Source organism: Kitasatospora sp. NPDC054795, assembly GCF_053611565.1.
Window position 1 is genome coordinate 1 of record NZ_JBSHAP010000015.1, and the last position, 55,015, is coordinate 55,015.

Sequence of the window (55,015 nt, forward strand, 5' to 3'; positions counted from 1 at the left end):
TCCTCCTCGAACGCGTCCGGGCCGAGCAGGCCACCGAGGACTGGAAGGGCCGCTACGCGGCCCGCGCAGGAGTGGAAGGCACCATTCACCAGGCCGTCGCTACCACCGGAGCCCGACGCACCCGCTACACCAGCCCGGCGAAGACGCACCTGGCCCACATCTTCATGGCCACCGCCATCAACCTGATCCGACTCGACGCCTGGTGGAACGGAAGTCCACTCGCACCGACGCGCACTTCCCATCTCGCAGCCCTCGACCTCGCCGCGTGAGATCAATTGGGCAACAGGGTCCGTCGATGTAGGCGAACAGGGCGAGGTCGGCGTCGGTGCGCGTCGTGAAGGTCGTGCGGCGCACGCACTCGGTCTTCAGGACGCTCCAGAAGTTCTCCGCGAGGGCGTTGTCGTAGGAGTCGCCGATGGAGCCCATGCTCGCCTCAATTCCAGCTTCGAGCAGGCGTGTTGTGAGCTTGATGGATGTGTACTGCTTGGGTTCAAGGGGCCTTCGCCGTTCCGTGGTTGCGATTGCGGCGGCCCACCGGACCGGTGGGAGGTCCGCAGGAGAACGCGGCAGTACCGGCGCCAAGGCCAGAAGATCCGCGAGGGCGGCCGGGTCGTCAACGTCCACTGCCTCGTCGTCGTCGGCGTCGACAACGAGGGCCGACGCGAGGTCCTGAGCCACGGGTACGTCGGATCGACAAATTCGCCGCTTCGGGGTGTCCGCCCGATGTGCCGGGCGCCAGATCGGCCACCGCGACCGTGCGGGTCTCGGTCGAACCGGGAGTAGCCTGGAGATCACCGAAGGCACTTCGCATGCCGGTACCGGATATTGGCGTCGTCTGCGGCGAACGACAATGCCGGACCCGGCCTCTCGGCCGGGCCCGGGGACAGGTCTTTGATCATGACGACGACCCTCGATCGTGCGACGACGCCCGCCGCCACGGATTCCCCGGCACGGCTCTCCCTTACCCCCAGTGGCGTGCGGCCGGGCCGTCTGGACGGAGCCTGGTGGCCGCGCTCGCGCGATCTTCTTCTCGAACTCCCCGCCCTGGCCGCCGAGATCGACGAGCGGTGGGGCCGGATCACCCGGATCACCGTGAACCCCGCGCAGTGGCCCGTCATCCCCCGGCGGATCCCGGTCGCGGGTCACACCGTCCACGCGGGCTGGTTCACCATCGAACAGGACCAGCACATGATCATGGTCTGTTCCTATGCCCCCCGCCGGCTGAGCCTGCTGGTGGTCCCGCCCCAGACGGATGCCGTCGAGGCCGCCCGGCTGATGGCCGAGGCCGCCGATCCCGCGAACACCAGGACCGCGAGCGAGCTGCTCGCCGCGGAGCCGAGCACCGGTGCGACCGGGCCGGACGTCGGTTCCGATTTCCTGCCGTCGGCCGTCACACCCTCCACCGGGCTTGGCGAGGCCGACCGGCGGGCCGATCTCGCCCGGAGCCGGGCCGCCTCCTGGCCGGCATCCGCGTAGGGGGTCGGCGGGAGCCGCCCCGGGCCGGGGCCGGACTGTCTCACTCGCGTGACCACTCGGTCTCGGCCTGGGGTTCGCCGTCGGCACCGGTCCCTTCCCAGAGTCGGACCCTGACCGCCCTGGGGCCCGGCGCGGGCCGGGACAGGGTGCGGACGAACACGTCCCGGAGGTGGTTGGCCGCCCGCTGCGGCGGACCGTCGTACTCCAGCGGATTCGGCATCGTCGTGTCGTCCTGCCGGGACCAGCGGCCGTCGTCGTCCTGGATCTCCAGAATCCACCGGTAACGCCGCATCGTGCCCTCCTGTGACCACGCTCCTGCCCTGACACGACCGTACGAGGCGGGCGGGCGGAGGGCGACCGGGGATGTCGGCCGGCGGCTCCGGTGCCACGATGGAACCAGGAGCGGAGGAGGTGGCCGGTGTTCGAGGCAGGCGACATCCGGGAGTGGCGCGGCCATGACGTGGTCGACGCCGGCGCGCACAAGATCGGCACGCTGGAGTCCGTCTACGTGGACACCGCGACCGATCAGCCGTCCTTCGCCACGGTCACGGTCGGCCTGCCCACCCGCCGCCGCCTGGTGTTCGTCCCGCTGTCCGACGCGACGGCAGGTCCCGGCTGCCTGAAGGTCCCCCTGTCCAAGAGCCAGGTGAAACACGCCCCGGGTATCGACACCGACGGCGAACTCCCCGCCGAGGACGAGGCAGCGGTCTTCGCCCACTACGGACTGACCTACGCACCGGGCGCGGGCGGGGAGCGCCGCCTGGCCCGCCGCTAGGAGCCCTCTGGACCATGAAGGAGGCCGACGATGGCACTGGTGCTGTTGCTCCTCATCGTGGCGATCGTGCTCGGACTGGTCGGTGTCGTCGCCGAGGGCCTGAAGTACCTGCTGTTCATCGGCATCGCCGTACTGATCGTCGCGCTGATAATCTCCGCCGTCCGGTTCCGGCGCGGGGGCCGGTCCGTGAACCGCTGAGTACCGTGCCGGGTCCGGGCCGGACCCGGAGTAGCCTGGACATCACCGAAGGCACCCCGCATGCCGGCACCGGACACTGGCGTCGTCTCCGGCGAACGGCAATCCCGGACTTGGCACCGGCCGGGTTCGGAGACGGGTCCTTGATCATGACTGTGATCGACGGCGCGACGCTTGCCACTCCCGCACCCGCCCTGCGGTTCTCCCTGGCACCGGACGGCCCGCGTGCCGGACGGCTGGACGGGGCCTGGTGGCCCCGATCGCACGACCTTCCTCTCGAACTCCCCGCCCTGGCCGCCGAACTGGACACGCGGTGGGGTCGGGTCGCCAGAATCACCGTGAACCCCGCCCAGTGGTTGACCGTCCCCCGACGGATCCCGGTCGCGGGCCACACCGTCCATGCGAGCCACACCGTCCACGCGGGCTGGTTCACCGTCGTGCAGGACCGGCACACGATCTCGGTCCGCTCGCACCTCGCCCGCCGGCTGACCCTGCTGGTCGTCCCGCCGGGGACGGGAGCCATCATTGCCGCCCGACTGATGGCCGAGGCCGCCGATCCCGCGAACACCAGGACCGCGAGCGACCTGCTCGCCGACGAGCCGTCCGCGAAGATGCCCGACCGGCGGGGGATCGTCTGGCCGGTACGCGACCCCTCGGTCTCGGCCTGGGGCTCCGCCCGGTGGGGCCCGGTGGGGCGGGCCGTCGTCCCCGCCCGGGCGCTCCGGCATGGAACCCCGACCGACCACCGGTGACGCCGACCACCGGTGACGCCGCCGCCCGATTCTTCGTTCTTGCGCTCCTGGCGGATCGCCGTCAGTACTCGGAGCCGCTTCGCAGGTAGGTGCCCGCGACCTGGAGCCACGCTCCGGGGCTGAAGCACGCCTCGATCCGGTGCGGGGTGTCCTCGAAGACCCGCAGGACACGAAGCGCCCCGCTGGGGTGCAGGTCGTACTCGAAGGTGACGCCGTCCGAACCGTCCTCGTACTGCAGGTCCAGCGGCCCCTTCGACGGCTCCGCCGGCGACCGGGCCTCGACCGAGAGTTTCACGTAGACGGACATCTTCCCGTCCCGCCCTTCCTGCCGGCCCGGCGTGACCGGCTCACGAGCCTGCCCCTCAGGACGCTTCGGCCGAGGAGCCGGAGCTGACGCCGGTCGCGATGAGGATCTGCCGTGCCGAGTCGCTGCCACCGGCCCTGACCGCGCGTGCCATGGAGGCCAGGGCCGCCTCCTGGCTCGCGTGCGGGGGGACGACGAGCAGGCTGAAGTGGTCACGGTCGCCCCGTGTGACGATCACGGTGTCGTCGCCGACCGGGTAGCGGTCGATGTGCACCGACCGGCCGTCGACCATCATGCTGGCCGGGACGTCGTCCCAAGCGCCCGCGTCCAGACCGACGCTCACGATGGGGCCGAGATGCCCGGTCAACGCGCGGACCAGGTCGGGAAGTTCGGTGCCGATGTCCCGCGAACGCGGCCACCACGCACCGTCGAGCACACCTTCGCGTGACCGGGTGGTCTCCAGGCGCAACGCCACCGTCCCCGGCTTCGCGGCCTGCCGGAACCGCTCCGGCAGAAACCCGTAGCGGGAAGCACTGGCTTCGTCCGACATAGCTCGCCACCTGTCCGCCCTGAGAGAGACCGGGCACGCCGGGTGCGGGCCGGGCCTCGCGGGGAGCGACACATCGGGCCGCTCCGATATCCCACGGTACTCCGCCCGCACCTGGCCGACCCGGTCGGTCGTGAGAGCAGCGGCGGGATGCCGCTCTCAGCGCCACTCGATCAGGAACAGGGTGGCATCGTCGCTCGTGTGCCCGCCCCGCTTCTCCTTCAGCACGTGGGAGAGCGCCCGCACCACGGCCCGCACCCCCTCCTGCCAGCGCTCGACGCGGTTGACCCAGTCGATGAGCTGTTCCTCCCCGAACTGTTCCCCACCGGCCTCGCGCTCCTCGACCAGGCCGTCGGTGAAGCACAGGACCCGGTCACCGTGCCGCAGCACCCGCTCGCTGATCACCGGCTCCTCGCCGCCGAACCCGACCGGCAGAGTGGTGACGCTCTCCAGCCGCTCGACGACGACGTGGTCGCGGATCAGCAGCGGCTGTGGATGGCCGGCGTTGACCCACTGCAGGTGGCCGCTGACAGTGTTCAAGCGCATCATCTGCGCGGTGACGAAGTGGTCCGGCCCGAACTGCTCCGCGATGGCCCGGTCCATGAACGCGTAGATCTCGGCCAGTCCGATGTCGGCTCGCCTGGCGTGCCGGTACGCGCCGATGGCCACGGTCGCCATGGCAGCGGCGTCCAGCCCGTGGCCCATGGCGTCGATCGTGGCCACGTGCAGGAGGTCGTCGTTCAGCGCGTAGTCGAAGCTGTCCCCGGCCACCTGGTAGGCGGGTTCGAGGATGCCGGCCACGGCGACCTGCGGGACGGTCATCGCCAGCGGAGGCAGCAGTGACCACTGGATCTCCGCTGCCACGCTCATCGGCTGGAGGCGCCGGACCTGAAAGATCCGGTCGGTGTAGCCGCTCTTGGTGACCAGCAGATCCGCGACCAGGGAGGCGAAGCGCCGCAGGAGCCGCCGGTCGTCGCCATCGACGTCGTCCAGCGTGAGTGCCAGCACTCCCACCTCGTCCCCGCCGTCCAGCAACGGCAGGTACACCCGCACCCCGTCGCCCTGCGGCACCTCGACGGAGACACCACGCAGAAAAGCCGCACCTGCGGACGAGCCGTCGATCGGCACCGGCTCCCCGGCGGCCAGCCCCCGGCCGGACAGCGGCACCAGCACCAACTGCCCGTAGTCCTGCAGCAGGAGCACCGGGTCACGGCCGCCGAACCCACGAACCGCGTCGGCGACCAACGGAGCGATCAGCTGGGGCGGAAGCTCGTGGGCCTGGTCGAGCAGCGCGCCCAGCAGGTGTTCGCCGAACCCCTCCGACCGGTCCAGGCGCCGCTCGCCGTCCCTGACCACCGACGCATCCTTCCTGTCCCGTACGAGTCGGCACGGGCGCGATCAACCCGGCACTCCGGTGCGGTTCACCGGGCCGGTCCCTCCATTACGCCCGACGGCGACGCATTCCGCCCCCGGTCACGCCCCTCCCCACGGAGCGACACCCCCGAGGAATCGGCCCTGCCGCCTGTGAGCACGACCTCGATGCGCTGCGGAGACCGCCGATCCTGGTCTCAGTTCTGGTCTCGTTCACCCTCGTACGGTCGTGTTCAACCGCCGCTCAGCCGGACACTTCACCGCAGGTCAGAACCGGTACGGACCCCGGCGGACAGGGTTCGGGAGAATTGGAGAGCGTGTTGAGATAAACCCTCACGAGTTCGAATCCCGCACCCTCCGCCAGCAGAGGGCCCGGACCGCACAGCGGTCCGGGCCCTCGTCGTACTCCCTGGCGGGAAGCGCGTCTGTGGGTCTCGGTCCTTGACCCCTGAACCCCATCAGGCCCCATCCCGCGGGTGAGCCCCTCCCGAACGGAGCGCTACAGAGAACCTCTCAGCTCCCTTGCGGCGGCCAGGACGGCCAGGCAGAGGCCGACCGATACCCCGAACGCGGCGCCCGCAGCCATCATGGCCTCTGGCAGCCTGGCCCCCGCCCAGGTCTGGAGAATGCCTGCCAAGAGTCCGATGACGAGTGAGAGCAGGCCGACGATCAGGAGCCACAGCACCCACGTGCTGGAGGAGTTCGGGCGATTCGATGTAGTCACGAGAACGTGCCTTCCTGGTGTTGTGGGGGCGTGCTGGAGACGGACGGAATCATTCGAGAGCCAGCGCAGCGTCCATGAGGTGCTGCGCAAGCACCGCACGAGTACGGGAGACAGAGGCGACCAGTTGCTGGTGGGCGGCGATCTGCTCGTCGAGGCTCCTGAGCGTTGCGGCGACTTCCAGCTGCTCCTGGAGAGGCGGCAGCGCGACCAGCAGCTGCCCGAGGGACGCAGCGCTGATGGAGGGCGCGCCCGTAGCCGCTGCACGGTCCGTGATCCACTCCATACTGCGCGGCAGGGACAGATATCCTAGGAGGTATTCGGGATCGACCCTGGCGAACTCGACCATCCGCAGTCTGAAGAGATTCGTGCTGAGCAGCCATCCTTCCTCCCGCTCCGTCACGATGGCCGGAGGCTTCATCGCCCCGGTCCGGATGCAAACGATGTCCCCCACCGCCAGCTCGAATCGTTCAAGCCGCTGCGCGGCCTCGGGGGAGACCCTCTCGTCGAGGATTTCCCCGATGCGCCCGTCTCGGAGGTGCCGGGAAAACACCACCGGAGTGTGCCGACCGGACGCACGCTGCTCCGCCGGCAGGCGTGAATACGAGAATCCGGCCTGGATCTGGCACAGGTCGCGCAGCAGGATCTGGCTCCAGCCCACCGGTACGGGCCCTCGGCGAGCGGACTCCCCTGAGCGAGCGACTACCCGGATGGCCGCGGCCTCAAGGTCCGCCTCCTCGGCACGCATCCGCAGGCGAGCGGTGTCCGCACGGGCCTCCACAAGCGCACCAGGCACCTGTGCAGGAGAGGATTCCCACTGCGAACCCGCGATGTGATCGAGCGGATTCAGCGTGTACCCCCTGTCCCGGAGGGCCGACCGGGACACTGAGACGCCAGAACGCCCGAAATTCCCCTGCGTCAGGCCCTGCCTGCCAGCCGCACACCACAGTTCATACCCTGCTACGACGGTCTGCTGATCTCGTCCGTCCAGAACGCGCCGCCCCCGATGCTCGGTCCCCAGATTCCGGGCATCGAGAAACAGCACCTCTTCACCAGCAGGAACGGAGTTTCGCAGAAGCCAAATCGAGACCGGAACGGGAGTTTGCGAGAAGAGCTTTGGCGGCAACGCGATGACCGCCTCGACCACCCCGGCTTCGACCATGTTCTGCCGAATCTGGCGCTCGGCCCGATTGGCCGAGTTGCCCGCCTTGTTGGGCATCACCACGACAGCCCTGCCATCCGTGGCCAGCGATGCCATGACATGTTGAAGCCACGCGAAGTTGTCGTTGCCGCCGGGCGGCGGCCCGAACCGCCACGTGCCTCCCCGCTCCTGCCCCGCAGAATCGCTCATGTTGAAGGGCGGGTTCGTCAGGACGACGTCCGCCGTACCCCCAGCTCTTTCAGGTCGACGCCATGGCGAGGCGGAAACGGCTCGAAGCTTCGGCCGGATGCCTTGGAGGGCGAGGTTCATGCTCGCGAATCGCAACGTATCCCTACTCGGGCTCTCCCCAAGGACCACGGGCGGCGGAGCGTGGGGGGCGGCCGAGGAAAGGGCCATGGCCGCCTCCGCCAGCATCTCGCCTCCCCGTGCGTAGGGGTCGTAGACCGTACCAACCACCTTGTCTGGAAGTACGACCAGCCTGGCCATGAGCTCGGCCAAGCCACGCGGCGTGAAGAACTCACTGCTGCGCAGAGCCGCCTGTGTCTCGTACTCGTCGAGAACCAGTCGGAAGGCGTCACGCCCCAGAGCTTCGACCAAGTGCACAACTCGCAGCAGGGCTTCGTAGGAACCTGGTTCCAATTTCACGAGCGCGTCCCGCATACCCGGCGGCAGGCCACGGCGGCGAAGTACCTCGTCGGCGGAGACGCCGATATGCCGAAGCAACGCTCCAGCCGCTTCCGGCCCATTGCCGGAGGCGGCCACCGCGCGGAGCCCGCTCCAGCGGCCCGGTTCGCCGAGCCGCAGGAAGTTGAGCGACAGGAGCAGGCTCAGGTAGTCCACCATCGAGGCTGACCCGCGAACCCTGTCCGCGAGCTCTCCCATGAGCTCGTCCACGGACTTCCGATTCGCGGCATCCCCGAGCTCAGTACCGCGGCCGTACCCGCTGGCCTCGACGTCGAGATCCCGCCTCAGCATCAGCCGATGGCGGGCCCGGCTACCGTAAGTGATGCCGCTCCGCTCGTCCTGCGCCAGCCTCGCCTCCGGAACCACCCGGGAGTCCAGCCACTCGAGAACACCGGGGAGCCAGAAGTACTCCGCTTCACCAGAGCGGACCGGCGATGGGAAGTCTGCGTGGCGCTTCGCCCACATGGTGATCGTCGGTCGCGCGACTCCGGTGAGTTCAACAATCTCGGAACGCGTGACCAGATGCTCGTCAGTGCCGTCTGCCGTGCTCATGATGCCCCCTAAGCTGTGCCGCCTGCCTGTTCTGACGAAGACGACGCTAGAAGCATGAAGCCTCGTGGGTCCAGTGCGCACCGACGGTGCGCACTCCTAGAGTTCGAGTCTTCGCGCGAGCAGCAAATCCGACCCGAAAATGCCCCACTGAGCTGGGCTTCTACTGTCGAGGCCGCAGTCCAGCAGATCAGGCTGGTCAAGAATGGGGTTAACAGCCAGTGCGACCAGCTCTGACTTCCCGTCACAGCTTCCGTCATCGCAGCAAGGGGATGCACTCTGCACATGAGTCGATGTCTCAGGAGGTACATCCATGAGCCGAACCGTGATCGATCTGGACGACGAGCTGCTCGCCGACGTGGCCCAGGCCCTCGGGACCAGTGCGGAGAAGGAGACGGGCAACAGCGCCCTTCGTGAGGTCCTGAAGAACCGGCGGCGCACCCTGGCACTCACCCTGCTTCGCGCCGCTGCCGATGAGGAAGTCTTCGATCCGGAGATCTTCGAAGACAAGAGGGACTACCGTCGGTGAGCGCAGCATGGTTCCTGATCGACACCAGCGCCCTCGCGCGGTTCATGCGCTGGGGGCGCTGGGCAGTACGGCTTGGCCCAGGCGGCGGCTGCGGAGCCCATCGCCACGCGTCCGATCACCGAGCTCGAGTTTCGGCGCTCCCAAGGATGGCCAGGCTGCGGCGGCCGAGGCCGGCGCCCAGCACGCGCTGCAGCTGGACTTCGGAATACATTCCGAAGTAGCATGTCTCCCATGTCCGCTCTCACTGTGTCGTTCTCGGACCTCTCAAAGAACTCCAAGCGCGTCGCCGACACTGTTGAGCACGCCCAACGCGTCCACGTCACACGGCGTGATGGCGAGGATCTCTATCTCACGACTGAGCGCCACGACCGCCAGCGCAAGGAGACCGCAGACGTCACCGCCCGTCTGTTCGCTGCCCTGATCAGCAGCGACGAGGGCGCGCGGGCCGTACTCCTCGCCCTGCCCACGGTCTTTCCGTGGACCCGACACCTATCGGCGGAGGAGGTGCGCGAGTTCGTCGTCGACCTCGTGGATGCCACGCGCGATGCCGTAGAGCTGGACGTGCATGCCAACCTGCACCGGGTGATCATCGAGTGGCGCGCAACCGCCAGAATCCTGGCGGATCCCGAGCTGGCCGCGGAGCTCACCGAGTCGTTGCAGGGCGAGGACCACGGCGAGGTGCTCGCACCATGAGCCCCAAACGTGGTGACGACGTCCCACCTCCACCGATTGGCGACGAATGGCGGCTACGGTTCGCCACCAGCGAGGCAGCCAAGGGGTGGGGCGACCTCTGCACGGAGGCCGCGGGAAATGCCCGCCGCTGCTTCGAAGCGCTGCGAACCAACCCGCTGTCCATGAGCGACCCGGATCGTCAACATCGACTGCGGGGCCGACTTGCCTCCCGAGCACTACGAGGTGAGGACCTGCCGCAGTGGGAGTACGAAGTGACCGCCGGCGGCCGCGTGCGCTACCTCGTAGACGAGGCGGGCAGAACCGTCCACTTCGTCTACGCCTCCACTCGGCATCCGAAGGACACCGACAGTTAGATCGAAACGCCGCGTCTGCCCCTTCGGGGCCAGATCATGGTCTCAGTTCTGGTCTCATTCGTCGGAGTTCGGTGGGATTCAACTGCCCGCCGCGCGGCCGCTCCTTCGCAGGTCAGGACGCACACCGACCTACGTGAACGCCGCCGAGCAGAATTGGAAAGCGCGTTGGGGGCAACCCCTCACGAGTTCGAATCTCGTATCTTCCGCCGGCAGAAGGCCCGGACCGCTCAGCTTGGGTTCTAACGGTCCGGGCCTTCGTCGTCTCGCGGTTGCCGTTCCGGTTGCGGTCGGCCGGCAACCGGCTCCTGGATCGTCACTGCCTTCCGCATCAGGCCACACCTCGGTCCACCCCGTCCGCCGGCAGTACGACCGCGGGCAAGCATCAGGATGAAGACCTCCGCCACCACGACCTCGTGGTTCCTTGTGCACTCCCCACCTGCGGTTGACAGCTTCTCGCTCATCCGCCGGCCCGAGGTCGCCTACGCGGGCGTCGCCTCGGGCGGGTCGGAGATCATCTGCTTGTTCCGCTCGCCCGCTGGCGCGGCCCGCGACGACGTCCCCCTGCGACGGCTCCCCCGCCGGCCGCCCGCTCCCCACGCCCGACGAGGACCTCCCCTCCTCGAAGCCCTGGCGGAGGACGGACGCGCCTCCCACACCCCCCTGGCGGAGGCCACCGGTTGGCCGGCGCTCGGTCCTGAGCGGGGCGACGGGTGGGCGCGACGGGAAGGCGGGTTGTCGCGGGGCCGTGGGCCGTGAAAGCCAGGGGCGGCGTGATCGCCTGATGATGATTCCGTGACCGTGATCCCGTCCCACGGGTGGTCCCGGACCGATAGCGTCTGCTCCGGACGCGAGGGGCGGGGACGGCCGCGCCCGGCGTCGAGGGGAGCGTGGGCATGCAGCCGCTGGCAGCGGACGATCCGCGGCGGGTGGGCGAGTACCGGCTGCTGCGGCAGCTCGGGGCGGGCGGGATGGGCCGGGTCTACCTCGGCCGGACGTCGGGCGGGCGGACCGTCGCCGTCAAAGTGGTCCGTCACGACCTCGCCGGGGACCCCGAGTTCCGGGCCCGGTTCCGCCAGGAGGTGGCGGCCGCCCGACGGGTCGGCGGCACCTGGACGGCACCCGTCCTGGACGCGGACACCGAGGGCGACCGCCCCTGGGTGGCCACCGGCTACGTCGCCGGCCCCGCGCTCAACGCCGCCGTACGGGAGTTCGGGCCGCTGCCCGAGCCGGCCGTGCGAACCCTCGGAGTCGGTCTCGCCGAGGCCCTCACCCATGTGCACCGCCTCAGCCTGGTGCACCGGGACGTCAAGCCGTCGAACGTGCTGCTCAGCCTGGACGGCCCCCGGCTGATCGACTTCGGCATCGCCCGCGCGCTGGACGCCACCACCGTGCTCACCCAGTCCGGCCAGGTGTTCGGCTCGCCGGGCTTCATGTCGCCGGAGCAGGTCAACGCGCTGCCCGCCGGGCCGGCCGGCGACGTCTTCTCGCTCGGCGCGGTACTCGCGTACGCGACGACCGGCAGGATGCCGTTCGGCTCCGGGGTGAGCGCGCCCGTCCTGCTCTACCGGGTGCTCCACGAGGAACCCGACCTCTCCGGACTGCCCGGCCCCCTGCACTCGATCGTCCGTGACTGCCTGTCCAAGGACCCGTCCGGCCGCCCGACGCCCGAACGGCTCCGGGAACGACTGGACGACGACGGCGCGGCCGCCGCCCGGCTGGGGCAGGGCCACTGGCTGCCGCCGGCCCTGGCGGCGGCGGTCGGGCGCAGCGCCGTACAGCTGCTGGACCTGGAGGGGGAGAGGGAGGCCCGGGAGGGGACGACCCCGGAGGAGAGGGCCATGGAGGAGAGGACCACCGCCCCCGGTGCGGAGCCGGTGGTCGCGGCCCCGGATCCCACCGGGCGCTCGGTGGTCGCCGAGGTGGCGAGGGTGCAAACGGGCGAGGCCGCGAAGGCCGTACCGGGCAGCGGTGCGTACGCGGTGCCCGGTACGGCTGGGGTTCCCGGTACGGCTGGTGCAGCCGGGGCCGGGATGCCGGCCCAGCCGGGTTTCGGCCCACCGCCCGTAGGGCTCGTCCCGCCCGTCGTGCCCTGGACGCCTGCGCCTGTGCCTGCCCCGGCCCCGGTCCCGGTGCCACCGGCACCGCTCACGGCGCCGACGGCGGTACCGGGCTACGGGCCGCACCCGCCGCGGCCACGCGGTCGACGGAGGTACGGCGCGCTGACGGCCGTGCTGGTCGGCGCACTGCTACTGGGCGGCGGGTACCTGATGGTCGAACAACTACGGAAGACCGACGGGGACACCGGCGCATCGAACGCCGGGCGGACCGCCCCGGCCGGGGGTGGGTCGGCACCCACCGCCCCGGTTTCGAAGAGCCCGGATCCGAAGGGCCCGGAACCGACCGGCGCTGCCTCCGCTCCGGCCGACGACAGCCCCTCGCCCGGCGCACCCCCCTCGGACTCGGGGCCGGGCGTCGTCCCCGCGAAGTTCCTCGGAACGTGGGTCGGCGAACGCACGGCCGCCGGCGGGGAGGTCACCACCGTCGTCCTCACCGTCGTCCAGTCGGCGGAGAGCGAGGAGAAGAGCAGGATCCGCACCGAGAAGCCGCAGTCCGGCACCTGGTGCGAGGGCGCGTGGACGCTCTCCCAGGTCGACGAGAACCGGATCACCTACGCGCACCGGGTGACCGGCTCCTCCCCCGGTACGAAGTGCCTCGCCTACGAGGACCACGGGGTGGTCTATCCCGCGATCACGATGCTGCCGGACAACACCCTCCGGTACAGCATGGACCTGATCAAGCCGGACCAGTTCATGGTGCTGCGGAAGAAGGGCTGAGGCCGACGGCGGCCTCGGCCGGTACCCGGGCGGGCCGCCCAGGTACCGTCGGCGGTTCTGGCGCGGGGCTACTGGAGGATGTTGATCGCGCGGGCGATCACCAGGGCTCCGACCGCCAGTGAGACGGCGGCCTGGGCCATCATCAGCGTCTTGGCCCACCTTCGGATCGCGGAGACGTCGGTCGGGCTGAAGGCCGTGGCGGTCCAGAAGGACAGCGAGAGGTAGTCCGCGAAGACCGGCACCCAGTCCGGCGGCGCGAGGTGCGAGTGCTGCATCTCCGGGAAGACGAACGCGGGGTCGGCGAACGGACGGTGTGCCCGTGCGGCAGCACCGCCGCGGTCCAGGTCCCAGTACCAGAGCGCGAATGCGATGACATTGGTCGCCCAGACCACGCCGCCGGTCGCCAGCAGGCCGGTGGCGTTGTTGGCGTAGATCTTGTTGCCGGTCAGGATGTCGGCCACCAGCCGCCCGGCGGCGAACAGGTTCGCCAGTGTCACGAACGCGATCACCAGGTCGGTGACCACGCGCAGCCACCGGCGGCGGCGGTCGATGCGGCCGGGGTCGCCGATGACCAGCACGGCGAGCAGGACGAGCAGGACCACCGGCAGCGCCCACGGGGGGCTCTCCCGGTAGGTCTCGGGGAGCAGGACGTGCAGCAGGGCGGCGAGCAGCACCGCGGAGACGACCGGCCACCACCGCTCTCCGGCCCGGGCGGGGGCCGTGCCGGGCGATGGGCGCTCGGGCGGTGTCCCCGAGGAGTCCGGTGTGGGCATGACCCATTCTGATCCGGCGCCGCGACCCGCGCGGGGACCGAGCGCGTCGGGGTGTCGATGCTGCTTCGAGGCGGGCCCGCCCGGCGGACAGGGCGGGCCGCAGGTGTCCGATTCGTTCAAGACCGGGTGCGTGGGAGGTGTCTAGCGTGGCAGGCATGAACAGCACATCTGCACCGCAGTTCGCCTTCGTCGGGCTGGCCGTTTCGGACATGGCCGCCTCGGTCGCCTTCTACCGGAGGTTGGGGGTGGAGTTTCCGGCAGGGGTCGAGGCGGAGCCGCACGTCGAGGGCACGTTGCCGGGCGGGCCGCTGCTGGTGCTCGACGCCGAGGCCACCATCCGGTCGTTCCATCCCGGGTGGCAGCCGCCGAGCGGCGGTACGCGCACCGCGCTGGCGTTCCGCTGCGCGAGTCCCGCGCAGGTGGACGCGGTGTACGAGGAGTTGACCGGCGCCGGGTACCACGGGGAGCTGAAGCCCTGGGACGCCTTCTGGGGGCAGCGGTACGCCGTGGTGCACGATCCGGACGGCAACGGGGTGGATCTGCTCGCGCCGCTGTAGGGGACGAGGCTAGGGGAGCAGTAGCGCGGTCACCGGCATGCCCGTCAACTCCCGTACATCGCGGGCCAGGTGGGCCTGGTCCGCGTAGCCGGCCCGGGCGGCCGTTTCGGCCAGTGGGACGCCGGCGCGGGCGAGGGCCAGGGCGCGTTGCATGCGCAGGATCCGGGCGAGGGTCTTGGGGCCGTAGCCGAAGGCGGTCAGGGAGCGGCGGTGGAGTTGGCGCGCGCCGAGGCCCACCGTCCCGGCCGTCGCGGCGACGGACCGCCCGGCGGCGAGCGAGGCGGCCACCGCGCGGATCAGCGGGTCCTCGGGCGGCGCCTCGGACGCCAGGCGCAGGGCCAGGGCTTCCAGTGCGGCGGCCGGGTCGGGGGCCGCGTCGACGCGTTCGGTGAGGTGTCGGACCTCGGCGGCGGGCCGTAGGTCGGCCAACTCGACGCGGCGGTCACGGAGTTCGTGGGCGGGGACGCCGAGCAGGGCGGGGGCGGCACCGGGGCGGAAGCGCACGCCGACCCATGGGCCGCGCAGTCCGGGGCCGGGGCGGAAGGCGTGGGTGTCCGGTCCGGCGACCAGCAGCCGGCCTTCCGTCCACAGCAGGTCCATGCAGCCGTCGGGCAGGACGGCCCCGGCCGAGGCATCGCCCGTACGTCCGGCTTCCGCGCCCGTACGTCCGGCATCTGTACGGCCGGGGGCCTGCTTCGTCCACACGACCGCGCCGGGCAGCCGGGACGCGCGCTCCACGTACGGGGAGGACGGGTCCATGACGTGAGGCTACGCGTCCCGGGAGGCGAGCGCGCGGGCGCGTCGACGGCCCCGGCCGCGCGGGGCGGCCGGGGCCATCGGCCCGGAGGGGGTCAGCCGACCCGCTCGGCCGTGGGCTCCGTCGGGGCCCCGGCCGTCCCGTCGGCGGTCTTCCGGCCGTCGCGCATCAGCACCAGGGTGAGCGCCGCGGCCGCGACGACCGCGATGCCGCCCACCGTGAAGGTGGTGGAGGTGGCGGTGTTGAACGCCTCCCGGGCGGCCGCGACCAGTCCGCCGTCCCCGGTGGAGCCGCCCAGCGCGAGCGCGCCGGTGATGTCGTGGCGGGCGGCGGTGGGGGCGGCGTCGGGCATCGCACCGGTGTAGGTGCTGGAGAGCACGGTGCCGAGGATGGCCACGCCGAGCGCCGCGCCGGACTGCTGGATGGTGTCGTTGAGCGCGGAGCCGACGCCGGCGTGCTCGCTCGGGATGGCGCCCATGAGCGCGTTGGCGGCGGCCGGCATGCCGAGACCGGAGCCGACGCCGAGCACCAGCATGGCCAGGGCGACCTTGGTGAAGCCGTCGCCGACCGAGAGGGTGGCCAGCATCCCGAAGCCGCCCGCGATGATCAGCATGCCGATCGAGGTGAGCACCCGCGCCGGGACCTTCTTGCCGAGCACCGCGCCGAGCGCGTTGAACACCAGCGAGGCAATGGCCAGCGGGATGAAGGCGAGGCCGGTGTCGGTGGGCGAGAACTCCAGCACGAACTGGAGGTACTGGGTGAGGACCAGCATCAGCCCGCCGGTGGCGAAGGTCAGCAGGACGAGCGAGAAGCTGGCGCCGGTGAAGACCCGGTTGCGGAACAGGTTGAGCGGGACCATCGGCGAGTCGGTGCGGACCTGCCGGACGGCGAAGCCGGTCAGCGAGGCCACCGCGAGCAGGAGCGCGCCGAGGGTGCTCGCGCTGGTGAAGCCGTCCCGGGGCAGCACGATGATCGACCAGACCAGCGCCGTCATGCCGACCATCGAGAGCGCCATGCCCGGCAGGTCGGGTCGGCGCCACGGCCCCTTGGACTCCGGCATCAGCAGCACCGCGGCGATGATGGCGACCGCCGCGATCGGCACGTTGAGCAGGAAGACCGCGCCCCACCAGAAGTGCGCGATCAGCGCGCCGCCCAGCACCGGACCGCCGACCAGCCCGATCATGGCCACGGCGGTCCAGGCGGCGATCGCCTTCGGGCGCTCCTCGTCGTCGAAGACGGTGATCAGGATGGAGAGCGTGCTCGGCATGACCAGCGCGCCGCCGACGCCCATCAGGACGCGCCCGGCGATCAGCTCACCGGAACTGCCGGCGTAGGCCGCGACCAGTGAGGCCGCGCCGAACAGCGCGAGTCCGACGATCATCACCTTCCGCCGTCCGAAGCGGTCGGAGAGGCTGCCCGAGGTGAGCAGCAGGCCGGCGAAGACCAGGATGTACGAGTCGATGATCCACTGGATGTCCTGCGCCCCGGCCTTGAGATCCTCCGCGATCGGCGGGATGGAGACCGTGAGCACCATGTTGTCGATCACCAGCACCAGGCTGCTGAGACAGAGCACGACCAGAATGAGCCAGCGCTGCGGATGACGTTGCACGGCGTTTTCCCCCTTTGAACTTCTCGCGTCCAACCCGGGCGTGAACTTCTGGCTGCGAACCCGGGCTTGGGCTTCGGGCTTGGGCTTCGGAATGAGCGCGCGAGCCGTGGCCGTGGCCGGCCGGAGCCGCGCGGAAGTCGTCGCGGGCACACCGCCCTCCGTCCCCAGGGGTACGGTGCGCGCCGCTCCGAACACTGTACGGGCACCGCACACTGTTCGCAATGCCGTACGCCGTTCGATCTCCGCACACCGTTCGTGGCGCCGTACACTGTTCGCAGCGACCTGTGGCAAGCTGCGCCGCACCGGACCGGGTCCGGCGATCGACGACTGGCGAGGAGGGCCCGATGGCGGCCAAATCAGAGGACGGCACGACCCCGGGCATCCCCCTGCCGTGGAACCGGCCCCAGCGACGGCGGGAGCAGCCCTCCCTCAGTCGCGAGCAGATCGTCGCCGAGGCCTTCGCACTGCTGGACTCCGACGGCATCGACGCGCTGAGCATGCGCAAGCTCGCGGCCCGGCTGAACGCCGGCGCGACCTCGCTCTACACCCACGTCGCCAACAAGGAGGAACTGCTCGCCCTGGTCGTCGACCAGGTCTTCGGCACCCTCCCGCAGCCGGAGGCCGAGTGGTCCGAGGACCCGAAGGTCTGGCGCGCGAAGGTCATGGAGTGCGCCGAGAGCATGCGCGCGGCCATCATTCGCCACCCGTGGATGGTCTCGGTGATCGGCGACGTCGGGATGATCTACCTCGGCCCCAACTGGATGCGGCTCTCCGAGGCCCTGCTGGCCGTCCTGGAAACGGCCGGCTTCGAGATCGGCGAGGCGAGCGACGCGATGAGCGCCGTGATGGGCTACACCATCGGAACCGCCTGCGTGGAGGCCTCCTGGGTGAGCTCGCTGGCCCGCAGCGGCCACGACGAGCAGGAGTGGATGAACCGGCTCCTGCCCACCGTCATCGAGGCCACCAAGGAGTTCCCGCGACTGCACCGGCTGTACACCACCGAGGTTCCGGACGAGGTCGCGGCGGGCCGGGACAGCGGCTTCGCCCGGGGCGTCAATGTCATCCTCGACGGGATCGAGGCGGCCTGGACCACCCGCCAGCGGGGCTGAGGGCGCCGGGCCCTGGGCCACCGGGCCCTGGGGCGCGGGCCCAGGGCCGCCCGTCACCGCTCCCCCAAGACGCTCAACTCCCGCTGAGGGCCCGCACCTCCGCGTACCCCGGCACCGGACCGACCGGCTCGCCCGCTGCGACGGCCGCCGCCGTGGCCACCGCCGCCGCCAGTGCCGCGCGGTACAGCAGCGAGCCCAGGCTGACCCGGGCCACCCCGAGCGCGGCCAGCTCGGCGAGGCCCGGGCCGGCCGGCGTCCAGAGGATGTTCAGCGGGACGAAGAGCGCGTCGACCAGCCGGCCGATGGCCGCCGGATCGGCCAGCCCGGGGACGAACACGCCGTCCGCGCCCGCCTGCTGATAGGCGTCCAGGCGCCGGAGCGTCCCCGCCTCGGGGGCGTCCTGCCCGCACCAGTAGGTGTCGGTGCGGGCGTTGACGAACAGCTCCGGCACGGCCGCCTTCACCGCCGCGATCTTCGCGGCATGGCGGTCGACGGGGCTCAGCGAACCGTCCGCCCGACCGTCCTCCAGGTTGATGCCGACCGCTCCGGCCTTCGCCAACTCCACGGCGACTTCGGCGACTTCGTCCGGATCGTCGCTGAAGCCGGACTCCGCGTCGACGCTGAGCAGGAAGCCGACCCGCCCGAGCCGGCGCGCCAGCCGTACGGTCTCCGCGCGGGTGGCGGCGGCACCGTCGGGCAGGCCCGCGACGGCCGCCACGCCCAGGCTGGTGGTGCCGATCGCGGGGTGTCCCTGGGCGGCGAGGGCGACGGCCGAGGCGTGGTCCCAGGCGTTGGGGAGAAGCAGCGGACGGCCGGGGCGGTGGTGCAGGGCGGCGAAAGGGGTCGTCATCGGCTCGTCTCCGTCGGGTCGTTCGTGAGGTTTCCGGTCGCGTTCGCCGGGGTGTCGGTCGCGTCCGCGGGGTTGCCGGTCGCACCCGCGGGGCTGCCGAGTGCGCCGACCGAGTCCGCGTAGTAGTACCCGGCCCCGGAGACGTGCCGGACGATCTGCCGGAAGCCCCAGCCCGTCCCCGGCGAGTCGTCCAACCACTCGTCCGGCAGTGCGGTGACCCGCCGGGACCAAATCCCGGCCAGCCGGGTCAGCCGGCTGCGGGCCTCGTCCAGGTCGGCGGTGGTGAACGGGGCCAGATCGGCCGGGGTGGTGACACCGGAGGCGTGCCAGTGGTCGGGCTCGGTCGACTCACCGACCACCCGGGCCTCCAACTCGGCGAGGTGGTCGACGAGATGGTCGGCGATGCGGCGAACAGCCTTGTGCGGCGTATAGGTTCGGTCGTCGGCGTTGAGGATCGGGCGACCGTCCCAGGCCGTCCAGCCCGACGCCAGGGCAAGCACGTTCTCCACCATCTCCGGCACCAGGGAGGCGAGTTCGACCTTCCCTCGATCCGGCGCGGGCGGCATGTCCGGCGCCCCGGCGTCCGCCGGATCGGAGGCGCCGTACAGGATGCCCTCGGCGATGACCAGCGCTTGCGAGCGGCCCGGGCAGCTCCGGGGCGGGGCGCCGAAGGTGAGCGCGACGCCCTCCGGCGCCCCGGACTGGGCCGCCGCGATGTCGAGCAGGACCCGCGTCCCCGCCGGTACCGCGGCCCCGCCGACCTCGGTCGCCCGGGCGGCGAGCCGACGCATCGTCCGGACCGGCGGGTCCGCGCGCAGCACGTCGGCCAGACCGTCCTCGTGCCGGCGGGCACCCTCGACCAGCGAGGCGGTGGCGTCGCAGGCCTGGACGAGCAGGCCGATCCGGTTCGCGGCCGTCTCCTCGTGCCGGTCCCCCACCGCGTCGTCCAGGTCCCCCATCGCGGACAGCAGCCGGGCCACCGCCGCGTCCGCCGCCAACAAGTCCGCCGCCACCGGGTCGGCCGGCGCATCGGCGAAGTACGCCCGGGACACTGTCGCGACATCCCGCGCCACGGCCTCCGGGTCGGCCAGGCCGAGCTCCGCCGCGAGCACCCGGACCACCCGCAGCCGGACGTCGGACTCGAAGCCGGCGGCCGCGGCCACCCGCAGCCGGTCCGGGTCCAGCCGCTCCAGGTCCGCCAGCACCAGCGCCCGGCGCCGGGCGTGCGGCTCGCCGGAACTGAACCTGGCGACGGCGGACCGCAGCCAGGCCACCGTGCCGGGGGCGGCGCCGGGCGCTCCGGGCACGGACGGCCCGGCGGGCAGCGGGACCAGCGCCGGGTCGGCCAGCGCCGCCGTCACATCCTCGTAGCGGGAGAAGGTCATCGTCGCGGGGCCGGAGACCGCCGTGGTTTCGCTCATGCCGTCATCGTGGCCCCGGGTCGTTTCGGCCCCGGCCGAACCGTGCGGGGGCGACCCTGGAGGCATGTCCCCGGCTCCGCTCCCCCACGCGGCCCCGCCGCCGCGACCGCCCCGGCCTCCGTGCGCCGCTCCGCCCCGGTACGCGACTCGGCGCCCGCACGCACCCTCGTGCCCCGACCATGGAGGCATGACGCTCGCCGCCTTCGCCGCCCTGCTCGCCGACCCCACCCGCGCCGCCATCTGCACGGCGCTGCTCGACGGTCGCGCCTGGACCGCCGGTGAGCTGGCCCGCCATGCGCGCGTGGCGCCGTCCACGGCCAGCGAGCACCTGTCCCGGCTGATCGCGGGCGGGCTGCTGGCCGAAGAACGACAGGGCCGGCACCGGTACGTCCGACTGGCCACGCCCGCGGTGGCCGCACTGATCGAGGACCTCGCCGTCTTCGCCGAGTCCGGCCCCGGCCCCGCGACCGCGCCGCGCAACCTGACCGAGGCCACCCGGCTGAGCGCCGAGGCCCGGGCCCGTACCTGCTACGACCACCTGGCCGGACGCCTCGGCGTGGCCGTGTCGGACGCGCTGTTCGCCCGTGGCCTGGTCACCGAGGAGGGCGGGCTGGCCGTCACCGGGCACGGCCGGGACTGGCTGGCCGCGCAGGCGATCGAGCTGCCGCCGCGCGCGGGCCGCCGGGGCGGACGCCCGGTCGTGCGCGGTTGCCTGGACTGGACGGAACGCCGCACCCACCTGGGCGGGGCGCTCGGCGCGGCACTCTGCCGGGCCGCCCTGGACCGCGCCTGGGTGGAACGGATCGGCTCCGGCCGGGCCCTTCGGGTCACCCCGGACGGCGGCCGGGCGCTGCGCGAACTCCTCGGCGTGGAGCTGCCCTGACGGCTGTCCCCGGCGCCACCCGATGCGCCGCTCGGTGCGCCACCCGATGTGCCGCTCGAACCGTCGCTCGATGTGCCGGACGAACCACCGCTCGAAGTGCCGGGCGAACCGCCGCTCAGCCCATCGACTTCGCCCCGTCCAGCGACTCCCGGATGATGTCCGCGTGCCCGGCGTGCTGTGCGGTCTCGGCGATGAGGTGCAGCAGCACCCGCCGGGCCGACCAGGCGGTGCCCGGCGGGAACCAGGGCGCGGGCGGCAACTCGTGGGCGAGGTCGAGGTCGGGCAGGGTCCGGACCAGCTCGTCCGTCCCGCGCGCCGTCCGCTCGTACTCGGCGAGCAGCCCGGCCAGGGTGTCGCCCTCCGCCATCCGGAACTGGGCCGCCCAGGCGTCCGGGTCGGCGGCGCCCCCGTCCCCGCGCCGCATCGCCTCCGCGCCGCCGGTCATGAACCGCGCCCAGCGCGCCTCGACCGCCGCCACGTGCTTGATCAGGCCGCCGAGGCACAGCTCGCTGACCGTGGTGCGCTCGGCCGCCTGCGCGTCGGTGAGGTCCCGTGCGGTGCGCCGCAGCAGTTCGCGGTGCTTGTCCAGCGTTTCGACGAGTTCCTCGCGCTCACCCATCGGCCACCCCTGCCGCTCGTCGTCCCGTCGGACGCATCAGACGTCCACCGTCTCCGGCTGCTCCCCTACCCGCCGACCGATGTCGATCAACCCGAAGGCCGCCCCCTGCGGGTCGCCGACCGCCGCGAACCGGCCGAACGGGCTGTCCATCGGCCCGAAGTACACCTTGCCGCCGCGGGCCGTCAGCCGGCCGATCGCGGCGTCGGTGTCGTCCACCGCGAAGTAGACGCTGATGCAGGAGGGCGCCTCGGGCGGCAGGAAGTCCCCTCCGCGCCCATCCGGCCGAGCACCGGCCGGTCGTCGACCTGGAACATCCGGTAGTCGAAGTCCCCGCCCGCCATCTTCTTCACGCCGAACGGGAAGACCGCCGGGAAGAAGGCGTCCGCCTTCGCGGGCTCGCGGGTCACCAGCTCGGCCCAGGTGTAGGCGCCGGGCTCGCCCTGCTTCTCGAAGCCCTCGTGCCGGCCGGCCTGCCAGACGCCGAACACCACGCCGGCGGGGTCCTTGGCGATCACCATCGTGCCGAAGTCGCCGACCTGCATCGGTCCCATGACCACCTCGCCGCCGTTGGCGCGGATCCGCGTCGCGGTGGCACCGGCGTCCGGCGAGGCCAGGTAGAGGCACCAGGCGGACCGGGCCTCCGCGCCCGGCATCGGCGGCACGATCGCGGCGACGGCCTTGCCGTCCGAGTAGGCCTGGGTGTAGTTCCCGAACTCCGACGAGCTCTCGCCGAAGGTCCAGCCCAACACGTCGCCGTAGAAGGCCTTCGCGCCCTCCAGGTCGGTGAACATCGCGTCGGCCCAACAGGGCGTGCCCTCAGGTAGCGCAGCCATCTCTCTGCCCTCGTGTGTGGCGAAAGTGCGCGCGCCGGGGGGCGCACGCCGACCCCCGGTTCGCCAGCCTAGCCACGATGCGGCGCACCCGCGCGGGCTGGACCCGCGCGGGTGCGGCCCGTCGACGTCACCCGCCCGCCGACGTCGGCAACCCTCCGGCGTATGCAGCCCTCCGGCGTCAGCCGCCCGCCGACAGGCGCAGCGAGGCCGTCCCCAGGCCGGTCGGGCCGAGCGGCACCGGGGGCGGCGGAACCGACGGAACCGACGGGACCGGGGCGGTGGCGGACGCCGGAGCCTCGGCGGCCGCCGCCATGGCCGCCCGACGGGCCTGCGAGGCCTCCGCCAGGTCCCGCTCGGCGCCGAAGTGCCGCTCCAGGTCGGCCGTGGCGTACCGGAGGCAGCCCTCGTGCCAGTTCAGGATGCCCGCGAGCCAGTTCTCCAGCTCCCCCACGTACCCGTCGAGCATCTCCCTGGCCGCCTGCTCCAGCCCGAAGTCCTCGTACATGACCGGGAGTTCCTTCTGCACCACGTGCTGGAACTGGCCCAGCCGCGAGTGCATCAGGTCGTCGACGATCCGGACCGCCGACTCGTAGTCGCAGCCGAAGAAGTTCTGCACCACCAGGACGGCGTTGTGCAGCTCGCCCTCGTACTCGACCTCCTTCTGGTACGAGAAGAGGTCGTTCATCATGCACGCGTAGTCCATCGCGGAGTTCTCCAGCGCGCGCATCGACCCGTGGTCGTACACCTCCGGCGGCACGGTCTGCCCGTGGCCGAGGCGGGAGAGGCTCGCGGTGAGCTCGGAGCCGAAGGTGGAGCGGCGCATCTCCAGGTAGTCCACCGGGTCCGGGATCCGGTTCTGGATCTGGTTGCTCAACTCCCAGATCCAGCTGTCCAGCATCGCCTCGACCGCCACCCGGAACCGGCCCCTGGCCTCGACGGTCATCGGGCCGGCGGTGCGCTCCCAGATGTCGGCGAGGCCGCGCTCCAGCGCGTTGACGGGCTCCGCCGTGGGGGTGCCGTCCACCGGCATGAACAGGGAAAGCCTCGCGTTGGCGGCCTTGGCGCCGCCCAGGTCGCGGGTGCGCCCGAAGGCCCGGGGGTAGTAGTCGTCGGCCCAGGTGCCCCAGGCCAACCAGGCCGAGGAGATGTCGAGTTGGTCGGCCGTGGCGTCCGGGTGGAGGCCGGCCGCGCAGAGCGGGAGGTCGTAGTCGCGCATCGACTCGGCGTCCCAGATGCCGGATCCGGGAACGCCCGGCTCAGCCGCCAGCAGTCCCATCCGCTCGGCCCACGCGATCACGCGCTCCCGGGCACCGTCCAGGTGCGGGCTCAGCCGGAGCTCGTACGGAAGCTTGAACTCGGGCAGCAGGGAAGGCCCGACGGCCTGGTACGGCACGTGGCCGTGCGACCGCGCCCGCCGCACGGCCGGGTCCGCCGCGCCCTTGGCCGCCGGCGTCGAACCAGTCGCCGCCGCGGCCCCGGCGGCCGTGCTGCGCAGGATGTCCAGCGCCGACGTCCCGATGCCGCCGATCGCGTACTGGTCCCACCAGTTGCCGCCCCCGGGCCCTCCCGGCAGGCCCGGCAGACCCACCGGTCCACCGCCCGAGCCGGGAGCGACCCCGCCACCAGGACCACCCGAACCCGCGGCCGCTCCACCGCCGTTCATGTACCGGCTGGACCGCAGGTGCCACTCGTGCCCGCCGGACTGCCAGTCCTGCAGGCCCTTGACGTACGCCGTCACCCGGGCGCGCCCCGCCGGGTCCAGCCCGGTCTCCGCGAACAGCACCGGCAGTTCGGTGAACACGGTGTTCTCGAACTGCTGGAGCCGCGAGGTGAGCAGGTCGTTGACCGCGTCCGCGGCCTCCTGGGTGGAGCACTCCAGGAACCGCTCCAGCACCAGGACGCCGTTGCTCAGCTCGCCCTCGTCCTCCACTTCCCGCTGGTACGAGAAGATGTCGTTGCGCAGGTGCACCCCGTCGGAGAAGGCGTCCATCAGCACCCGCAGCGCCCGCGAACCCGACACCTCCTTCGGCACCTCGGCGCCGGCCGCGTACTCGACCAGCTGCGCGGACCAGGGCGCGCCGCCGACCTTGCGGCGCATCTCGATGTACTCGACCGGGTTGGCCACCCGGCCCTCGTTGATGTTGGCGAGCTCCCACAGCGACTCGTTGAGCAGGTTCCGGGTGCTCTCGGCGAACCGGATCCGCCAGTCCTCGCCCATCGCCGGCACGGTGCGCCGCCACAGGTCGGCCAGGCCCGCCTCGACCGGGTTCTCCGGTTCGGGCAGCTCGGCGGCCGGGTCGGCCGGCATGAACAGCGGCAGCCGGTCGAGGTGGGCCTTGCCCGCACCGCGGTCGTTGGTGCGCTTGAACATGTCGAGGAAGTGGTCGTCGAAGAAGAAGACCCACACGTACCAGTCGGTGACCAGCGACAGCGCCTCGGCGGAGGCGTCGGGGTGGGTGTACGCGCAGAGCAGGCCGTAGTCATGGGCTTCCAGGTCGGCCTGATCCCAGATTCCGGAACCCTCCAGCATCCCCATCTCCCGGGCCCAGTCGGTGGAGTGGGCCCGTGCCTCGCCCAGATGGGGGTTGAGGCGTGCCGGGTGCGGCACGTAGAAGGACGGCAGTTCGAACGGCTGGGTCACGGCGGGCGAGCCTTTCTGGACGCGTCGATTGGACCAAGAATGACGCGTCGTCAGCTCGCCGCACCGGCACAACAGAAACAGTCATATGAAATGACTCGTTCCCCCCGTTCGAAGCCACCCGCCCAGCCGAGCGCCCTCCCCCGCCACGCACGCCCCCATACCCGCCCCGCGCACTCCTCCCCCACGCACGCCGCCCCCAGCGGTTCGGCAGGTCGGCGGCGCCGGCGAAGACGGAGTAGGCCGAGAAGCCGACCATGAGGGCGGCGAGGACGGTGACGACGGTGTGGGCGACGGACATTGGAGCGCTCCCATTCGACGGCTGTTCGGTTCGGCACTCCCCTGACCCGGGGCATCCGCCGGATGTGACAGGCGCGGGCAAAAAATTGTCCGCGACACCCCGCCGCTACCCCCGGCAACCGCTCCGCCAACGAACAATGCAGCTCTGGCAAGGCCTTGAACAGAGACGACTTCCCCGGCTACGGGCGTGTTGATCCTGTGCGCCAACGCCGCGTCCACCAGACTGGGCGCCGACCGGACGTCAACCCCGAGGAGGGCAAGCCCGTGAACGTCACCGTTCGGCTCGCACAACAGCCCGAGGCCGACGAACTGCTCGGACGAAGTGCGCTCGCCGCGCTCGTCGGCATGCTGCTGGACCAGCAGGTCCCGATGGAGTGGGCGTTCACCGGCCCGCTGACCATCGCGCAGCGCCTCGGCCACGACGACCTGGACGCCCACGAGATCGCCACCTACAACCCGGAGGAGTTCGTCGCGCTCCTCTCCGCGAAGCCCGCGGTGCACCGCTACCCGGCCGCGATGGCCAAACGGGTGCAGCAGCTCTGCCAGTTCCTCGTCGCGCAGTACGACGGCGACGCCGCGGCGCTGTGGAAGAACGTCCGCACCGGCAAGGAACTGCTCAGCCGGCTCAACGCCCTGCCCGGCTTCGGCAAGCAGAAGTCGCAGATCTTCCTGGCCCTGCTCGGCAAGCAGTACGGGGTGCGGCCGGAGGGCTGGCGCGAGGCGGCCGGGGCGTACGGCGAGGAGGGTGCGCACCGCTCGGTCGCGGACATCACCGGCCCCGAATCCCTCACCCTGGTACGTGAGTTCAAGCAGGAGATGAAGCGCGTCGCGAAGGAGGCCAAGGCCGCCGCCAAACCGCGCACCACCACCCGTACGACCGCCGCCCCCGCCCCGACCGGTGCGCGCTGACCGACGGCCCGGCCGCCCGTACCGGCGGTCGACCCACCCGGCCGACCGCGTCGGGGCCGGGCCCTCCCAGAGCGCGACGCGGGCCCCGGCCGCGCCGCGCGACCGGGGCCCGCGAACGGGAGCGCTCCGTCAGATCAGGACGGGCTCCCGCTCCTCGGCGGTGGCGCCGGCCACGGCCCCGGCCGCCTTGCGCCGCCGCGGCAGCGCGAACATCAGCAGGAAGACGGCGAGCAGCACCCCGACGACCCACCACATCGCGTTCACGAAGGCCCCGCCGAACGCCGCCCCGACCGCCTCCGGCGCGACCACGTCGTCCATCGCCCCGAAGAAGGCCACCGACACCAGGCCGAGCCCGAGCGCGTTGCCCACCTGCTGCACGGTGTTGATCAGCCCGGACGCCGAACCGGCGTGCTCGCGCGGCACCTCCGCCAGCACCGCGTCGGTGATCGGCGCGACGATCAGACCCATCCCGAGACCCATCACCACCAGCGGCAGCACCATCTGCCAGGTCGTGATCGCCGTCCCGTACCGGTCCGCCTCCCAGATGTAGACGAGCACGCCCGCCGCCATCACCAGCGCGCCGGTCTGCAGAACCTTCCGGCCGAACCGCGGCACCAGCTTCTGCACCGACAGTCCGGCCGCCGTGGAGACCGCGATCGAGAACGGGATCCCGGTCGCGCCGGCCTTGAGCGGGCTCCAGCCCAGGCCCACCTGCATGTAGAGGGTCCAGACCAGGAAGTAGATGCCGAGCGCCACGCCGAAGGCCAGCTGCACGCAGATGCCGGCCGCGAAGGACTTCACCCGGAACAGCGCCAGCTCCACCAGCGGCGAGCCGTCCCGCCGCGTCTTGACCTTCTCGTACACCACGAACAGCGCGAACACCGGCAGGCTCCCGGCCATAGACAGGTAGCCCCACAGCGGCCAGCCGGCCTCCCGGCCGTGCGTCAGCGGGTAGATCAGCATCAGCAGGCCGAGGCTGGCCAGCGCCACGCCCACCAGGTCCAGCTTCAGCGCCTGGTCGGCCTTCGACTCGTCGATGAAGCGGCGGCCGAGCAGCAGGCCGGCGATGCCGACCGGCAGGTTGATCAGGAAGATCGGCCGCCAGGCCAGACCGAACAGGTCCCACTCGGTGAGCAGCGCGCCGATCAGCGGACCGGAGACCGCGCCCAGCCCGACCACCGCGCCGAACAGGCCGAACACCTTGCCGCGCTCCTCCGCCGGGAAGGTCGCGTGGATGATCGACAGCACCTGCGGCACCATCAGCGCCGCCGTCCCGCCCTGGAGCAGCCGGGTCGCGACCAGCATCTCCGGGCCGGAGGCCAGCCCGCACAGTGCCGAGGCCAGCGTGAAGCCGCCGATCCCGATCAGGAACACCCGCTTGCGGCCGTGGATGTCGCCCAGCCGGCCGCCGGTGATCAGCCCGATCGCGAAGGCCAGCGCGTAGCCGCCGGTCACCCACTGGATGGCGCTGAAGGAGGCGCCGGTGTCCTGCTGGATGCTCGGGATGGCGATGTTGACGATGGTGACGTCCACCAGGTCCATGAAGGAGGCCACCATCACGATCGTCAGCGCGATCCACCTCCGCCGGTCCGCTGCCGCGGTACTCATTGCGGTCTCCTCTTTTTTCTTCTTCACGTCCACGCCGCTCTTCTCCACGTCCGCGACAGTAACGGCCGTGTAGGTCAGAACCTGTCCCAGTTGGTCGGGCATGCTGGACGCCATGAGCGACACCCCGGCCCGGCTGCTGAGCCTCCTGTCCCTGCTCCAGACCCCGCGCGAGTGGCCCGGCAGCGAACTCGCCGAGCGGCTCGGCGTCAGCCCGCGCACCATCCGGCGCGACATCGACCGGCTGCGCGAGCTCGGCTACCCGGTGCGGGCCAGCATGGGCCCGGACGGCGGCTACCGGCTGGTCGCGGGCACGGCGATGCCCCCGCTGCTGCTGGACGACGAGGAGGCGGTGGCCATCGCGGTCGGGCTGCGCGCCGCGGCCGGGCACGCCGTGGTCGGCATCGAGGAGGCCTCGGTACGGGCGCTCGGCAAGCTGCTCCAGGTGCTGCCGGGCCGGCTGCGGCAGCGGGTCGGGACGCTCAACTCCGCCACCGTGCCGCTGCTCACCGGGGACGGCCCGACCGTCGACCCGGAGGACCTCACCGTGCTTGCCCGCGCCGTCACCGCCCGGGAGCGGCTGCGCTTCGGCTACCGGGCGTACGACGGGGCCGAGACCAGGCGGCAGGTCGAGCCCGAGCGGCTGGTCTCGGTCGGCCGCCGCTGGTACCTGGTGGGCTACGACCTGGACCGCGAGGACTGGCGGCTCTTCCGGGTCGACCGGCTGAGCGGCCCGGCCGCCACCGGCGTCCGCTTCACCCCGCGCCCGCTCCCCGCCGAGGACGCCGCCGCCTACGTGGCGGGCAAGCTGCACCGCCCGTCACCGAGCGGCACCGTGGTCGCCACCGTGCACGCCCCGGCGGAGCGGGTCCGCCGCAGCCTCCGGCCGGGCGACTGCGAGGTCGAGCCGATCGACGGGCACAGCTGCCGGCTCCGCTCCCGCACCGACTCCCTGGAGTGGACGGCGATGCGGCTGCTCTCGCTGGACTGCGCCTTCGAGGTGCACGAGCCGCCCGCGCTGCGCGAGCACCTGCGCGCACTGGCGGCCCGCGCCGAGCACGCGGCGGGGGCGCCGGACCGGGGCGGGCCGGACCCGTCCCGGGGCCGGCCCCGGGGCCGACGCCAGGGCCCTTCCTAGACCTCGACCCGGTACCAGCCGTTGCCGGACCTGAACCACAGCACGCCGTCCCGGCCGTAGGCACGGCGGCGGTCGAGCTCGCCGGGCACGTCCGGCCGGCGCTTCCCGGTCTGCTTCCACTGCTTGCCGACGAGCAGGTGCCAGGTCAGCTCCCCGCCCTGGGACAGGAAGACGCCCTCCCGGGCGCGGACCGCGAAGCCGACCGGCGTCCGGACCGGGCAGGGCACCGTGGACGAGGTCCCGCCGGCCGCCTCGATCCGGGTGAGGTAGCTGCCCGAGGAGCCCGGGTACCAGGCCAGCCAGGTATACCGTCCCTCGGTGGCTCCGGCCAGGCCCTCCAGGGGGTACCCGGGCAGGTCCTTCCGGTGGTCCGGGCTCCACACCACCCGGCCGTGGGTGTCTGCGGCCCGGAGTCCCGCGCAGGACATCGGGTGGTCGCCGTAGATGCCCTCGTCCCCGTAGGCCATCCAGATCCGGCCGTCCCGGTCGGTCACCAGCACGGGCGTGTCGTCACCGAGGAGGAGCTCCCGGCCGCAGGTCCCGTCGGGGCCGTACACGAAGCCGTTGGGCCGCCACTCCTCCCCGTCCTGCTCGGCCCGGGCCCCGACCAGCAGCAGCCGGCCGCCCGGCAGCAGCGCCAGGTGGTCCGGCGAGCAGTCGACCCCTGACAGCGGCACCCGCCACTCCCCGCGGGGGCCCATCACGACCACCTCGGCCTCGTACGGGAACCGGACCTCCGGCCAGGACCCGGCCGGTGCCGTGTACTGCTCCGGCACCACCAGGACGGCCAGCTCCCCGTCCGGTCCCACCGTCCAGGTCACGGCCCGGCGGCCGGCCTTCCACTCATCCTCGGGCAGCCGCCAGACCTCGACCGGACGATCGGATATCGCCAAGGGTCAGACTCCGTACTCGGCGGTCAGCAGCGCCCGGCCCAGGGTGTGGAAGGTGAGGTGGAAGCCCACCTGGGCGGGCGGGGTGTCGGCGGCGACGTCCAGCTTCTCGACGTCCAGCGCGTGCACCGCGAAGACGTAGCGGTGCGGGGCGCCGGGCGGCGGGGCGGCGCCGTCGTACTGGTTGCCCGGGAAGTCGTTGCGGCCGTGGAAGGAGGCCTCGCCGGGCAGGGCGGCGTCGGAGGAGCCGGCGCCGCGCGGCAGCCCGGTGGTGTCGGCGGGCAGGCCGAGGGCGAGCCAGTGCCACCAGCCGGAGCCGGTCGGCGCGTCCGGGTCGTAGCAGGTGACCGCGATGCTCCGGGTGCCCTCCGGCAGGTCCGACCAGGCCAGCTGCGGCGAGAGGTTGCCGCCGGCGTGGATGAACTCCCGGCCCAGTGTGGCGCCTTCGGTGATGTCCTGGCTGGTCAGCGGGAAGGACGGCACCTGCGGAAGGAACTCGTACGGCAGCGGCGCGCGCTTGCTCATGGGCTGGTCACCTCTCACGGTCGGATCTCAGGGTCGGAACGACACGGGTCACTGTAATGGGGTGCACGTACGCTTCCGGCGCCCCTAGAGTCGGGGCATGGCCGCCAAATTCGCCCAGTTGTTCGCCGACTCCCGCCGCGCGCTGCTCACCATGCTCGGCATCCAGGCCGTCATCTGGTCGGTGCAGGTGCTCAACTGGCTGGACGACTACGGGCTGTCACGGGAGTTCGGCCTGCGCACGGAGCAGGTCGGGGACCTCCCGGAAATGTTCACCTCGCCTTTCCTGCACTTCAGTTGGGGCCACATCGAGGCGAACTCCTGGCCGCTGTTCGTGCTCGGCTTCCTGTCCGCCTACCGCGGCATGCGGAAGTTCCTGCTGGCCAGCCTGGTGATCGTGGTGTCCGGCGGGCTGCTGGTCTGGCTGCTGGAGAGCCCGAACACGGTGACGGCCGGCGCGAGCGGCATGGTCTACGGCTACCTCGGCTACGTGGTGCTGCGCGGACTCCTGGACCGCAACGTGCTGGACGCGGTGGTCGGCGTCGTCGTCGCGGTGGTCTACTCGACCATCCTGATCGGGGTCCTGCCCGTCACCCCGGGCGTCAGCTGGCTGGGCCACCTCGGCGGGCTGATCGGCGGACTGGCCGCCGCCGTCCTGCTCCGCGACCGGCCGGCCGCGAAGCCCGCCGCACCGCAGGGGGCCGCCCCGGCCAGCCCCGGATCCGACCTGCTCAAGCAGCTGGACGAGCTCGGCCTGTAGGGCGTGCCCGGCGATTCCCGTCCGGACCATCAGGTATAGACCAATCCCACCCCTGCGGCTAGCGTGGACGGCTCACCCTCCCCCAGCTCCGGAGCCGCACCGTGGAGTCGTCCGTCCTCGCCTTCGCCACCGACCTGCTCGACGAGGGCGCCGACACCTTCTTCGGCAACCTCACCGACCGCGCCGGGGTCGGCGGCGTCACCCTCGCCTCGGTCTACCACGAGGCCCGCGACGTCTTCCCGCACAACCCCCGCCGGGTGGTCCGCTACCTGGAGCCGGGCGCGGCGTACTTCCGCCCCGACCCGGCCGCCTGGCGGGGCCGCCGGCTGGCCCCCGCGCCGTCCACCGCGATCGGCGAGCGCGACCCCTTCGCCGAGGCCGCCGAGGAGGCCCGCCGCCGCGGGCTGAAGCTGCACGCCTGGACGGTCTTCTGCCACAACGACCGGCTCGGCTTCACCCACCCCGACTGCGCCCCGGCCAACGCCTTCGGCGACCGCCACCTCACCGAACTCTGCCCGGCGAACCCGGAGGTCCGGGAGTACGCGCTGACCCTGGTCGCCGAACTGGCCCGGTACGGCGTGGACGCGATCCGCGCCGAGTCCCTGCACTTCCACGGACTGCGCCACGGCTACCACCACGAGCGTTACTTCGAGGAGTTGGGCCCGACCACCGAGGCCCTGCTCGGGGTCTGCTTCTGCCCGCACTGCCGCTCCGCCGCCACCCGCGCCGGGGTCCCGGCCGAGGCGGTGGCCGCGGCGGTCCGCGCCGAGCTGCGCCGCCGGCTGGCCGACGAGTCCGCCGCCGCCGAGCCCGCCGACCTGAGCACCCTCGCCGACGGCGCCTTCGCCGCCTACGTGGACACCTCCGCCACCACCGTCACCGCGCTGGCCGCCGACCTCGCCGAGCAGGCCCGCCGGTACGGCATGCGGCTGACCTTCATGGACGGCGGCGGCCCGGGCACGGGCTGGCTCGCCGGCATCGACCTGCCCGCCCTCGCCGGGGCCGTCGACCGGATCGAGACCCTCGGCTACGCGAGGACGCCGGAGGCGGTCCGGGAGAAGGTCGCCGCCTTCGCCCTGCACGGCGTCCGCCCGCAGTCCATGGCGGTGATCCTGCGCCCGATGTCCTCCGACTGCGACGGCCCGGAGAACCTCGCCGCCAAGATCGCCACCCTGCGCGAACTCGGCGTCCCCGAGGTGGAGTTCTACAATTACGGCCTGATGCGGCTGTCCTCCCTGGACCGGATCGGCGCCGCACTCTCCGCCTGACCGGCCGGCGCCACGCCCACCGACAGGCGCACCGCCCCACCGGCCGGCCCCGCCCGACCGGTCAGCGCCGCCGCTTGGATGTCCCGAACAGGCTGCGCGAGATCTCCTGCCCGAGCTGCTTCCCGGCCGAGCGCGCGAAGGACTTCACGGTCGGGTTGCTCAGCAGCGACCCGAGCAGCCCGCCCGCACCCTCCTTCTCCCTCGGCGCCTCCCGCCCCGGCACCCGCTCGGCGGGCGTCGACGCCCCGGGCCCGGTGGGCGCCGCCTGGGGCCGCGGGGCACGCGTCGCCAGCTTCTCGTACGCCGACTCCCGGTCGATCGCGTCCCGGTAGCGCGCCGTCAGCGGCGAGGCGTCCACCACCGCCTGCAGGGCCGTCGCCCCGATCGGCCCCATCAGCGACTGCGGCGCCCGCAGCCTGGTCGCCGCGACCGGCGTCGGCGCACCCTTCTCGGAGAGGACGGTGACCACGGCCTCGCCGGTGCCCAGCGAGGTCAGCACCGCACCGAGGTCGTACAAGGAGCGCGGAAAGGTCGAGACGGTGGCCTTGAGCGCCTTGGCGTCGTCCGGGGTGAAGGCGCGCAGCGCGTGCTGCACCCGGTTGCCCAGCTGCGCCAGCACGTCGGACGGCACGTCCCGCGGCGTCTGGGTCACGAAGAAGATGCCGACGCCCTTGGAGCGGATCAGCCGCACGGTCTGGGTGATCGCCTCCAGGAAGGCCTTGGAGGCGCCCTTGAACAGCAGGTGCGCCTCGTCGAAGAAGAAGACCAGCTTGGGCTTGTCGAGGTCGCCCACCTCGGGCAGCTCCTGGTAGAGGTCGGCGAGCAGCCACATCAGGAAGGTGGAGAACAGCCGCGGCCGGTCCTGCACGGCGGGCAGTTCCAGCACCGAGACGACGCCCCGGCCGTCCGGAGCGGTCCGCAGCAGCTCGGCGGTGTCGAACTCGGGCTCGCCGAAGAACGCCCCGGCCCCCTCGTGCTCCAGCACGGTGAGCGCGCGCAGGATGACCCCGGCGGTGGCCGCCGAGAGCCCGCCGATGGTCCGCAGCTCCTCCTTGCCCTCGGGCGAGGCGAGGAAGGCGATCACCGCGGTGAGGTCCTTGAGGTCGTAGAGCTCCAGGCCCTTGCCGTCGGCGTAGTGGAACACCAGGCTGAGCGAGGACTCCTGGGTCTCGTTCAGGTCGAGCACCTTGGCCAGCAGCAGCGGTCCGAAGCTGGTGACGGTGGCCCGGACCGGGATGCCGGCGCCCTGTCCGCCGAGCGAGTAGAACTCGGCCGGGCAGCCCTGCGGCGACCACCGCTGCCCCACTTCGGCGGCCCGGGCGCCGGTCCGCTCGCTCGGCGCCCCGGGCGCGGCGATGCCGGAGACGTCCCCCTTGATGTCGGCGAGGAACACCGGCACGCCCTGCCCGGAGAGCTGTTCGGCGATCAGTTGGAGGGTCTTGGTCTTCCCGGTGCCGGTGGCCCCGGCGACCAGCCCGTGCCGGTTGAGCACGCCCAGCGGGATGCGCACCTGGGCGTCCGGGTACGCGGTGCCGTCCAGCAGCACGGCGCCGAGGTCGAGGGCGGGACCGGTGAAGGCGTACCCGTCGGCGATCTCCAGGACGCCCGGCGGGGTGGGGTCGGAGGACATCGGTGCACACTCCTGAGCGGATCGGAACGCTTCGGAACGCTTCTGCATCGGCGCGGAACCCGATCGGCACCGGGCGAAGTTCGCGACATTTCCCATCAAACAGCTGCATTCGTCCATGCGCAGTTCACACCGGCGCGCGTGGCGGCGTCGCGGCTGCTGCGCCATCCGCCGTCCGAACGGTAGGCTTTCCGTGTGATCTTCAAGCGCATCGGCAATGGGCGGCCGTACCCGGATCACGGCCGGACGAGCACCCGCCAGTGGGCTGACGTCGCCCCGCGCCCGGTGCGGCTCGACCAGCTGGTGACCACCAAGGGCCAACTCGACCTCGAAACCCTTCTGGCCGAGGACTCGACGTTCTACGGGGACCTCTTCGCCCACGTGGTGAAGTGGCACGGCGACCTCTACCTGGAGGACGGCCTGCACCGGGCCGTCCGGGCCGCGTTGCAGCAGCGCCAGGTGCTGCACGCCCGCGTCCTCGAAATGGAGTGACGGACCCGGTCATCGGGCCGTCGGGCCGCCACGGGCTTTCCGGACCGCCCCCTCGCCATCCGGCGGAGGGCGGTCCGCGCGTACCCCGGTACCCCCTTTCGGGTACCGGGGTACGCCAGATGATGATCGTTTAGTACCTTCGAGGCCGTACGGCACTACGCTGCTGACTACGGCCGCGACCAGGGGATTCCGCCCGCACCGGGGAAGTCCCCACCCGGCCGATCCGTCATCCCGACCCCGCCCTGGCACGAGGGGGAGACAAACCGTGAGCATGTTGACTCCCCAAGGCCTCAAGGGGAAGCAGTACCGCGTCACCGGCAACACCTACCCGCGGTTGGGCCGGCCTCCGAAGAAGAGCCGCAAGGTGATCGCCGCGCTCGCCGGCCTGCTCGCCCTGGCCCTGATCGCGCTCGGCGGCGCGCAGCTGTACGACATCTTCACCGGCAGGAACAAGAACGCCTCGGCACAGGCCTGCGCGACCCCGTCCGGCAAGGCGCTGGCAGCCCCGACGCCGGGCGCCACCCCGGGTGCCGCCGACGCGCCCGCCGCCGGGCAGGGCGACCCGCACGCCGTCCCGCAGGCCACCGCGGTCACCGTGAACGTCTACAACGCCACCACCAAGGCCGGTCTGGCCGGCCGGACGGCCGAGGAGCTCAAGAAGCGCGGCTTCGTCATCGGCAAGGTCGGCAACGCCCCGGCCGAGCTGGACAAGAAGGTGCCCGGCACCGCCCAGGTGATCGCCGGTCCGGCCGGTGCCGGCGCGGGCACCCTGGTCGGCTCGCAGATCGCCGGTGCCGCCGTCACCGCCGACGCCCGCACCGACACCACCGTGGACTTCGTGATCGGCGACAGCTACAACGCCCTGCTGGACGAGACCCAGGCGGCCGCCGCCCTCGCCCTGGCCACCAAGCCCTCCCCCGCCCCGACCGCCACCGGCAGCTGCTGAACCGCCACCGGACACCGGAGCCGAACACCGAGAGCCCCCGGCAGACGCAGTGCCGGGGGCTCTCGGTGTTCGGTGGTTCGGGTGGTTCGGGTGGGGGGCTCAGCCGGCCGTGCCGTACAGCCGGTCGCCCGCGTCGCCCAGGCCGGGGACGATGTAGCCGTTCTCGTTGAGCCGCTCGTCCACGGCCGCGGTGACCACGGTGACCGGCAGACCTGCCAGCTCCCGCTCCATCACCTCGACGCCCTCGGGCGCGGCCAGCAGCACCACGGCGGTGACGTCGGTGGCACCGCGCTCGATCAGCATCCTGATCGCGGCGACCAGGGTGCCGCCGGTGGCCAGCATCGGGTCGAGCACGTAGACCTGGCGGCCGGAGAGGTCGTCCGGCATCCGGGTGGCGTAGGTGGAGGCCTCCAGGGTCTCCTCGTTGCGGACCATGCCGAGGAAGCCGACCTCGGCGGTCGGCAGCAGGCGGGTCATCCCGTCCAGCATGCCGAGGCCTGCCCGCAGGATCGGGACCACCAGCGGGCGCGGGTAGCTGAGCCGGGTACCCAGCGTGACCGCGACGGGCGTGGTGATCTCCACCTCGTCGGTGCGGACGTCGCGGGTGGCCTCGTAGGCGAGGAGGGTCACCAGCTCGTCGGTCAGGCGACGGAAGGTCGGCGAGTCGGTGCGCTCGTCGCGCAGGGTGGAGAGCTTGTGGGCGACCAGGGGGTGGTCGACGACGTGGAGACGCATGTGTCGAGGTTAGCCCGGGTCCGGAGGGGTGTACGACCCGCCGTGCCCCAGCCGGGCGGCGGTCCGGGTGACACGCTCGTGACACGCCGTGACCTGTCGCGAATGTCCGGACGGAAGTGCCTCCTGTGGTATCAACCGGGCCGTTCTGGGAATGTCACCTCTTATGACGAGCAACCCGAACGCCGGGGACGGCTCGATGGACGAGCCCGTCGACGGGTCGGGCCGGAGCCCGGGCCCGCCGCACGACCACCCCGAGACCGAGGCGGAGCGCCGCAGGCGGCGGGCCGTCTTCCTGCGCGAACTCACCGAGGCGCGCGAGCTGCGGGAGCGGGTCCAGCCCCGGCGGACCAAGGAGCGGCGGATGCGCGAGGCCATGCGGATGCGAACCTTCCGGATCTGACAAGGCCCGGACGGCCCAGCGCCGCCCCGCCGCGCGCCCCGGGCGCGGACCCGGAAACGGCCCGAGGCGGCCCCGGGCGGGCGTTCGGAGCAAATTTCGACCGGCTTCGGACCGCCACGCCCGACTTCGCCGTCCGCCACCCGGCCCTTCCGACACGACCTGCAAAGACGCGCTGCCGAACACCCCCCGCGAGGGCGGGCTTTCTGTCACGATTCCGATGGGACGGTCCGAACAAGCGGACCGCCCCTGGCGCGGGGGCGGCCAGATTTTCGCGTCGCCCGTGCGTGCCGGCAGCCGAGACCGATGATCTTGGGAGTGTCCCTGGTGGCGTACTTCGCTGCAGTGCTTGCTCGCACTGAGGACGGGTGGGATGTGAGCGAGACGGAGCTCGACGACGTCGAAACCCTGGCCGATCTGGCCGACCTGGCCCGCGACTCCGCCCAGGACGACGACAGCGTCCTGATCTTCATCGAACAGGAGGACGCCTGGTTCGCCGTCGTCCGCGTGGACGGCGAGGAGGACCCGCGGATCTTCGTGTCGGACGGCGCCGCGGCCGCCCGCAGCTCCTACGGGTCCGTCCTCACCGACGAGTTGGTCGACCAGGCCGGCGAGAGCGAGTTCGGCGACCTGGACCACCTGCTGGACGAGACCGCGGAGGCCGAGGAGCAGGACGAGGAGGACGCCGACGCCCGCGGCGGCGTCCCGGTCGGCCCGCTGGGCGACGCCCACCTGCTCACCGAGTTCGGCCTCGCCTCCGAGGCCCTGCTCGCGCTCAGCGGCGAGGGCGCGGTGCCGGGCGACGCCCTGGAGGAGATCGCCGAGGCCCTGGGCTGCGGCGAGGTCCTGGAGGCCGTCCGGTAGAGGGGTCGGTCGTACCGGTGTCCGCCGCCGGATACCCGACACTGGATGCCATGCAGCCCGCATCCACCCCGCTGACCGTTCCGCGCGTCCCCCCGTTGCCCGCTCCCGTCCGCCCCGACCCGGTCCGCGACCGCTGGGCGGCGCCGATGCGCCTGGCCATGGCCGAGGCCGCGCTGGCGCCGGCCACCGGGGACGTGCCGGTCGGGGCGCTCGTCCTGGACCCGGACGGCGAGGTGATCGGACGCGGCCACAACGAGCGCGAGGCGGTCGGCGACCCGACCGCGCACGCCGAGGTGGTCGCGATCCGGCAGGCGGCCGAGAAGACCGGGGAATGGCGGCTGAGCGGCTGCACACTTGTCGTCACCCTGGAGCCGTGCACCATGTGCGCGGGCGCCATCGTGCTGTCCCGGATCGACCGGGTGGTCTACGGCGCCCTCGACGAGAAGGCCGGCGCGGCCGGCTCGCTCTTCGACGTGATGCGCGACCGCCGGCTCAACCACCGCCCCGAGGTGATCTGGGGCGTCCTCGCCGACGAGTGCGGCGAACAACTGCGCGCCTTCTTCGACACCCACCGCTGAGAGCCCACCGCCGAGAGCCCACCGACCGCCGTGGCGTCACGGATTTCGTGACTGCGCCACCCCTCCGGTAGAGTTCCTCTCGGTAGCGTGTCCGAGCGGCCAAAGGAGCACGCCTCGAAAGCGTGTGTGGGGGCAACTCCACCGTGGGTTCGAATCCCACCGCTACCGCTCGAAAGCCCGAGGGCCCGTCCGATCCGGACGGGCCCTCGGCGTTTGTCCGACCGGTGTCCGGGCACGAAAAACGGCTCCGCACCCCGGGCCGATGACCACCGGTGCCCGGTCCGTACGGAGCCTGGAGGGGGAGCGGCTCGGGGGGACTGACCGCTCCCCCGGCGGAGTCCCACAACCGGCGCCGCGTCGGGGGAAGCCGCAGCGACCGGTCCCACAGCGGGGAGCTCCGGATCCACGCACCGGGGATTCCTGCCAGATCCTCGGTACGTCCTCCATCCTGCCGCCCGGCCCGCGACGGGGCATCCGGAGAAAGGCCCCACTCGCGGGGACCTTCGTCCCGCCGGCCGAACGCGTCGCACACTTGATAGCCCGTCCGGGTGGATAAGCTGCCCCCTGCAGGCCGCTCGGGGACCGGATGACGGCGGCCCACGGCTGGGAGGCAGGTCACCCGATGGCGCAGGCGAAGAGGATCGGCATGGCCCTCCTGCTCATCTTCGTGCTCTACTCGATCATCACCTCGCCCTCCCGGTCGGCGGAGCTGGTGCAACTCGGGTTCGAGGGGATCTCGAACGCCGCCAAGGCGGTCGGCACCTTCATGACCGGTCTGATCAAGTGACGGACGGCCCGCGACCGGCCCCGGCGCACCGGCTACGGTGAGCGGGACCCTCTGTCCCCGTCCGCGAGGAGCGGCAATCGTGATCCGCCACCTGGTCCTGTTCAAGCTCAACGAAGGCGTCAGCAAGGACGAAGAGCGCGTGCTCGCCGGCGCCAAGGCCTTCGACGCGCTCGGCGCGGTGATCCCCGAGCTGCGCGAGTGGGAGTGCGGCTGGAACACCACCGAGCGCGACATCGCGTACGACTACGCGATCAACAGCCTGGTCGAGGACCGCGACGCCCTCCAGGCCTACCTGACCCACCCGGACCACCAGGCCGCGGCCGGCCTCTGGCGCGAGTTCGCCACCTGGGTGATCGCCGACATCGAGGTCTGAGCACCCGTCCGGCCCTCGTCCGGCCCCGTCCGGAACCCGTCCGTCCGACCCCGCCCGTCCGGAACCCGCCCCGGACGCGTCCCCCGGACGGACCGCCGCGCCCCGCCCGGCCTCCGGGCGGGGCGCCCTGCTCCGCCCCGGAACGATCCGTGCGGCACTTCGCCGGCCGGCCCGGGAAAGGTTGAACACCCCACCAACACACCTCCGTCGGGTGCTTGCCCGATGTGTGCCCACCTTGTGATGCTATGACCGGTTTTGCCGGACATGGCGAGATACCGAGCCAGCCGCGACACCCGATCCGCAGGGCCCGCCGTTGACGACTTTGGGAGGGGTGAGGTGTCCGTGGACGAAGTGCTGGCTGCGATCACCAGCCCGGCCGGCGAGCTCCGCCCGGACCGGCTGCGCGGCCCCGGCGGCCGCCCCGCCGTGGACGTCCGGACGCTGACCCGGGTGCTGTTCGAACGGCTCGCCGAGCTGCCCCCGGACGCCCCCGAGCGGGAGCGGGTGCGGGCCGCCCTGATCGAGGTGAACATCCCGCTGGTCCGCTATGCGGCCACCCGCTTCCGCAGCCGCAGCGAACCGATGGAGGACGTCGTCCAGGTCGGCACCATCGGCCTGATCAACGCGATCGACCGCTTCGACCCCGGCCGCGGCGTCCAGTTCCCCACCTACGCGCTGCCGACCATCCTGGGCGAGATCAAGCGCTACTTCCGGGACAACGTCCGCACCATGCACGTACCGCGCCGGCTCCAGGAGCTGTGGGTCCAGGTCAGCGGTGCGATGGAGGAGCTGACGGTGCTGCACGGGCGGGTGCCCAAGGTGCCCGAGATCGCCGCCAGCCTGCGGATCCCCGAGGAGGACGTGCGGGCCTGCCTGGACGCCGGGCGGGCCTACAACGCGGCCTCCCTGGAGGCCGCGCAGGAGCACGAGGGCGGGCTCGCTCTGCTCGACCGGCTCGGCTACGAGGACTCCGCGCTGGCCGAGGTCGAGCACCGGGACATGGTCCGCCACCTGCTGGTCCAGCTCCCCGAGCGGGAGCGCCGGATCGTGATGCTGCGGTTCTTCGCCAACCTGACCCAGTCCCAGATCAGCACCGAGCTGGGGATGTCCCAGATGCACGTGTCCCGGCTGCTCTCACGGATCCTGACCAGGCTTCGGACCGGCAACTCCTGGGAAGAGTGAGATTGCAGCCAGTTACCCCGGCGTGACATCTTGCGACGTTCGGGTTTGCCGTGGACCGTGTTCCGGTATGGAGGGGGAAGGCCCTCGCCGGGAACCACCGCGCGACGGCCCCCGTTCAACCGACAGTCACAAGGGGGTGGGTGCATGTCCGGAGAGCTGGGCACTGCGGAGATCCACGCCGGCCGGGCCACCGGCACGGCCGTCGCCGAGGACCTGGTCCCGCTGCAGCGGGTCGAGACGGTCCGGCCACCCGGCCCCGCCGCGGGCACGCAGACGCCGCCCGGCTCCGGGCTGGACACCCGGACGCTCTCCCGCTCGCTGTTCCTGCGGCTGGCCGCGCTGGACCCGGGCAGCGCCGAGCACACCTACGTCCGCGACACCCTGATCGAGCTCAACCTGCCGCTGGTCCGGTACGCCTCGGCGCGCTTCCGCAGCCGCAACGAGCCGATGGAGGACATCGTCCAGGTCGGCACCATCGGCCTGATCAAGGCGATCGACCGCTTCGACCCGGAGCGCGGGGTGGAGTTCCCCACCTTCGCGATGCCCACCGTGGTGGGCGAGATCAAGCGCTTCTTCCGGGACACCAGCTGGTCGGTCCGGGTGCCTCGGCGGCTCCAGGAGCTGCGGCTGGCGCTCACCAAGGCCGGTGACGAGCTCTCCCAGCGGCTGGACCGCTCCCCCACCGTCGCCGAGCTGGCAGCCTGTCTGGGGGTCAGCGAGGAGGACGTGGTCGAGGGCCTCGCGGTCGGCAACGCGTACACCGCCAGCTCGCTGGACTCCAGCACCGGCGAGGAGGACAGCGACGGGCCGCTGGCCGACCGGCTCGGCTACGAAGACCTCGCGCTGGAGGGCGTCGAGTACCGGGAGTCGCTCAAGCCGCTGCTGGCCAAGCTGCCGCCGCGCGAGCGCCGGATCATCATGCTGCGCTTCTTCGGGAACCTGACCCAGTCGCAGATCGGCGAGGAGATCGGGATCTCCCAGATGCACGTCTCCCGGCTGCTCACCCGGACGCTCACCCAGCTGCGCGAGGGGCTGATCAACGAGGGCTGAGCCCGCCACCGGGGGCCGGGCCCCGCCCGGCCCCCGGCCCGTCCAGCAGGTTGGCGCGCAGCCCGGCCAGCACCTCGTCGTCCAGCCCGAGCCCGTCCCGCCAGAACGCGCCGAACCCGCCCCAGCCGGCCTCGACCTCCGCGAAGGCCGCGTCCAGGTAACCGCCGTCGGCCCGGAAGACCGGCAGGAGCAGCTCGGGCTCGCGCATCAGGCCACGGGCGGCGAAGTCGCCCAGCGCCCCGCGCACGACCGGAGCCGAGCGCTCGTTGGTGAGCAGGTAGTCGGCCAGGACGGTCCCGCGGTCCACCCCGAGGGCCGTCAGCAGGAGCGCGGCGGCCCAGCCGGTGCGGTCCTTGCCCGCCGAGCAGTGGAACAGCAGTGGCGGGCCCTGCGGGGCGGCCAGCAGGCGCAGCAGGGCCGCGAAGCGCTCGCGCGCCACCGGATCCGTGACGAACCATCGGTAGAGACCGGCCATCAGGGCGACCGCCCGGCCGTCGCCGAGCAACGCCCGCTGGCGCTGCGGACTTTGGTCGGCCAGCGCGTCGCGGACCAGCAGCGAGATGTCGAAGTCCGCTGCCAGCAGCGGTAAATGATGCAACGTCACACCGCCCGGCAGGCGGTCCAGTCCGGCACCGCGGACCTCGTCCATGCTCCGCAGGTCCACCACGCTGCACAGGCCGAGCGCGCCGAGCGGGCCGAGGTCCTCGGTGGTGACACGGTTCAGGCCATCGCTGCGCAGCGCCACCCCGCGCCGCAGAATCCGCCCGTCAGCCGCGCGGTACCCGCCCAGATCCCGGGCATTCAACGCGCCGCGCAAACCGAGACTGCGTCCGACCAGCGGCGTTCCGGAAGGCTTCGGTGACGCATTCCGTACGCTCAGGAATCCCGCCGGCTCGGTATGCTGATCAACCACGCGAGCGCCTCCATTGCATATTCGGACTGTCACATGGCACAGCGGTGCCCGATATTGCATGAACCTGCCCAACGGGGTGGTGGGATGTGCAAGAGTGTCATGCGCAACGACGACAGTGTAGGTGCCCCGCCCACCCCACCGGGCACACCCTCGGTAACCACGTGTAGCACTCAGCTTCCGGTTTTTCATTTTCAATTCACTATTTGCGCCGCCGGTACGGTTCCGGTCACAATCAGCGCCTTCATGGCTTCGCCATGAACGTTGGTAACAGGTTCGCTGCACTCTCGCCCAATCGGTCCCTCGCACCGCCGTCCCTCGACCAGGATGGGCCCGGGCAGCCTGCTGCCCGCGAACAGCTACACGGGCAGGCGAGCGCCGAGGAGCGCCGCGCCGGCCCCAAGGGGAGGATCACCATGGGTCGAGCGACCCGAAGAGTCGCCGCGTGCGCGGCGGCAGTCCTGCTGGCCAGCGGCTTGCAGACCACCCTGGCCCACGGCGACACCACGCCGCCCAGGATCGACCTCACCGTCCTGGTCGTCGACGACGGCGGCCCGTCCGTCGCCGCCATCACCGCCGAGCTGAAGAGCCAGGGCACGCCCTACAAGGTCGTCAGCCTCAATGACCCCAACCGTCCCGTGATCAACTCCGCTTTCCTGAGCGACACGGTGAACGGCCTGCCCCGCGGGAAGTTCCAGGGCATCGTGCTGCCCAACGAAAACCCCTTCCCCAACAGTGCCGCCGAGATGACGGCGATCGCGAGCTACGAAGCCGCATTCAACGTCCGTCAGATCGACGCGTACACCTGGGCCAACCCCGCGGTGGGTCTGAACTACGCTCAGAATCCCGGATTCGTGGGCACTCTCGACGGATTCCAGGGCGCCACCACCGCGGCCGGCACTTCGGGCCCGTTCGGGTACCTCAAGGGCAGCGTCCCGTTCGAGGACAACGACACGAGCGTCAGCGAGAGCTACGGCTACCTGGCGACCCCGCTCGCCAGCCTGCCGGCCGGCGCCTCGTTCGTCCCGCTGGTCGACGCGCCGATACCCAATGCGACCGCCCGCGGTTCGCTGGTCGGCGAGTACACCCACGACGGCCGCAAGGAACTGGTCGTCACGTTCGTCTACAACCAGTACCAGCAGCAGTACCGGCTGCTGGCCCGCGGCATGGTCGACTGGCTCACCCAGGGCGTCCACCTCGGCTACGACCGCAACTACTTCGCCACCCACGTGGACGACGTCTTCCTGGCCGACGACCGCTGGGACACCACGCTCAAGTGCACCCCCGGCGACGTCACCTGCCCGCCCGGCACCCCGGACACCGCCAGCCCGATCCGGATGACCGTCGACGACGCCGACCACCTCAAGCAGTGGCAGGCCGCCAACAACTTCACCCTGGACATGGTGTTCAACGGTGGCGGCAGCGAGGACTGGAAGGCCGATCACGAGACCACCGCCGACCCCACGGCGGACCGGATGATCGCCGACCAGAGCAGCTACCGGTGGGTCAACCACACCTACACCCACCCGTACCTGGGCTGCGTCCAGAACGTCACCGTGGTGCCGTGGGTCTGCTCCAAGAACAGCGCGGGCGGCACCGTCTGGGTCGACCAGAACACCATCTCCACCCAGATCAAGAACAACGCCGACTGGGCCACCGCGCGCGGCCTCCAGTTCGACGCGCAGACCCTGGTCACCGGTGAGCACTCCGGTCTGCTGACCGCCCCGCAGGAGACCAGCGACAACCCGTACCTGGCCCCGGCGCTGGTCGCCAACGGCATCAAGTTCACCGCCAGCGACGCCTCCCGCGAGACCGGCCAGCGGACCGTCGGCTCGTCCGTGCTGACCGTGCCGCGGTACCCGATGAACGTCTTCTACAACGCCGCGACGGCGAAGGAGGAGACCGACGAGTACAACTGGATCTACACCAGCAAGGCCAACGGCGGCAGCGGCGTCTGCGAGAACAACGCCAACTCGACCTGCCTGCCGCAGCCGCTCGACGTCAACACCGGCTACCAGTCGTACATCGTGCCGCTGGAGGCCCGGATCGACCTCGGCCACGTGCTGAACAACGACCCGCGGCCGCACTTCGTGCACCAGTCGAACCTGTCCGAGGACCGCATCCTGTACCCGGTGCTGGAGAAGATCCTCGGCACCTACCGCTCGCTGCACGCGGACAGCGCCCCGATCGTGAACCTGAGCCAGCGCGAGATCGGGCAGGAGTTCCAGCGCCGCGCGGCCTGGAACAACGCGGTCGCCGCCGGCCAGGTCACCGCCTACCGGGTCGGCAACACCATCACCGTGAACGCGCCGTCCGGCGTTCAGGTCCAGGCCACCATGCCGACCGGAACTGCTCAGAAGCTGGCCATCGGAACGGGCGGGTTCGGTTCGTCCTACGCCGGTACGCTCTCGGGTTGGGTGTCCCCGGGCGCGCTGCAGAGCAGCGTCACCCTGCAGCTGCCGTCCGCGCCGGCCGCCCCGGCCGCCGTCGCCCCGAGCGTCGCGGCCAAGTCCGTCCCGGCCCCGGTGCCGGCGGACAAGAAGGTCGTGCCGCAGGGCGTCGCGACCCCCGTCCCGGTGGGCCCGAGCGACACCACGCGCAAGCCCGCCCCGTCCCTGGTCCCGGGTAGCGGAACCCCGGTGCCGGGCAAGGACGTCACCGCTGGCACCATCGGTCAGGGCGGCGACGGCCACCACGGCAACACCGCTGCGACGAAGAACGGCAAGCCGTCTGGGGGGACGGCCACGCCGAGCAGCACCACCGGACGCTCCGGCAACCGGTAACCGGTACGATCCGCCGCCGGCGGGGTCGGGCCGGTCACCCGGCCTGACCCCGCCACGGCTCCCGTTCCGGCCATCCAGGCCGGAACCGACGCAAGAACAGGAGGGGGGACAGGAATGCGCGTCACCCTGCTCACCGAGGGGACGTATCCGCACCAGCACGGCGGCGTGAGCGTCTGGTGCGACCAGCTCGTTCAAGGCATGCCGGACGTCGAGTTCGACGTCATCGCCGTCACCGGAACCGGGCACGAACCACTGGCCTGGGAGCTGCCCGCCAACGTGCGGTCGGTCACCACCGCACCGCTGTGGGGGCCGGCCTCGGAAGGCCGACCGCCCCGTGGCAAGGAGATGCGGCGCTTCCTCAACGCGTACGAGCGCTTCCTGCACTCCATCCTCGATCCGGTGTACACCACCCACTTCGGCACCGAGCTGTACAACTTCGCCGACCTCGCCCGGCACGGGCTGCTCAGCCCGGCGCTGCGCAGCGAGCGCGCGCTGCGCACCCTCCAGCACGTCTGGACCCGCGACTACCTGCCGACCGCCGTCTCCCGGCCCACCCTGCACGACGCCCTGAACGCCACCGACCTGCTGGAGCACGCCCTGCGGCCGCTCTCGGTCGAGCCGCCGAAGGACGGCGTCGCGCACGCGGCCAGTGGCGGGCTCGCCACCCTGCCCGGGCTGATCGCCGCCCAGCAGTACGGCGTACCGTTTCTGCTCACCGAGCACGGCATCTACCTGCGCGAGCGCTACCTCGGCTACCGCACCGGCCCGTACCGCTGGCCGGTCAAGGCACTGCTGCTCGGCTTCTACCGGATGCTCGCCGAGGAGAGCTACCGGCAGGCCGCGCTGGTCACCCCCGGCAACCGGTACAACCGGCGCTGGGAGGAGCGCGGCGGCACGCCGTCCTCGCACATCCGCACCGTCTACAACGGGGTGGACCCGGCCGCCTTCCCGCCGGCCGGTCCCGAGCCCGAGACGCCGACCCTCAGCTGGGCCGGCCGGGTCGACCCGATCAAGGACCTGGAGACGCTGATCCAGGCCTTCGCCATCGTGCAGCGCGAGATCCCCGAGGCGCGGCTGCGGCTCTTCGGCGGCACTCCCAAGGGCGGCGAGGCGTACCGGGACCGCTGCATAGCCCTGGCCGCCGAGCTCGGCATAGCCGAGTCGGTGGCCTTCGAGGGCCGCGTCGCCGACATCACCGACGCGTACGCGGCGGGCAACGTGGTCATGCTCTCCAGCATCAGCGAGGGCTTCCCGTTCACCCTGATCGAAGCGATGTCCTGCGGCCGCGCGACCGTCTCCACCGACGTCGGCGGCGTGCGCGAGGCCGTCGGCGACACCGGACTGGTCGTCCCGCCGCGCGAGCCCGAGCCGATGGCGGCCGCCGCGATCGAGCTGCTGCGCGACGCCGAACGGCGCGCCCGGCTCGGCGAGGGCGCCCGGCTGCGGGTGATCGAGCAGTTCACCCTCCGCCAGAACATCGACGGCTTCCGCGGGATCTACACCGAACTCCTGGGCACCGCCCGCTGGATGCCCGGCGGCATGGTCGCCGTCACCGACCAGGTCCCCAGCCCCGACTGGGACCAGCAGCTGGCCTCCGCCGCCCGCCCCGAGCCGAGCGAGGTCGGAGCGTGAACCGGCGTCCGGAGCACCCCCGGCCGGCGGCCGGGGGAGAGAGAACCATGGAGAAGCGCGTGTCCCGCGAAGCGGCCGCCGAGCACAACGAGGTCGGAGCATGAGCGGTCCATTGCGACTGGTTCCGGACGAAGCCGGACCCGAGCACACCATGCAGCTGCGCACCCTGCCGCTCAAGCGCCGCCGCCCCGCCCCGCCGGAGCAGGAGCCGGAGCCCGAGGAGTCGCTCTACCTCTCCGCGGACCCGCTGGACGAACTCGCCGAGCGCCTGCGCGACGTCTGCGCCGACGCCGTCCACCCGTACGAGATCGCGGCCTTCCTGGAGTCCGACGGCCTCTCGGACGAGCAGGCCGCCCTGCTGTACGGCCGCCCCGACGCGTTCACCGTCGCCGAGGAGCTGTTCGAGAAGGTCCAGCGCCGCTACCCCGGCCCGAGCTCCGAGTTCGCCAACCCCTGGCGGGCCGATCCCTGGCGCTGCGTGGTGCGCGGCCTGGTGTTCGCCCTGCCGGGGCTCGGCTACCTGCTCGGCGCCAGCCTGTTCGCGACCACCCGGATGCGCTTCGGCCTGCCCTCGGGCATGCTCGCGCTGTCCGTCGCCACGCTGGTCAGCTGGGGCTTCAACCAGGCGCTGGCGCACCGCTCGTACCGCTGGCTGGGCCGGATGCGCCGCCGCGAGGCCGCGGTCTGCCTGGCCGTCGGCGCCCCGGTCGGCGCGCTGGTCGCGTCCGCCGCCGCGTACGTGGTCGGCGGGCCGCTCGGCGCGCTGTCCTTCGCCGCCGGACAGTCCTGCTACCTGGGCGCGGCCACCGTGCTGCTGGTGCTCGGGCGGGAGAAGTTCCTGCTGCTGGCACTGGCCCCGGCCTCGGTCGGCGCGGGCGTGGTGCTGGCGGTGGACGTTCCGCAGCTGGTCCGTACGGTCGTGCTGCTCGCCTCGGTGGCGCTGGCGGTCGGACTGGCCGCCCGGGAGCTGCTGGTCTGCATCCGCGGCGGCGAGCGCGAGTCCGTGGAGCTGAGGCTGCCGGTCCGCCAGGAGGTCCCGCACCTGCTGTTCGGCCTGGCCTGCGGCGCGCTCACGCTGATCGCCGGCCTCGGCGGGACCATCCACCAGGCCGTGCAGTCCGGCGGCCACCCCGCGCAGGAGACCTCGACCACCCCGACCGGACCGGCCATGATCGCGCTGACGCTCAGCCTGGGCCTCGCCGAGTGGCTGCTCTTCCGCTACCGCGCACTGGCGGTCGCCGCACTGCGCACCAGCCACACCAGCGGCCAGTTCTCCCGCCGCACCGGCGCGATCCTGCTCGGCTGCCTGTTCATCTACCTCACCACCGTGGCCGCGCTGGACGCCGCCGCGACCGTGCTGTGGCCCGGCGCCCCCGCGCTCGGCGTGCCGCAGCTCGGCGCGATGCTGCTCCTCGGCGGCTCGCTCTGGCTGGCGCTGCTGCTGAACGCCTTCGGGTTCAGCTGGAGCACCGCCCTCGTCTGTCTGGCCGCCGCGGTCGCCGAGAGCGCCGGGCTGCTGACAGGTGCGGACCCGATCGTCCTGCAGCTGATCGGCTGCGGGGCGGCCGCCGGTGTCCTCACCGCACTCGCCGGGCCCGCGCTCGGCCGCACCACCCAACACCGCTGAACACATCGAATATCCCGCACGCCTCCATTCGCGTGCACCGCCGTACCCGTTTCACCTGAGACACCCACCGGGCCTGCGGCGGCCGGCCACCGCAGCGCGTCCGGCCGCCCCGGCAGATCGAGAAAGCGAAATCCGCATGAGCAGCGTCGCGGTTACCGGAGCCGAGGGCTTCATCGGCTCCCACCTCGTCGAGACCCTGGTCGCCGACGGGCACCACGTCCGCGCGATGGTCCAGTACAACTCCTTCTCGTCCTTCGGCTGGCTGGAGACCCTGTCCGAGGAGGTGCTGGACTCGGTCGAGATCGTCCTCGGCGACGTCCGGGACCCGGGCTCGGTCAACGGCCTGGTCAAGGGCACCGAGGCGGTCTACCACCTGGCCGCCCTGATCGCGATCCCGTACTCGTACCGTGCCCCCCACTCGTACGTCGACACCAACGTCACCGGCACCCTGAACGTGCTGGAGGCGGTGCGCCACCTGGAGATCCCCCGCCTGGTGCACACCTCCACCAGCGAGACCTACGGCACCGCGCAGACCGTGCCGATCACCGAGGACCACCCGATCAACACCCAGTCCCCGTACGCCGCCTCCAAGGCCGGCGGGGACCGGCTGGCCGACAGCTACCACGCCAGCTTCGAGACCCCGGTCGTCACCCTGCGCCCGTTCAACACCTTCGGCCCGCGCCAGTCGATGCGCGCCGTCATCCCGACCGTGATCGCCCAGGTCGCGGCCGGCCAGACCGAGATCACCCTCGGCGACCTGCGCCCGACCCGCGACTTCACGTTCGTCAAGGACACCGCCAACGCCTTCCGCACGGTGGGCACCGCGCCCGCCGAGTCGGTGGTCGGCCGGACCTTCAACGCCGGCACCGGCGGCGAGATCTCGGTCGGCGACCTGGTCACGCTGGTCGGCAAGCTGATGGGCGTGGACCTGGTGGTGAAGGAGGACGAGCAGCGCATCCGTCCGACCAACTCCGAGGTCATGCGCCTGGTCGCGGACGCGACCCGGCTGCGCCGGGCCACCGGCTGGGCCCCCGGCTTCAGCCTGGAGCAGGGCCTGGAGCAGACCATCGAGTTCTTCCGCGACCCAGCCAACCTGGCCCGCTACAAGACCGACATCTACAACGTCTGACCCGCCGTAACCGATCTTGCTCGTCCTGGTAACCAAGGTTCGTGTCCTGCACATCCTTTCCGTGGGGGAAACACCATGCACGCAGTGATCCTGGCCGGCGGTAAGGGCGTCCGTCTCCGCCCGTACACCACCGCGCTTCCCAAGCCGCTCGTCCCGATCGGCGACCAGCACGCGATCCTGGAGATCGTGATGCGCCAGCTCGCCGCCGCGGGCTTCCAGAGCGTCACCCTGGCCATCGGCCACCTCGGCCACATCATCCGCGCCTACGTCGGCAACGGCTCCCAGTGGGGCCTGCGGGTCGGCTACGCCGTCGAGGACAGCCCACTCGGCACCATGGGCCCGCTGCTCACCATGCAGGATCGCCTGCCCGAGCACTTCCTGGTGATGAACGGCGACATCCTGACCGACCTGGACTTCGCCGGGGTGCTCAAGCACCACGAGGCGTCCGGTGCCCCGCTGACCATTGCCACCTACGCCCGTCAGGTCAAGATCGACTTCGGTGTCCTGACCGCCGCCGAGGGCACCATCACCGGCTTCCAGGAGAAGCCCAGCATCGACTACCGCGTCTCGATGGGCGTGTACGGCGTCTCCCGCTCGGCGCTCGCCAAGTACACCCCCGGCCTGCCGCTGGGCTTCGACGAGCTGGTGCTGGACCTGCTGGCCGCCGGGACCCCGCCGTCCGCGTACGAGTTCGGCGGCTACTGGCTGGACATCGGCCGACCCGACGACTACGACCGGGCCAACGCCGAGTTCTCGACCATCCGCCCGGTCCTGATGCCCTTCGAGTCGACCGCCACCACGCCGAGCGTCGCGGAACTGCCGATCCCGGCCGCCCGCACCGCCCCGGACGACGAGCACGCCGAGCCCGCCACCGCGGGCGCCGAGAGCGACGGACGGGCCGCGTGAGAATTCTGCTCCTCGGCGGCGACGGCTTCCTCGGCCGTCACGCCACCGCCGTCCTGCGGTCACTGCCCGGTGCCACCGTGCTGACCGCGGGGCGGCGGCCCGCCCACGATCTCCGGCTGGACCTGGCCACCGCCCAGGCCGGCCCGCTCGGCGAGGAACTGTCCGCGCTGGCCCCCGACGCGGTGGTCAACTTCGCCGGCGCGGTGGCCGGCAGCGCGGTCAAGCTCGCCGAGGTGAACGCCCGCGGCCCGGCGGTGCTCTGCGAGGCGCTCTCCCTCGGCGCCCCGAAGGCCCGCCTGGTGCACATCGGTTCGGCCGGCGAGTACGGCGTCTGCGGGCAGGGCGAGTCCCTGACCGAGGACGCCGACGCGCGCCCGGTCGGCGTGTACGGCGCGACCAAGCTGGCCGGCTCCCTCGCGGTGGCCGGCTCGCCGCTGGACGCCGTGGTGCTGCGAGTGTTCAACCCGGTCGGCCCCGGCGCCCCGGCGGGTTCGCTGCCCGGCCGGCTGGCCGCCGAGCTGCGCCGGGTGGCGCCCGAGGGCGCCGACGGCGTGATCACGGTCGGCGACCTCTCCGCCTACCGCGACTTCGTCGACGCCCGGGACGTGGCCGGGGCGGTCGGCCTGGCCGTCACCGCCGAACGTCCGCTGCCCCGGGTGCTCAACCTGGCCTCCGGCCGGGCCCGGCAGGTCCGGGCGATCGCCGACGGGCTGGTCGCCGCGGCCGGCTTCACCGGACGGATCGACGAGAGCGGGGCGGGCTCCGAACGCTCGGCCGCGGTCTCCTGGCAGCAGGCCGACGTGTCGGCCGCCGCCCGGGAGCTCGGCTGGCGGCCGGAGACGGACCTCGCCGACACCCTGCGCGACCTGTGGCTCGGCACCGCCGGGCCCACGCCCGACCCGGTGGTCGCATGACCACCGGGCAGACCCCCGACGGCCGCCTGCTGGTGCCGCTGTACGTCCACCCCGCGGTGGACCCGGCGGCCTGGCAGGCGGTCGCCGCCGCCGACCCCGCCCGGATCGCCGCCGTCGTCCTCAACCTCGCCGACGGTCCGGGCGAGGTCCCGGACCACGTCTTCGCCGAGGCGGCCGACCGGCTGCGCTCCGCCGGACTGCCGCTGGTCGGCTACACCGACACCGACTACGGCCGCCGGCCGCACGCGGCCGTGGTGGCCGACATCCTGACCTACCGTCAGCGCCACGGCATCACCGGCGTCTACTTCGACCAGGTCACCACCCACCCGGGCGCGCTCGCGCACTACCGTCGGCTGGCCACGGCCGCCCGCGCGGCCGGCTGCGGCACCGTGGTGTTCGGCCACGGCGAGCACCCGGACCCGGGCTACGCCGAGGTCGGCCTGGCCGACCTGCTGGTGACCTTCGAGGGCGACTGGGACGCCTACCGCGACATGACGCTGCCGCTGTGGACCGGCCGGCACGCGGCCTCCCGCTTCTGCCACCTGGTCTACGACGTCCCGACCGAGAACGCCCAGGACGCCGCCGCCCTGATCGCCGCCCGGCGAGCCGGCGTCGGCTGCGCCGTACCGGGAGCCGGGGAGAACCCCTGGCGCACCCTGCCGTACGGCCTGAACGCCGCTGAACTGACCTGACCCGACCCGGAGTTCGACTACCGTGAACCGTCGCAACCGGCTGCTTCCGGCCACCCTGGCCCTCGCCACCGCAACCGCCCTGCTGGTCAGCTCGTGCAGCAGCTCGGGATCGGAGGACGACCAGGACTCGGCCGACGGCACCCCGAGCAACTCCCCCGCGGCCACCGCGCCGAGCACCCCCGGCACCCCCGACACCCCCGACGCGGCCACCACCGCCCCGGACACCCCGACCCCCGGGCCCACCACCCCGGGTGCCGGCGCGCCGGCCCCGGGCACGCCCGCCGGCAGCCCGCCGCCCGGCACCCCTCCGGGCACCGGCACCCCGCCGGGCAACCCGGCACCGCCACCGGCCGGCGCCCGCTGGCAGCCCACCCCCGGCCTGGCCTGGCAGTGGCAACTCGGCGGCGCCGTCGACCAGTCGGTGGACGTCCCGGTCTACGACATCGACGGCTTCGAGAACGACGCCTCGGTGGTGGCCGCGCTGCACGCCAAGGGCCGCAAGGTGATCTGCTACATCAACGCCGGCTCCTGGGAGAACTTCCGCCCCGACTCCGCCGCCTTCGCCAAGTCCCTCCAGGGCTCGGACACCGGCTGGAAGGGCGAGAAGTGGTTCGACATCCGCAAGCTCGACCAGCTGAGGCCGCTGATGGCCGCCCGCTTCGACATGTGCCGGAGCAAGGGCTTCGACGCCATCGAGCCGGACACCATCGAGGCCTACAACCAGAACAGCGGCTTCCCGCTGACCGCCGACGACCAGCTCAAGTACAACCGGATGCTGGCGCAGCTCGCCCACGAACGCGGCCTGGCCATCGGCCTGAAGAACGACCTGGACCAGATCCCGGCGCTGCTCGCGGACTTCGACTTCGCGGTCAACGAGGAGTGCTCGCAGTTCGACGAGTGCGACCGCGTCGCCCCCTTCGTCAAGGCGGGCAAGGCGGTCTTCCACGTCGAGTACAAGCTCGACACGGACCGGTTCTGCGGCAAGGCCAAGTCGCTGGGGTTCAGCTCGATGCGCAAGAAGCTCGAACTGGACGCCTGGCGCAAGCCCTGCTGAGGAGCTCGACTCCCGTCGCGCGGGTGACCCGGACGAGGGTCACCCGCGCGAGGGTCACTTGACCGCCAGCCAGATCACGCCGCCCAGGGCGACCAGCACGACGACGGCGATCAGCGCGATCACGCCGGTGCGGCTGCCGCTCTTGCTGCTGCCGTAGGTGGAAACGTTGCCCGGGGCCTGGGGCGCCGGGCTCTCGTCGACGAACGCCCGGAACATCTGGGTGCTGCCGGCGGGGTCGTAGTCGTTGTCAGCCATGGCACGGACTCTAACGAATCCGCCCACCTCGGGCACACCCCGGACCCCCGTCGCGCGGAACACACCACCCCCACGCGCGACAGCGGTACAACGGCTCCGTGAAGACCGCGCGGTTCACGGAATGCCCAGCCGCGCAATCCGGTTGACTTCTCCCATGACCGGAAACCACAGCCGGGTCCGTCTCGGCACCTCCGACCTGTCCGTCTTCCCGCTCTCCCTCGGTGGCAACGTCTTCGGATGGACGGCCGACGAACAGCAGTCCTTCGCCGTCCTGGACGCCTACGCGGCAGCCGGCGGCAACTTCGTCGACACCGCCGACGTCTACTCCGCCTGGGCCCCGGGCAACACCGGCGGCGAGTCCGAGACCGTCCTCGGCAACTGGCTGCGCAGCCGCGGCAACCGCGAGGACATCGTGATCGCCACCAAGGTCGGCATGCACGCCGAGCGCAGCGGCCTCGGCGCCGCCAACGTCAAGGCCGCGGCCGAGGACTCGCTGCGCCGCCTGGGGGTCGAGCGGATCGACCTGTACTACACCCACCGGGACGACGACACCCCGGTCGAGGAGTTCGTCACCGCGCTGGACGAGCTGGTCCGCGAGGGCAAGGTCCGGGCGGTCGCCGCCTCCAACATCTCCGCCGAGCGGCTCACCGAGTCGCTGGCCTTCGCCGAGCGCGAGGGCCTGGCGAAGTACGTCGCCGTCCAGCCGCACTACAACCTGGTCTCGCGCGGCACCTTCGAGGGCCCGCTGGCCGACGTGGTCGCCGAGCACGGTCTGGCCACCGTCCCGTACTACGCGCTGGCCTCCGGTTTCCTGACCGGCAAGTACCGTCCCGGGGTCGACGGCGTGGACAGCGCCCGCGCCGAGGGCGCCGCCCGCTACCTGGCCGAGCCGCGCGGCCCCAAGGTGCTGGAGGCGCTGGACTCCGTCGCCGCGGAGCTGGAGGTGGAGCTCGCCTCCGTCGCCCTGGCCTGGCTCGCCGCCCGTCCGACGGTCGCCGCCCCGATCGCCAGCGCCCGCACGGTCGAGCAGCTCCCGCCGCTGCTGGCCGGCGCCACCCTGGAGCTCACCCCGGAGCAGACCGCCCTGCTGGACGCCGCCTCCGCCTGAGCCGGCCCGGCGCCACGGCTGCTCCGCCCCGCAGCCGCCCTGCACACGGTCCGGGCCCCGACAGCGGCGCGCTGTCGGGGCCCGGCTCGGGTTCCGCGGCTACGGCCGCCCGAAGTGGGTCGGGTAGTAGCCCGGGCTGAGGGCCGAGATCCGGACGGTCGTCCCCGGCCGGGGCGCTTCCACGAAGGTGCCGCCGCCCAGGTAGATCCCCACGTGGTGGATCCCCGAGGCCCGGCCGCTGTCGGACCAGAACACCAGGTCGCCGCGGCGCAGTTGCCCGGCGCTGATCGGCGTGGTCGCCGCGTACTGGTCGTCGGCCACCCGCGGCAGGCTGATCCCCGCGCGCCGGTAGGCCTGCTGGACCAGCCCCGAACAGTCGTAGCCGGACGGGCCGTTGCCGCCCCAGACGTACGGCTTGCCCAGTTGGGCGAGCGCGTAGTCGATGGCCGCCTCCATGCTTCCGGGGGCCGGCGAGGACTTGGCCGACGGACGGCTCGCGGGGGGCGCGGGCTGCGCGGGGGCCTGGGCCGAGCCGCCGGACTGCCCGGTGCGGCTCGTGTAGACGTCGTAGTGGCTGGTCCAACGCCA

At 72.2% G+C, this 55,015-nt stretch carries 54 protein-coding genes, 1 tRNA gene and 3 pseudogenes (1 of these 58 cut by a window edge); 35 read left to right on the top strand and 23 right to left on the bottom strand.

Translation table 11 applies throughout. The features are described from left to right. The coding region (locus ACWGJO_RS07675; RefSeq protein ID WP_452182619.1) for a transposase at positions 1-269 on the top strand (269 nt) is incomplete at its 5' end. On the opposite strand, the gene ACWGJO_RS07680 is transcribed toward ACWGJO_RS07675, so the two are convergent. Beyond that, a complete protein-coding gene (locus tag ACWGJO_RS07680; protein ID WP_452182707.1) occupies positions 178-369 on the bottom strand; it encodes a hypothetical protein in 192 nt (63 codons plus the stop codon). The two genes, ACWGJO_RS07675 and ACWGJO_RS07680, sit on opposite strands and share 92 nt — an antisense overlap. 216 nt (positions 370-585) lie before the next feature. Here ACWGJO_RS07680 and ACWGJO_RS07685 point away from each other — a divergent pair. Together ACWGJO_RS07685 and ACWGJO_RS07690 are read left to right on the top strand one after the other, a co-directional pair. Further along, a pseudogene (locus ACWGJO_RS07685) lies at positions 586-672 on the top strand (transposase); the annotation flags it as partial. A gap of 225 nt (positions 673-897) precedes the next feature. Next, positions 898-1,476: a DUF5994 family protein gene (locus tag ACWGJO_RS07690; RefSeq protein ID WP_452182620.1), complete on the top strand. Its 579-nt coding sequence runs from the start codon at positions 898-900 to the stop codon at positions 1,474-1,476. A gap of 40 nt (positions 1,477-1,516) precedes the next feature. On the opposite strand, the gene ACWGJO_RS07695 is transcribed toward ACWGJO_RS07690, so the two are convergent. Next, entirely contained in the window at positions 1,517-1,768 is a 252-nt protein-coding gene (locus ACWGJO_RS07695) for a hypothetical protein (RefSeq protein ID WP_452182621.1), read from the bottom strand. 126 nt (positions 1,769-1,894) lie between these two features. Here ACWGJO_RS07695 and ACWGJO_RS07700 point away from each other — a divergent pair, with 126 nt between their 5' ends. The 3 genes from ACWGJO_RS07700 (at position 1,895) to ACWGJO_RS07710 (ending at position 3,198) form a co-directional block, all read left to right on the top strand. Further along, complete coding sequence (locus ACWGJO_RS07700) at positions 1,895-2,251, top strand: PRC-barrel domain-containing protein (protein ID WP_452182622.1); 357 nt, start codon at positions 1,895-1,897, stop codon at positions 2,249-2,251. Between the two features lie 30 nt (positions 2,252-2,281). Next, complete coding sequence (locus ACWGJO_RS07705) at positions 2,282-2,449, top strand: hypothetical protein (RefSeq protein ID WP_452182623.1); 168 nt, start codon at positions 2,282-2,284, stop codon at positions 2,447-2,449. Between the two features lie 146 nt (positions 2,450-2,595). Further along, a complete protein-coding gene (locus tag ACWGJO_RS07710) occupies positions 2,596-3,198 on the top strand; it encodes a DUF5994 family protein (protein WP_452182624.1) in 603 nt (200 codons plus the stop codon). 61 nt (positions 3,199-3,259) lie between these two features. Here ACWGJO_RS07710 and ACWGJO_RS07715 read toward each other — a convergent pair whose 3' ends face one another. From ACWGJO_RS07715 to ACWGJO_RS07730, 4 genes are all read right to left on the bottom strand, one after another. Further along, complete coding sequence (locus ACWGJO_RS07715) at positions 3,260-3,505, bottom strand: hypothetical protein (protein WP_452182625.1); 246 nt, start codon at positions 3,503-3,505, stop codon at positions 3,260-3,262. Between the two features lie 55 nt (positions 3,506-3,560). Then, positions 3,561-4,052, bottom strand: coding sequence for a DUF5994 family protein (locus tag ACWGJO_RS07720; protein WP_452182626.1), 492 nt, complete (start codon positions 4,050-4,052; stop codon positions 3,561-3,563). A 156-nt stretch (positions 4,053-4,208) separates the two neighbouring features. Beyond that, positions 4,209-5,405: a PP2C family protein-serine/threonine phosphatase gene (locus ACWGJO_RS07725; protein ID WP_452182627.1), complete on the bottom strand. Its 1,197-nt coding sequence runs from the start codon at positions 5,403-5,405 to the stop codon at positions 4,209-4,211. Positions 5,406-6,193: 788 nt separating this feature from the next. After that, positions 6,194-8,539, bottom strand: coding sequence for an N-6 DNA methylase (locus tag ACWGJO_RS07730; protein ID WP_452182628.1), 2,346 nt, complete (start codon positions 8,537-8,539; stop codon positions 6,194-6,196). Between the two features lie 310 nt (positions 8,540-8,849). Here ACWGJO_RS07730 and ACWGJO_RS07735 point away from each other — a divergent pair, with 310 nt between their 5' ends. From ACWGJO_RS07735 to ACWGJO_RS07745, 3 genes are all read left to right on the top strand, one after another. Continuing rightward, positions 8,850-9,065 carry a type II toxin-antitoxin system VapB family antitoxin gene (locus ACWGJO_RS07735; protein WP_452182629.1) on the top strand — a complete coding sequence of 72 codons (216 nt, stop codon included), beginning with the start codon at positions 8,850-8,852 and terminating at the stop codon, positions 9,063-9,065. A gap of 231 nt (positions 9,066-9,296) precedes the next feature. Next, positions 9,297-9,758, top strand: coding sequence for a prevent-host-death family protein (locus ACWGJO_RS07740; RefSeq protein WP_452182630.1), 462 nt, complete (start codon positions 9,297-9,299; stop codon positions 9,756-9,758). Between the two features lie 1,246 nt (positions 9,759-11,004). Further along, positions 11,005-12,945 (top strand): serine/threonine-protein kinase, encoded by a 1,941-nt coding sequence (locus tag ACWGJO_RS07745; protein ID WP_452182631.1) that lies wholly within the window; start codon positions 11,005-11,007, stop codon positions 12,943-12,945. A 68-nt stretch (positions 12,946-13,013) separates the two neighbouring features. Here ACWGJO_RS07745 and ACWGJO_RS07750 read toward each other — a convergent pair whose 3' ends face one another. Then, positions 13,014-13,718 (bottom strand): hypothetical protein, encoded by a 705-nt coding sequence (locus tag ACWGJO_RS07750; RefSeq protein WP_452182632.1) that lies wholly within the window; start codon positions 13,716-13,718, stop codon positions 13,014-13,016. A 155-nt stretch (positions 13,719-13,873) separates the two neighbouring features. On the opposite strand from ACWGJO_RS07750, the gene ACWGJO_RS07755 reads away from it, so the two are divergent. Next, positions 13,874-14,275 carry a VOC family protein gene (locus tag ACWGJO_RS07755; protein ID WP_452182633.1) on the top strand — a complete coding sequence of 134 codons (402 nt, stop codon included), beginning with the start codon at positions 13,874-13,876 and terminating at the stop codon, positions 14,273-14,275. 9 nt (positions 14,276-14,284) lie between these two features. On the opposite strand, the gene ACWGJO_RS07760 is transcribed toward ACWGJO_RS07755, so the two are convergent. Together ACWGJO_RS07760 and ACWGJO_RS07765 are read right to left on the bottom strand one after the other, a co-directional pair. Continuing rightward, positions 14,285-15,034, bottom strand: a complete 750-nt coding sequence (locus tag ACWGJO_RS07760; RefSeq protein WP_452182634.1) for a helix-turn-helix domain-containing protein — start codon at positions 15,032-15,034, stop codon at positions 14,285-14,287. Between the two features lie 92 nt (positions 15,035-15,126). Continuing rightward, positions 15,127-16,641 (bottom strand): MFS transporter, encoded by a 1,515-nt coding sequence (locus ACWGJO_RS07765; protein WP_452182635.1) that lies wholly within the window; start codon positions 16,639-16,641, stop codon positions 15,127-15,129. A gap of 344 nt (positions 16,642-16,985) precedes the next feature. On the opposite strand from ACWGJO_RS07765, the gene ACWGJO_RS07770 reads away from it, so the two are divergent. Further along, positions 16,986-17,750, top strand: a complete 765-nt coding sequence (locus tag ACWGJO_RS07770) for a TetR/AcrR family transcriptional regulator (RefSeq protein ID WP_452182636.1) — start codon at positions 16,986-16,988, stop codon at positions 17,748-17,750. 73 nt (positions 17,751-17,823) lie between these two features. Here ACWGJO_RS07770 and ACWGJO_RS07775 read toward each other — a convergent pair whose 3' ends face one another. Beyond that, on the bottom strand, positions 17,824-18,600 hold the full coding sequence (locus ACWGJO_RS07775; protein ID WP_452182637.1) for an isocitrate lyase/PEP mutase family protein: 777 nt from the start codon (positions 18,598-18,600) through the stop codon (positions 17,824-17,826). Continuing rightward, positions 18,597-20,021, bottom strand: a complete 1,425-nt coding sequence (locus ACWGJO_RS07780; RefSeq protein ID WP_452182638.1) for a hypothetical protein — start codon at positions 20,019-20,021, stop codon at positions 18,597-18,599. The genes ACWGJO_RS07775 and ACWGJO_RS07780 overlap by 4 nt, the downstream gene beginning before the upstream one ends. Before the next feature lie 187 nt (positions 20,022-20,208). On the opposite strand from ACWGJO_RS07780, the gene ACWGJO_RS07785 reads away from it, so the two are divergent. After that, positions 20,209-20,904, top strand: coding sequence for an ArsR/SmtB family transcription factor (locus ACWGJO_RS07785; RefSeq protein ID WP_452182639.1), 696 nt, complete (start codon positions 20,209-20,211; stop codon positions 20,902-20,904). A gap of 115 nt (positions 20,905-21,019) precedes the next feature. On the opposite strand, the gene ACWGJO_RS07790 is transcribed toward ACWGJO_RS07785, so the two are convergent. The 4 genes and pseudogenes from ACWGJO_RS07790 to ACWGJO_RS07805 form a co-directional block, all read right to left on the bottom strand. Continuing rightward, positions 21,020-21,523, bottom strand: coding sequence for a DinB family protein (locus tag ACWGJO_RS07790; protein WP_452182640.1), 504 nt, complete (start codon positions 21,521-21,523; stop codon positions 21,020-21,022). Positions 21,524-21,559: 36 nt separating this feature from the next. After that, positions 21,560-21,814: pseudogene (locus tag ACWGJO_RS07795) on the bottom strand (VOC family protein); the annotation flags it as partial. Then, on the bottom strand, positions 21,706-22,356 hold the full coding sequence (locus tag ACWGJO_RS07800) for a VOC family protein (protein ID WP_452182641.1): 651 nt from the start codon (positions 22,354-22,356) through the stop codon (positions 21,706-21,708). The gene ACWGJO_RS07800 and the pseudogene ACWGJO_RS07795, both read right to left, overlap by 109 nt. A gap of 178 nt (positions 22,357-22,534) precedes the next feature. Beyond that, the gene (locus tag ACWGJO_RS07805; RefSeq protein ID WP_452182642.1) at positions 22,535-24,997 is read right to left on the bottom strand and encodes a terpene synthase family protein; all 2,463 of its coding nucleotides are present in this window, start codon (positions 24,995-24,997) and stop codon (positions 22,535-22,537) included. A gap of 561 nt (positions 24,998-25,558) precedes the next feature. Here ACWGJO_RS07805 and ACWGJO_RS07810 point away from each other — a divergent pair. After that, a complete protein-coding gene (locus ACWGJO_RS07810; protein ID WP_359905604.1) occupies positions 25,559-26,203 on the top strand; it encodes an HhH-GPD-type base excision DNA repair protein in 645 nt (214 codons plus the stop codon). 129 nt (positions 26,204-26,332) lie between these two features. Here ACWGJO_RS07810 and ACWGJO_RS07815 read toward each other — a convergent pair whose 3' ends face one another. Continuing rightward, positions 26,333-27,811, bottom strand: a complete 1,479-nt coding sequence (locus tag ACWGJO_RS07815; protein ID WP_452182708.1) for an MFS transporter — start codon at positions 27,809-27,811, stop codon at positions 26,333-26,335. A gap of 112 nt (positions 27,812-27,923) precedes the next feature. On the opposite strand from ACWGJO_RS07815, the gene ACWGJO_RS07820 reads away from it, so the two are divergent. Next, positions 27,924-28,946 (top strand): helix-turn-helix transcriptional regulator, encoded by a 1,023-nt coding sequence (locus tag ACWGJO_RS07820; RefSeq protein ID WP_452182643.1) that lies wholly within the window; start codon positions 27,924-27,926, stop codon positions 28,944-28,946. On the opposite strand, the gene ACWGJO_RS07825 is transcribed toward ACWGJO_RS07820, so the two are convergent. Together ACWGJO_RS07825 and ACWGJO_RS07830 are read right to left on the bottom strand one after the other, a co-directional pair. Continuing rightward, the gene (locus ACWGJO_RS07825) at positions 28,943-29,839 is read right to left on the bottom strand and encodes a hypothetical protein (RefSeq protein WP_452182644.1); all 897 of its coding nucleotides are present in this window, start codon (positions 29,837-29,839) and stop codon (positions 28,943-28,945) included. The genes ACWGJO_RS07820 and ACWGJO_RS07825 overlap by 4 nt on opposite strands. A 3-nt stretch (positions 29,840-29,842) precedes the next feature. Further along, positions 29,843-30,361: a YbhB/YbcL family Raf kinase inhibitor-like protein gene (locus ACWGJO_RS07830; RefSeq protein ID WP_452182645.1), complete on the bottom strand. Its 519-nt coding sequence runs from the start codon at positions 30,359-30,361 to the stop codon at positions 29,843-29,845. A 97-nt stretch (positions 30,362-30,458) separates the two neighbouring features. On the opposite strand from ACWGJO_RS07830, the gene ACWGJO_RS07835 reads away from it, so the two are divergent. After that, positions 30,459-31,118, top strand: coding sequence for a rhomboid family intramembrane serine protease (locus ACWGJO_RS07835; RefSeq protein ID WP_452182646.1), 660 nt, complete (start codon positions 30,459-30,461; stop codon positions 31,116-31,118). A 101-nt stretch (positions 31,119-31,219) separates the two neighbouring features. Continuing rightward, positions 31,220-32,386, top strand: coding sequence for a hypothetical protein (locus tag ACWGJO_RS07840; protein WP_452182647.1), 1,167 nt, complete (start codon positions 31,220-31,222; stop codon positions 32,384-32,386). Between the two features lie 61 nt (positions 32,387-32,447). On the opposite strand, the gene ACWGJO_RS07845 is transcribed toward ACWGJO_RS07840, so the two are convergent. Continuing rightward, positions 32,448-34,016, bottom strand: a complete 1,569-nt coding sequence (locus tag ACWGJO_RS07845; RefSeq protein WP_452182648.1) for a helicase HerA-like domain-containing protein — start codon at positions 34,014-34,016, stop codon at positions 32,448-32,450. A gap of 192 nt (positions 34,017-34,208) precedes the next feature. Here ACWGJO_RS07845 and ACWGJO_RS07850 point away from each other — a divergent pair, with 192 nt between their 5' ends. Beyond that, complete coding sequence (locus ACWGJO_RS07850; protein WP_030061387.1) at positions 34,209-34,505, top strand: type II toxin-antitoxin system VapB family antitoxin; 297 nt, start codon at positions 34,209-34,211, stop codon at positions 34,503-34,505. Between the two features lie 271 nt (positions 34,506-34,776). Continuing rightward, positions 34,777-35,451, top strand: coding sequence for a LytR C-terminal domain-containing protein (locus tag ACWGJO_RS07855; protein ID WP_452182709.1), 675 nt, complete (start codon positions 34,777-34,779; stop codon positions 35,449-35,451). A 99-nt stretch (positions 35,452-35,550) separates the two neighbouring features. On the opposite strand, the gene upp is transcribed toward ACWGJO_RS07855, so the two are convergent. After that, entirely contained in the window at positions 35,551-36,186 is a 636-nt protein-coding gene (upp, locus tag ACWGJO_RS07860) for a uracil phosphoribosyltransferase (protein ID WP_049650159.1), read from the bottom strand. Positions 36,187-36,382: 196 nt separating this feature from the next. Between upp and ACWGJO_RS07865 the strand changes: the two genes are divergently transcribed. The 8 genes from ACWGJO_RS07865 (at position 36,383) to ACWGJO_RS07900 (ending at position 41,417) form a co-directional block, all read left to right on the top strand. Next, positions 36,383-36,586, top strand: a complete 204-nt coding sequence (locus ACWGJO_RS07865; protein WP_387689145.1) for a hypothetical protein — start codon at positions 36,383-36,385, stop codon at positions 36,584-36,586. Positions 36,587-36,889: 303 nt separating this feature from the next. Beyond that, positions 36,890-37,447, top strand: a complete 558-nt coding sequence (locus tag ACWGJO_RS07870; protein ID WP_452182649.1) for a tRNA adenosine deaminase-associated protein — start codon at positions 36,890-36,892, stop codon at positions 37,445-37,447. A 50-nt stretch (positions 37,448-37,497) separates the two neighbouring features. After that, entirely contained in the window at positions 37,498-38,025 is a 528-nt protein-coding gene (tadA, locus tag ACWGJO_RS07875; RefSeq protein ID WP_359913955.1) for a tRNA adenosine(34) deaminase TadA, read from the top strand. Between the two features lie 81 nt (positions 38,026-38,106). Further along, positions 38,107-38,193 (top strand) — tRNA-Ser (locus ACWGJO_RS07880). Between the two features lie 478 nt (positions 38,194-38,671). Next, on the top strand, positions 38,672-38,812 hold the full coding sequence (locus tag ACWGJO_RS07885) for a hypothetical protein (protein WP_359913966.1): 141 nt from the start codon (positions 38,672-38,674) through the stop codon (positions 38,810-38,812). Between the two features lie 79 nt (positions 38,813-38,891). Then, positions 38,892-39,185 carry a Dabb family protein gene (locus ACWGJO_RS07890; RefSeq protein WP_360351558.1) on the top strand — a complete coding sequence of 98 codons (294 nt, stop codon included), beginning with the start codon at positions 38,892-38,894 and terminating at the stop codon, positions 39,183-39,185. Positions 39,186-39,449: 264 nt separating this feature from the next. Next, entirely contained in the window at positions 39,450-40,367 is a 918-nt protein-coding gene (locus ACWGJO_RS07895) for an RNA polymerase sigma factor SigF (protein ID WP_380358919.1), read from the top strand. Positions 40,368-40,511: 144 nt separating this feature from the next. Continuing rightward, entirely contained in the window at positions 40,512-41,417 is a 906-nt protein-coding gene (locus ACWGJO_RS07900) for an RNA polymerase sigma factor SigF (protein WP_380550902.1), read from the top strand. On the opposite strand, the gene ACWGJO_RS07905 is transcribed toward ACWGJO_RS07900, so the two are convergent. Next, positions 41,404-42,519, bottom strand: a complete 1,116-nt coding sequence (locus ACWGJO_RS07905) for a tyrosine-protein phosphatase (RefSeq protein ID WP_452182650.1) — start codon at positions 42,517-42,519, stop codon at positions 41,404-41,406. The genes ACWGJO_RS07900 and ACWGJO_RS07905 overlap by 14 nt on opposite strands. 224 nt (positions 42,520-42,743) lie before the next feature. Here ACWGJO_RS07905 and ACWGJO_RS07910 point away from each other — a divergent pair, with 224 nt between their 5' ends. From ACWGJO_RS07910 to ACWGJO_RS07945, 8 genes and pseudogenes are all read left to right on the top strand, one after another. Beyond that, on the top strand, positions 42,744-45,110 hold the full coding sequence (locus tag ACWGJO_RS07910; RefSeq protein ID WP_452182651.1) for a hypothetical protein: 2,367 nt from the start codon (positions 42,744-42,746) through the stop codon (positions 45,108-45,110). Positions 45,111-45,224: 114 nt separating this feature from the next. Beyond that, positions 45,225-46,742 (top strand): GT4 family glycosyltransferase PelF, encoded by a 1,518-nt coding sequence (gene pelF, locus ACWGJO_RS07915; protein ID WP_380547474.1) that lies wholly within the window; start codon positions 45,225-45,227, stop codon positions 46,740-46,742. A 100-nt stretch (positions 46,743-46,842) separates the two neighbouring features. Continuing rightward, entirely contained in the window at positions 46,843-48,369 is a 1,527-nt protein-coding gene (locus ACWGJO_RS07920; RefSeq protein ID WP_452182652.1) for a hypothetical protein, read from the top strand. Between the two features lie 136 nt (positions 48,370-48,505). Beyond that, positions 48,506-49,498: an SDR family NAD(P)-dependent oxidoreductase gene (locus ACWGJO_RS07925; protein WP_380547479.1), complete on the top strand. Its 993-nt coding sequence runs from the start codon at positions 48,506-48,508 to the stop codon at positions 49,496-49,498. Positions 49,499-49,573: 75 nt separating this feature from the next. Continuing rightward, positions 49,574-50,275, top strand: a pseudogene (locus ACWGJO_RS07930) (nucleotidyltransferase family protein); the annotation flags it as partial. A 125-nt stretch (positions 50,276-50,400) separates the two neighbouring features. After that, positions 50,401-51,318, top strand: coding sequence for an NAD-dependent epimerase/dehydratase family protein (locus tag ACWGJO_RS07935; RefSeq protein WP_380630565.1), 918 nt, complete (start codon positions 50,401-50,403; stop codon positions 51,316-51,318). Next, positions 51,315-52,010 (top strand): spherulation-specific family 4 protein, encoded by a 696-nt coding sequence (locus ACWGJO_RS07940; protein ID WP_452182653.1) that lies wholly within the window; start codon positions 51,315-51,317, stop codon positions 52,008-52,010. Before ACWGJO_RS07935 ends, ACWGJO_RS07940 begins: the two co-directional genes overlap by 4 nt. A gap of 22 nt (positions 52,011-52,032) precedes the next feature. Then, positions 52,033-53,064 (top strand): endo alpha-1,4 polygalactosaminidase, encoded by a 1,032-nt coding sequence (locus ACWGJO_RS07945; protein ID WP_452182654.1) that lies wholly within the window; start codon positions 52,033-52,035, stop codon positions 53,062-53,064. A gap of 54 nt (positions 53,065-53,118) precedes the next feature. Here the strand turns inward: ACWGJO_RS07945 and ACWGJO_RS07950 are convergent, their stop codons facing one another. Further along, complete coding sequence (locus tag ACWGJO_RS07950; protein ID WP_359913925.1) at positions 53,119-53,319, bottom strand: hypothetical protein; 201 nt, start codon at positions 53,317-53,319, stop codon at positions 53,119-53,121. Between the two features lie 154 nt (positions 53,320-53,473). On the opposite strand from ACWGJO_RS07950, the gene ACWGJO_RS07955 reads away from it, so the two are divergent. Then, positions 53,474-54,427 carry an aldo/keto reductase gene (locus ACWGJO_RS07955; RefSeq protein WP_452182656.1) on the top strand — a complete coding sequence of 318 codons (954 nt, stop codon included), beginning with the start codon at positions 53,474-53,476 and terminating at the stop codon, positions 54,425-54,427. Positions 54,428-54,526: 99 nt separating this feature from the next. On the opposite strand, the gene ACWGJO_RS07960 is transcribed toward ACWGJO_RS07955, so the two are convergent. Continuing rightward, on the bottom strand, positions 54,527-55,015 hold the end of the coding sequence (locus ACWGJO_RS07960; RefSeq protein ID WP_452182657.1) for a C40 family peptidase. It continues 528 nt past the right edge of the window; 489 of the gene's 1,017 nt are visible here — the last part of the coding sequence; its start codon lies beyond the right edge, outside the window — the gene reads right to left on this strand; its stop codon occupies positions 54,527-54,529.

Excerpts from the sequence above, each read along its gene's own strand:
- ACWGJO_RS07750 (WP_452182632.1), bottom strand. The coding sequence starts at position 13,718 with ATGCCCACACCGGACTCCTCGGGGACACCGCCCGAGCGCCCATCGCCC.
- ACWGJO_RS07775 (WP_452182637.1), bottom strand. The coding sequence starts at position 18,600 with ATGACGACCCCTTTCGCCGCCCTGCACCACCGCCCCGGCCGTCCGCTG.
- ACWGJO_RS07865 (WP_387689145.1), top strand. The coding sequence starts at position 36,383 with ATGGACGAGCCCGTCGACGGGTCGGGCCGGAGCCCGGGCCCGCCGCAC.
- ACWGJO_RS07790 (WP_452182640.1), bottom strand. The coding sequence starts at position 21,523 with ATGGGTGAGCGCGAGGAACTCGTCGAAACGCTGGACAAGCACCGCGAA.
- ACWGJO_RS07895 (WP_380358919.1), top strand. The coding sequence starts at position 39,450 with ATGGCGAGATACCGAGCCAGCCGCGACACCCGATCCGCAGGGCCCGCC.
- ACWGJO_RS07715 (WP_452182625.1), bottom strand. The coding sequence starts at position 3,505 with ATGTCCGTCTACGTGAAACTCTCGGTCGAGGCCCGGTCGCCGGCGGAG.
- ACWGJO_RS07870 (WP_452182649.1), top strand. The coding sequence starts at position 36,890 with ATGATCTTGGGAGTGTCCCTGGTGGCGTACTTCGCTGCAGTGCTTGCT.
- ACWGJO_RS07910 (WP_452182651.1), top strand. The coding sequence starts at position 42,744 with ATGGGTCGAGCGACCCGAAGAGTCGCCGCGTGCGCGGCGGCAGTCCTG.
- tadA (WP_359913955.1), top strand. The coding sequence starts at position 37,498 with ATGCAGCCCGCATCCACCCCGCTGACCGTTCCGCGCGTCCCCCCGTTG.
- ACWGJO_RS07720 (WP_452182626.1), bottom strand. The coding sequence starts at position 4,052 with ATGTCGGACGAAGCCAGTGCTTCCCGCTACGGGTTTCTGCCGGAGCGG.
- ACWGJO_RS07830 (WP_452182645.1), bottom strand. The coding sequence starts at position 30,361 with ATGAGCAAGCGCGCGCCGCTGCCGTACGAGTTCCTTCCGCAGGTGCCG.
- ACWGJO_RS07905 (WP_452182650.1), bottom strand. The coding sequence starts at position 42,519 with ATGAAAAACCGGAAGCTGAGTGCTACACGTGGTTACCGAGGGTGTGCC.
- ACWGJO_RS07785 (WP_452182639.1), top strand. The coding sequence starts at position 20,209 with ATGACGCTCGCCGCCTTCGCCGCCCTGCTCGCCGACCCCACCCGCGCC.
- ACWGJO_RS07835 (WP_452182646.1), top strand. The coding sequence starts at position 30,459 with ATGGCCGCCAAATTCGCCCAGTTGTTCGCCGACTCCCGCCGCGCGCTG.
- ACWGJO_RS07920 (WP_452182652.1), top strand. The coding sequence starts at position 46,843 with ATGAGCGGTCCATTGCGACTGGTTCCGGACGAAGCCGGACCCGAGCAC.
- ACWGJO_RS07950 (WP_359913925.1), bottom strand. The coding sequence starts at position 53,319 with ATGGCTGACAACGACTACGACCCCGCCGGCAGCACCCAGATGTTCCGG.
- ACWGJO_RS07705 (WP_452182623.1), top strand. The coding sequence starts at position 2,282 with ATGGCACTGGTGCTGTTGCTCCTCATCGTGGCGATCGTGCTCGGACTG.
- ACWGJO_RS07815 (WP_452182708.1), bottom strand. The coding sequence starts at position 27,811 with ATGAGTACCGCGGCAGCGGACCGGCGGAGGTGGATCGCGCTGACGATC.
- ACWGJO_RS07735 (WP_452182629.1), top strand. The coding sequence starts at position 8,850 with ATGAGCCGAACCGTGATCGATCTGGACGACGAGCTGCTCGCCGACGTG.
- ACWGJO_RS07940 (WP_452182653.1), top strand. The coding sequence starts at position 51,315 with ATGACCACCGGGCAGACCCCCGACGGCCGCCTGCTGGTGCCGCTGTAC.
- ACWGJO_RS07740 (WP_452182630.1), top strand. The coding sequence starts at position 9,297 with ATGTCCGCTCTCACTGTGTCGTTCTCGGACCTCTCAAAGAACTCCAAG.
- ACWGJO_RS07755 (WP_452182633.1), top strand. The coding sequence starts at position 13,874 with ATGAACAGCACATCTGCACCGCAGTTCGCCTTCGTCGGGCTGGCCGTT.
- ACWGJO_RS07695 (WP_452182621.1), bottom strand. The coding sequence starts at position 1,768 with ATGCGGCGTTACCGGTGGATTCTGGAGATCCAGGACGACGACGGCCGC.
- ACWGJO_RS07955 (WP_452182656.1), top strand. The coding sequence starts at position 53,474 with ATGACCGGAAACCACAGCCGGGTCCGTCTCGGCACCTCCGACCTGTCC.
- pelF (WP_380547474.1), top strand. The coding sequence starts at position 45,225 with ATGCGCGTCACCCTGCTCACCGAGGGGACGTATCCGCACCAGCACGGC.
- ACWGJO_RS07900 (WP_380550902.1), top strand. The coding sequence starts at position 40,512 with ATGTCCGGAGAGCTGGGCACTGCGGAGATCCACGCCGGCCGGGCCACC.
- ACWGJO_RS07710 (WP_452182624.1), top strand. The coding sequence starts at position 2,596 with ATGACTGTGATCGACGGCGCGACGCTTGCCACTCCCGCACCCGCCCTG.
- ACWGJO_RS07925 (WP_380547479.1), top strand. The coding sequence starts at position 48,506 with ATGAGCAGCGTCGCGGTTACCGGAGCCGAGGGCTTCATCGGCTCCCAC.
- ACWGJO_RS07770 (WP_452182636.1), top strand. The coding sequence starts at position 16,986 with ATGGCGGCCAAATCAGAGGACGGCACGACCCCGGGCATCCCCCTGCCG.
- ACWGJO_RS07800 (WP_452182641.1), bottom strand. The coding sequence starts at position 22,356 with ATGGCTGCGCTACCTGAGGGCACGCCCTGTTGGGCCGACGCGATGTTC.
- ACWGJO_RS07730 (WP_452182628.1), bottom strand. The coding sequence starts at position 8,539 with ATGAGCACGGCAGACGGCACTGACGAGCATCTGGTCACGCGTTCCGAG.
- ACWGJO_RS07745 (WP_452182631.1), top strand. The coding sequence starts at position 11,005 with ATGCAGCCGCTGGCAGCGGACGATCCGCGGCGGGTGGGCGAGTACCGG.
- upp (WP_049650159.1), bottom strand. The coding sequence starts at position 36,186 with ATGCGTCTCCACGTCGTCGACCACCCCCTGGTCGCCCACAAGCTCTCC.
- ACWGJO_RS07855 (WP_452182709.1), top strand. The coding sequence starts at position 34,777 with ATGTTGACTCCCCAAGGCCTCAAGGGGAAGCAGTACCGCGTCACCGGC.
- ACWGJO_RS07780 (WP_452182638.1), bottom strand. The coding sequence starts at position 20,021 with ATGAGCGAAACCACGGCGGTCTCCGGCCCCGCGACGATGACCTTCTCC.
- ACWGJO_RS07760 (WP_452182634.1), bottom strand. The coding sequence starts at position 15,034 with ATGGACCCGTCCTCCCCGTACGTGGAGCGCGCGTCCCGGCTGCCCGGC.
- ACWGJO_RS07690 (WP_452182620.1), top strand. The coding sequence starts at position 898 with ATGACGACGACCCTCGATCGTGCGACGACGCCCGCCGCCACGGATTCC.
- ACWGJO_RS07820 (WP_452182643.1), top strand. The coding sequence starts at position 27,924 with ATGAGCGACACCCCGGCCCGGCTGCTGAGCCTCCTGTCCCTGCTCCAG.
- ACWGJO_RS07885 (WP_359913966.1), top strand. The coding sequence starts at position 38,672 with ATGGCCCTCCTGCTCATCTTCGTGCTCTACTCGATCATCACCTCGCCC.
- ACWGJO_RS07845 (WP_452182648.1), bottom strand. The coding sequence starts at position 34,016 with ATGTCCTCCGACCCCACCCCGCCGGGCGTCCTGGAGATCGCCGACGGG.